The organism is Thiomicrospira sp. S5 (assembly GCF_003991075.1).
Taxonomy (GTDB): domain Bacteria; phylum Pseudomonadota; class Gammaproteobacteria; order Thiomicrospirales; family Thiomicrospiraceae; genus Hydrogenovibrio; species Hydrogenovibrio thermophilus.
The window spans coordinates 1,380,729-1,435,862 of sequence record NZ_CP014470.1; the positions used below are offsets into that span (position 1 = coordinate 1,380,729).

Genomic DNA, 55,134 nt, shown 5'->3' on the forward strand with positions numbered 1-55,134 from the left:
GTACAGCTGATTCAGAAGGCTTTGGTCCAGACCGACGGGAATGTTTCCCAAGCGGCCAAGTTGCTGCAAACCAACCGAACGACGTTGGTTGAAAAAATTCGTAAATTCAATTTGAACTGATAAAGGGCCGATTGTGGATGAAGCCAGAGCAGACGCGGTTGAACAAAAACGTTTAGCCGAGTTGGAAGAAGCGTTTGAACTGTTCAATCAGACGTCGTCTCAATTGACGCTGGCTTACGAGTCCTTGCAGCATGAGGTTGAAGACCTTCAACACAAGCTTGATGAGAGCAACCGCGAAAAGCACCGAGTGGGTGAACGGCTTGAGCAGCTGTTGAATTTGCTGCCGGCCGGGGTGATTGTATTGGACGAGCATGATCGTATTGTCGAAATGAATCCGGCGGCAGAAACGATTTTGGGCATTGACGCCATTGGTCGTAACTGGGAAGTGGTGGTTCGCAATGTATTTTTAATCGCCAATGATGCCGGTGAGCTGATTACCCACAACCAAAATTATTATCAGTTGTCGGAATCGCCGTTGAGTTTGTCACAGAATCACGGCGAACACTTGAATGGCAAGATTTTGCTGATTCAGGATGTGACGGCGGCGCGAGATTTGCAACAACATATGAGTCGTCACCAACGTTTGAGCTCAATGGGTGAGATGGCGGCTTCATTGGCGCATCAAGTGCGTACGCCTTTAGCCTCGGCGCTTTTATATGTGTCGCAAATGTCATCCCCTCAATTGGCGGAAGACAAGCGCGATAAGTTTGTGGCCAAAACGCTGACCAGTTTGCGACACCTGGAAGCGTTGGTGAAAGACATGCTACAGTACGCCAAGGGTGGCAAGGCCAAGGATCAAAAGGTGCAGGTTGGAGCCTTGTTGGATGGTTTGAAGCATTCGGTGGAACCAAAAGTTCAGCAATCACACAGTTTGATTCGATTTGATGAAAAGACACCAGGCCTGGTGGTTTTGGGCGATCAGGATGCGCTGTTGACCGCGCTGGAAAACCTGGTGAGTAATGCCATTGATATCGTCTCGGAGCATGCGGAAATTGATGTTTCGGTTGAGTTGGACGGAAAACGCAATCAAGTCGATATTACGGTAGCGGACAATGGTCCGGGCTTGAGCGAAGAAATGAATGAAAAAATTTTTGAACCCTTTTTCACTAGCCGGGCACAAGGCACAGGACTGGGGTTGGCCGTGGTACGAGCTGTGGCCGAAGCACATGGTGGCGAAGCCTGGGTCAAATCGATTAAAGGGCGCGGAGCCGTCTTCGGGTTGAGACTGCCGTTATTAGAGAATGGAGAGGATGCATGACTCTAGCGAAAATACTTGTGGTGGAAGATGACCTGAAATTACAGGAAGCTTTGGTTGATACGCTTGAGTTGAATGATTTTGAAGTCGTAGCCGTCAGTTCAGCGGAAGAGGCGCTGGTCGCGCTGGATGATGAAATCGCTATGGTGTTCAGCGACATTCGCATGGACGGTAGCATGGACGGCTATGATTTAATGAAGCGTATTCGTGCGATTAAGCCTTATCTGCCGATTGTGTTGATGACGGCGTATGGCACGGTCGAACAGGCCGTGGACGCCATGAAGTCCGGTGCAGTCGACTACATTCTCAAACCGTTTGAAGCCGATATTCTGGTGGAAAAGGCCCGGGCGTATTTTTATCGGGATGCGTCGGCAGAAGAAGATTTTGTGGTAGCGGATTCGACGACGATTCAACTGAAAGCCATGGCCAAAAAAGTCGCGGAAAGTGATGCTTCGGTATTGATTACCGGTGAAAGCGGAACCGGTAAAGAAGTTTTGGCCCGTTTTATCCATAATCACTCCAATCGCAGCAAACAACCGTTTGTCGCCATTAACTGTGCGGCGATTCCGGAAAACATGCTGGAAGCCACCTTGTTCGGTTATGAGAAGGGCGCGTTTACAGGGGCTTTGAAATCCATGCCGGGAAAATTCGAATTGGCGCAGGGCGGCACTATTTTTCTGGATGAAATCGGAGAAATGAAACCGGATTTGCAAGCAAAATTGTTGCGTGTGTTGCAGGAACGTGAAGTGGAGCGTATTGGTAGCTCGAAAATGATTAAACTCGATGTTCGAATATTGAGTGCGTCCAATATCGACATGAAACAAGCCATTGCCAATGGCGATTTCCGGGAAGACCTGTTTTATCGTTTGAACGTATTTCCAATGCGAATCCCGCCTTTGCGCAACCGCCCGAAAGACATTGCCGCCATTGCAGAGCGCCTCTTGCAGCGTCATTGCGGTGGCAGTCGAGTAGAACCGATGTTGTCGGCTCCAGCGCTCAAAGCCTTGATTGAGTTCCGCTGGCCGGGCAATATTCGTGAGTTGGACAATGTGATTCAACGTGCTTTGGTGATGATGTCCGGGGAAACGATTCAGAAGCAAGATATCTTCTTTGATGAGACCTTTGAAACCGATGTGCCAACCGTTCCGGAAGTCACGCCGAATGGCGTTGGAGAACCTTCGGAGGCTGTCTCGAATGGTTTTGACGCTCAAGCCAATACGACGGACTTGAAGGAGCGCGAAGTCCAAATTATCTTGGAAACGTTGAAGGCCAATAATGGTCACCGCCAGAAAACCGCGGAAGCCTTGAATATCAGTCCTCGTACCTTGCGTTATAAATTGGCTCGGTTCAAAGAACAAGGCTTGGATGTTTTATAGCCTGTCCAAACATGTTACATTGGCGGGGCAGGCTGGAAGCTTGCCTGTCTAGGACCGGGTCATTGTACCGGGTGGAAACCACTGAAAATCCGGCCTTCATCGCGGTGTTATTTATTTGACACATTTTTGGCATATCAATTGCTCATTGTGTCATAATTGAATCATGAAAATATCGGTTGGATTTTCTTCGAAAGTCCGCGATTTAATGGAGTTTTAACGAAATCATGACTAATTCGGTAGACACTCAGAGTTTAATGTTGCAAATGCGTTCCCTGGCGGCGGAAGCCGCGTCTCAGTCGCAACCGGTCAAACAACCGGAAAAAGGTGCCGAGGCGGCGGGGAATTTTGCCGAGTTACTGTCGCAATCCGTCAATTCGGTTGCGGAAGAACAAAATAAATCTTCCGCGATGAAAACCGCTTTCGAGAAAGGGGAAGACGTGGATTTGACCGAAGTAATGGTTCAAGCGCAGAAGGCAAGTTTATCTTTTCAAGCAATGACACAAGTTCGAAACAAACTGGTTGAAGCTTACAAAGATATTAAAAACATGCCGATTTAAGCCTATTTGTAACAAGAGACTATTTTTTCGATGGCTGAACAACCTACTCTTGATCCTAGTTTAAGTTCGCAAAAGGCGTCGGAAGGTTCTCCTCTCCTTAAAAACCTCACTTCGCTATCCGTTGCGAAGCAAGTTAGCTTAGTCATCGCTTTGGCCGCCAGTGTTGCTCTGGCGGTCGGCATTATTCTCTGGTCCCAATCGACTCATTACACGCTTCTGTTTGGCAGTATGGATGCCAAGGACATGAGCGAAGTCATTCAAACACTGGATCAGGAAAACGTTCCTTACAAGATTGAAGAAGGTTCCGGCGCCATTTTGGTGCCGAATGAGATGGTGCATTCACTCCGCCTGAAACTGGCGGCGCAAGGTTTTCCGAAACAGGCGCCGACGGGTTATCAGCTACTGGACATTGACCAAGGCTTTGGGATTTCGCAATTCAAGGAAACCGCGCAATATCAACGGGCGTTGGAAGGCGAATTGGCAAAATCGGTGTCGACCATCAATTCGGTGAAATCGGCTCGCGTGCTGTTAGGCATGCCGAAACGTTCGGTATTTGTCCGTAAGCAGCAGGAACCCACCGCATCGGTCACGGTCAAACTCTATCCGGGGCGTTCCTTAAGTGAAGAGCAAGTCAATGCCATTGTTTATCTGGTGTCGTCCAGTATTCCGAATATGAAACCGAAAGGGGTAACGGTTGTCGACCAGCAAGGCAATTTGCTGACCAGTGACTCGCATTCCGGCATTATGAACGTCAGCCTCAAGCAGCTGGGTTATACTCGTCAGGTCGAAGATACCCTGTCTCGACGTATTGTACGCTTACTGACGCCGGTCGCCGGTGGCGATCATAAAGTGCGTGCCCAAGTCACGGCCGAACTGGACTTTACCCAGCAAGAACAAACCCGTGAGAATTATGAACCGGATCCGGAAGCGATTCGTTCCGAACAGGAAATCAAGGAAATCAATCGAAACGAAGGGCCAATGGGAATCCCCGGCGCTTTGACAAATCAGCCACCACGTGCGGGGATCGCGCCGGAAGAAGGCTACGATCCGGAAAAAGATCCGAACCTGAAAAACTCCAAAGAAAAAACCACCAAAAACTATGAGTTGGACCGTACCGTCAGCCACATTAAAAACTCGGTTGGCACCATCCGGCGTTTGTCGGTGGCGGTTGTATTGGATGACAAACTGACCTTGGATGAAAACGGTGATACTCAGCGTACCCCCTTGACCGAAGACGAACTGGCGCGTTACCGTCAGTTGGTTAGTGATGCGGTTGGTCTGGATGAAGCGCGTGGCGATACTTTGAGTATTGTGAATGCCTCTTTTGTACAGGAAAAACAGGAGGATTTCGCGGCACCTGAGATCTGGGAAGAGCCTTGGTTCTGGACGCTGGTCAAGCAAATTCTGGCAGGCCTGGCGGTTTTGATCATTATCTTTGGCGTGATTCGACCAATGCTGAAAGACTTGTCGAAACGTGAAGAAATGACCGTGGATTATCCGGAGGATGTACCGGAAGAAGAGGAAGAGCTTGAAAACGCCGACGAGATTTCTCGAGCCCTTGAGCAGATGAATGAAGAAGTCGAGCAGAAAGCCGAAGAGGATGACGAAACCTCTGAAAAAGACAAAGAGATGCTGGAAAAAGTCAAAGCCATTGTGTCTGCCGATCCGAAACTGGCCGCGCATATCATCAAGCAATGGATGACGAAGGAAAAGTAGTATGGCGAATTCAGAAATCGAAGAAGTGGCGGATGACAATTTAACCGGTTTGGAAAAAACCTCGATTCTGTTGCTGGCTTTGGGAAAGGAAACAGCTTCCAAAGTATTGTCACACCTCAACCCGCGTGAAGTGCAGCAAATCGGTACCGCCATGACCGACGTATCCGATGTGTCGCATTCCGACATCCATGTGGTGATGAAAAGCTTTTTGGATGAGTTGGGCGAAGATGCCTTGGGTATCAACCCAACCGAGTATGCTCAATCTTTGATGGTCGATGCCTTGGGTGAAGGTGGTGGCGGCTTAATGGACGCGGCGATGCTGGGGGATCAGGTCAAAGGACTGGAAGCCCTGAAGTGGATGCATCCGTCGACCATTTCCAATATGCTGCGTAACGAGCATCCGCAGGTGGTCGCGATTGTGTTGTCTTATTTTGAACCGGATTTATCTGCAGAGATTCTGGCCGGCATTCCGGAACGTTTCCAGTCGGAAGTCATTTACCGTATTGCGACCTTGACGACCATTCAGCCACGTGCCCTGTTCGATTTGAACGAAGTATTGGAGCACGCTTCCAGTGATGGTGAGGGCGGCAAGCTAGCCACAATCGGCGGCGAAAAACGCGCGGCCGAAATCTTGAACCTGGTCGGCGGTGGTGTCGATTCGAGGGTGCTGGATGACATTGCCGTCGAACATGAAGACATCAGTAAAGCGATTCAGGACAAAATGTTTGTCTTTGAAGACATCAGTGGTATTGAACCGAGAGGGATTCAAACCATTCTGGGCGAAGTTCCGACCGATGTGCTTAAAATCGCCCTTAAAGGTGCCGATCAAACAATGGTGGAGTTGTTCTTGGAGAACATGTCCAAACGTCAGGCCGAGATGTTGAGAGAAGAGTTGGAAATGACCGGTCCGGTCAAACTCAGCGACGTCGAAGAAGCGCAGAGAACCATTATTCAAACGGTCCGCCGTCTGGCCGACGAAGAGAAGGTCATGATGCCGGGTGGTGGCGAGGAGTTCGTCTAAATGGCCACCGACGATACCCCTTTGACCAAAAGTGCGCCGGGGGAAGAGGAAGCTTTACCGGTGGCTACTTTGCTGCGAGCCGATGAAGTCAAAACCCCGGAGATCAAGCCTTGGCAGTACCAGGATTTGGCGCAGGAAGAAGCTGAAAAAGCGCGTAAGCTGCGTTCCGATGTCGAAGAAAAATTGCGGGAAGAGATTCGCCCTGAAATTCTTCGCCGTGCTTCCGTCTTGAAAAAAGAAGCCTATGAAACCGCTCAAAAAGAAGGTTATGATGCCGGTTATCAAGAAGGGCTGGAAAAAGGGCGCAAAGAGGCCTTTGATAAAGCCGAAAAAGAAGCCGATGCGGCTTTGTCCGTGCAGGTGAAGTCACTGCAAAAGCTTGTGGAGGCCATGAGCGATCCTTATCAACAAATTGCACAGAATGTGTTCGAATCCCTGGCGAAATTGTCCGTCGATTTGGCCGAAAAACTGGTGGCTTCCGAGATTCAATCCCGACATGACTGGATATTGACGGTTGTTCAAGAAGCCATTGGCAAACTGCCGGATGACAGTGTGCAGCTCGAAGTTATTTTGAATCCGGACGATGCCGACATCGTTCAAAAATACCAGCAGGCTCACCAGAAAAAATGGCGTTTGCAAACGGATGACAGTCTGGAAGTGGGGACCTGTAAAATCAAACAGGGATCTTCGTTGATCATCAACGATTGGCGAACACGCCTGGATGAATTGTTGGAAAACGCCTTAGCGACAGCCGAAAAGGTCGCAAAAGAACCCAGCCAGCCGCTAGCTTCAGCAAGCGGCAGTGAACACACCTCTTCCTGAGTACAGGGTTTGTACTTATGATGAAACAACTCTTCAATCAATACCTTAACCATAAATTTTCAGAATTTTCCGAGCAGTTACCCGATAGACCCGACTTGAAAGTGGAAGGTAAATTGGTGCGTATGGTGGGGATGACCTTAGAAGTGGTCGGTACCTATGCCCCGATTGGCTCGCGTTGCCAAGTGATTTCCAAGTACGGTGATCCCGTGGAGGCGGAAGTGGTCGGTTTTAACAACGACCGGTTGTACTTAATGCCAATCGGTAAGGTGCATGGCTTGGAGCCGAATGCCAAAGTCATTCCCGTGTCCGGCGGGATTAAGGTTGGCGTCAGCCCCGCTATGCTGGGGCGTGTCATTGATGGCGCCGGTAACCCTTTAGATGGAGAGGGGCCGATTCATGCTGAGGAACGCGTGTCTTTGAACGGTGAAAAAATCAACCCGTTGCACCGGGCTCCGATTGAAGAACCGTTGGATGTCGGGATTAAAACCATCAATGGGTTGTTGACGTTGGGTAAAGGTCAGCGTGTCGGTTTGTTGGCCGGCACCGGGGTCGGTAAAAGTGTGTTGCTGGGGATGATGACCCGTTTTACCAATGCGGAAGTGGTCGTGGTGGGGCTGGTCGGCGAGCGTGGCCGAGAAGTGAATGACTTTGTACGAAACAATTTGGGAGAAGAAGGGTTGAAACGCTCCGTCGTAGTGGCGACCCCCGCCGACGATCCGCCTCTGATGCGACTGCATGGTGCGATGTTGGCCACTTCCATTGCCGAATACTTCCGTGACCAAGGTAAGGACGTCTTGTTGTTGATGGATTCCCTGACGCGTTTTGCGCAGGCACAGCGTGAAATTGCGCTGGCCGTCGGCGAACCGCCGGCCAGTAAAGGCTATCCGCCATCGGTGTTTGCCAAGTTGCCGCAACTGGTTGAACGAGCCGGTAATGGCGCCACGCATTCCGGTTCGATTACCGCGATTTATACGGTATTGGCCGAGGGAGATGACCAAAACGATCCGGTAGTGGATTCGGCGCGGGGTGTACTGGACGGCCATATTCTGCTGTCGCGTCAAATTGCGGATTCGGGTCGCTATCCGGCGATTGATATAGAGTCGTCTATCAGCCGAGTGATGATTGATATTGTTTCGCCGCAGCAGATTCGACTGGCTCGGCGCTTCAAACAGGTCTATTCCGTTTACCAGCAGAACCAGGACTTAATCAGTATCGGGGCTTATCGTAAGGGGACCGATGCATCCATTGACGAAGCCATCGACAAGTTCCCGAAGTTGAACGGTTTCTTGTCTCAGGGAATTGATGAATCGTTTTCGGTACAGGAAAGTCTCGATAAACTGGAAGCGCTCTTTTAATACGCCAGAGAGTCTAGGATCACGATATGGCAATGTCAAAACTTGAAAGGCTTCGTGTTCTAGCCGATTTGGCAAAAGACGAGCTCGATAAGGCGCAGGATGTTTTCGTGGCGGTTCGCGGGCAACGTGATGGTCACCAAGCGCAGCTTGACTCCTTGTTGGAATACCATGCCGATTATGTCGGGCAGTTGACCAAGTCGCGCGACACTTCTGTGACGCAACTTCAAACCATGCAAGCGTTTCTGGATAAAGTCACCAACGCCATCCATTCGCAAACCTTACAGGTACGGCAGCTTGATGAGGTGGTTGAAAAAGCCCATGCTGAATGGTTGGAAAAACGTGTCCGGCATAAATCGTTGGAAAAACTGTGCCAAAAAATCGAAAAAGATCATCATGCCAGGTTGGAAAAGCAGGAGCAAAAACTGCTGGATGAACTGGCGTCCCAGCGCTTTGTACGCGGCATACAGGACTCGTGAGCTCAAGAGTTGAAAGTTGGCTTGCAAGTTGCTTAACTCAAACTGACGTTGAAATTATCTTATTGGCGGACAGCATTATGATTGAACAAAATCCGGTTTTAAAAGCGCTTAACCTCGGTGGTCAGTCTCAAGGCACGACTGAAAGTGCGGATGAACGGCAATTATTGCCGAAGCTGAATGGTTCCTTTGCGGAAGTTTTGAACCATGCGGCAGGAACCGCTATGGTCGATTCAGAAAATCGCTCCCAGCTTGGTGCGGCGTTTGTGTCGGATATTCAAGTCGATACGGAAAACTTAGCCAAGCATGCCGGTGTGATGGTCGCTTCATTGGCGACCGATGAAACGGGGTTGCCTCAAGCGGTCTTGTCGGAAGAGGCCGGCACCGATTTGGACATGGTCATGCAGCAGATTCACTTGCCGCAAGATGCCAAGTTGCCGACGTTGCCATCCAATGCCACGAAAGCTATTGCTTCAGCACAAGCCATGATGGATGCTTCCAGAACCCATGCGAACACTGAAAAAGCCCCAGGCCTGGCGGAAATTATGGATTCTGAAGTCGTAGAGACCGCTGAGGAATCGATGGAAAGAATTGCGGAAAAGGTGCATGTTTCCACGGTGACTAAAACCGATGCCAATGAAGAGGTTGTTAATCTGGCTTCAGCGGGTACGCAAACGGCTGGCGATTCGGTTTTGGCGTCCATGAGCCCATTGGAAAAGGCAGGTGAATCCTCGTGGGATGCGACCGATAGTACTCCAGTGACGGTGTCGGAAAATGAAATGGATTTGGTGAACGTTAGCCCCAATGAAAAACAAGCCGCCTCATTTAATGTCGATGATGCGCCAAACATGAAAGTGGCTGTGGATGAAGTTATGGGGCAAAACCGCTCGTCCGACAAGATGGCTTCAGGCTTGACACAAGCGCAAGAGAAAGTAACGGAAGTCGCAGCGGATAATGCCAAGGCGCCAGAGGTTTTGAACAGTCTTCGAACCGATACGGATACCGCTACGACAGAGTTGGATGACGCGGCGGAAGGTCTGACCAAAGAGTCGGCCCGAGCTGAGGGATTGACAGCATCGCAGCCACGCATGGGGGATCATGACCTTCAAGCGCAAAAAACTATGTCGGAAACGGCGTCCAACAACCCTATGGCTTCTCAATCGGTTGTTGATACGAATTCAAAAGAAATGGTAAAAGAAGCCGCACAAGATAAAGACCGAGCTGCGATGACATCGCAGACGCATGCCGCGCAACCGAAAACCGATGGCAATGCCAGTAAAGAAATGACCGAGGCCAAATCCCATAAACCGGATTCAGGCAATACTAACGCAGGTCAGTCGAATACAGCTTCGTCCCAGTCCAACCAACAAGGGCAGCAATCCTTTTCCGGGCAACAGCAACAAGCACAGCAGCAGTTTATGAACCAAGTGCAAAAGCAAGTGGTGCAAACTCAGCAGGAAGCGGTGAAGAACGCGAATGAAGCGTCTGTTGCGGAAGCGGAGAAAGCCGAGAAAGCGGAAAAAGTTCTGGGTAACCTGGGACTGGGGATGGATGCCAAGAAAACCGCTGGACAGTCTTTTTCGATTGGTCACCCGGTGCGTTCTCCACAATGGGGACAAGCGTTAGGGCAAAAAGTCACCTATATGGCCAATAACAAAATTCAGGAAGCCAAGATTACCTTGAACCCGGAAAAACTAGGGCCGATTCAGGTGAAATTGAGTTTGGATAAAGATCAGCATGCCCATGTTTCGATGGTGACGCAGCACGGTACAACGCGTGACGCGATTGAAAATGCCATGCCGCGATTGAAAGAGATGTTGGAAGCGGCGGGCGTTGGTTTCGGCTCTTTGGATGTCCGTGATGAGAGTTCGTCCTCTGAGCAAAGCTTTGCCAATCAAGGCGATCAATCATCTTCGGGCGACCATGCCGGCGGTTTGTTGACGGATGCCGATGATGCTGACATAGCCGAAGGCGCTGTTCAAACGGTTTCGTCCGACAATTTGGTAGATTTCTACGCATAAATATAAGCATAAAGAATAGAAAGGAATGGACATGAAATTACATCATAAAATTTCAATGGCAATGATGGCGGGGTTGGTTTCTCCTTGGGTGAATGCAAGTTCCGAAATACAAGGTATTCCAACGACAGGTGTTGCGTTGATTGCCATTGCCGTCGGTGCGGTCGTCGCTGGAGCGCTCGTGTATCTGGTTTGGTGTAATAAGCCAGGTGTGTGTGAGCAATCCTCGTTAATCACGGCGTTGGATAAGTTGAGTGAAAGCGGTGATTTCTCCAGTCCTTTAAAAGATGAGTCGGCGGATCCAAAGCTCATGAAAGCGTTGAATCAGTTGTTGGCGAAGGTCTCTGATTCTCTTGATGAAAAAGACATGGCAGCCAATACGGCTGTACAGCGCGTGACCGAGTTGGAAGAACAAATCGAAGAGTTGAATGGGACTTTGGCCGCCGCGTACGAGCAAGTGAACGCTTCGGGTGGTGAAGATGCCGCTTTGCCGGCAGTCTTCGACTCTTCCGAGCTGATTGGTGTGTCCGAGCAGTTGTCGAATGTCGTTGAGCAAATGAACTCCGGAACGAAGGAAGGGATGACTTCGGCTGCCAGTGTCATCTCTGAGGTAACCGGATTGACCGATGAAGTCACGCATGCGTCTTCGGTCATCAAAAAATTGGAAGAAGACAGTAGCAATATCGGAACGGTGCTGGTATTGATTCGAGATATTGCCGAACAGACCAACTTATTAGCTTTGAATGCCGCGATTGAAGCGGCACGTGCCGGTGAACATGGTCGCGGGTTTGCTGTGGTGGCTGACGAAGTACGAATCTTGGCGGGGAAAACGCAACAAGCCACGACCGAGATTCAAACCATTATCGAAGAATTGCAACAGCGTGCTCGTAATGCGGTGGAAGTCATGGGCAATGGTCAAGAGCGTGTGGAAACAACTCAGATGCAAGCTGGAAAAGTGAATGATTTTTTACATGAAATCGAAGATAATCTGACGCAACTAAAAACGGCTCAAGAAGCCTTGTCGAATGCCGTGAAAAACCTTTAATAAGCCTAATTGCTTAGTGTGGTGCAAATAAGAAAATAAGGTTTAAATATGAAAGCAATTGTCGGAACATTGGTGGTCATTGGCTGTTTGCTGGGCGGGTATCTCCCGCACGGTAGCTTTGGCATTTTGATTCAGCCGCTCGAAGTGGTCATCATCTGCGGGAGCGCCTTGGGGGCCTTCATTATCGCCAACCCAGGATGGGTGGTTAAAGCCAGTTTTGCCGGCGCCTTAGGCTTGGCAAAACCCGCGCCTTACAACAAAGAAGTGTATATGGAACTGTTGGGGCTGATGTTCCGCATCTTTAATAAAGCACGCCGTGAAGGCTTGATGGCGATAGAGGCTGATGTCGAAGAACCGCATTCCAGTGAGTTGTTCAATGCGTCACCTAAAATTGCCAATGACCATCATGCAGTAGATTTTATTTGCGACTATTTGAGATTGATGATCAGCGGTGCGAGTAACCCATATCAAATTGAAGATTTGATGATTTTGGAAATGGATATTCACCATCATGAAGCCGCAGCACCGGCAGAAGCGGTTGGTAAAGTGGCGGAGGCCTTACCGGGTTTCGGTATCGTCGCAGCGGTATTGGGGATTATCGTCACCATGAGCTACTTGGATGCCGGGCCATTGGAAATTGCCCACCACATGTCCGTGGCCTTGGTTGGTACCTTCCTCGGGATCTTGGTGGCCTACGGGATTGTGGGGCCGATTGCATCCGATATGGCGAACCGTGCGCATGACGAAGGGGCCTTTTTCGGTACCATCAAAACCTGTTTGATGGCCAACTTGAATGGCTATGCTCCGCAAATAGCGGTGGAGTTCGGACGTAAATCGATTCCTGGAGCGGAAAGACCTTCCTTCCAGGAAGTGGATGAGTTTTTGCAAACTCAAAAATAACCAAAGCGATAGAGAAGCGCCATGAGCGATGAACAGTCCATAATCATCAAGCGGCTGAAAAAATGTCCGCATTGCGCCCACGGCGGCGCTTGGAAAGTAGCTTTTGCCGACTTTATGACGGCGGCGATGGCTTTCTTCCTGATGTTGTGGGTCTTGAGTGGCGTAAACGATGAAGAAATGCGCGCCATGGCGGAATATTTCCGTGATCCGACGGTCATTGAGTCGGCTCCGGCGAATTTAGTGCAATCGAAAGAAGCCGGCCAAAGTTCCGATTCGATGATTGATATGGGCGGGTTTAAAGACACACCGAAAGGCGATCAAGGTGATGATGACGCCGCCAATAAGGCCAAGGAAAAGGCCGAGATGGAAATGTTAAAACTGCAGATCGAGAAAAAAATCTCCGAGAACCCGGTATTGGAGCAGTTTAAAAATCAGTTGAAGATTGAAGTCACGCCAAATGGTTTGCAGGTTCAGATATTGGATGATCGTAAGCGCCCCATGTTTGGCAGTGGTGTGGATTTGCCGAAGGACTATGCCGCTAAGATTTTGAAAGAGGTCGGCAGTGTTCTGGCCCAAACGAATAACCGAATCAGTATTGCGGGCCATACCGATTCCTCAGGGTATCATTCGAATGCCGAGTATACCAACTGGGAACTGTCGGCGGATCGTGCAAACGCCGCCCGACGACTATTGCTGGATGGCGGCGTGGAATCGAACAAAGTCGCTCAGGTGGTTGGGCTGTCGGATACGGTGCCATTTGATAAGGAAAACCCGTATAATCCACGTAATAGACGGATTAGCATCATCGTCTTGAATAAAGAAGCGGATCAACGGTTGCGAAGCCTGAGTGAAGCGCCTGGTATTGAAGATTTGTCCCAAAAAATGGTGAATTCGCCTCTCGGGACGTCAAACTAGGTTGAGATGGTTAAAAGTTGCAGAAATAAAGGATAAACAATGGCTGAAGAAGTTCAAGAAGAGAAAAAAAGTGGTGGTGGAAAAGGTTTGATTATTGCCTTACTGGTGGTCGTGATTCTATTGATCGTCGGGATTGGGGTGATGACCTTTTTATTGTTGAGCAGTGGTGGCAGTGACAATAACGCAAACTCTTCGGAAACCGAACAACACGCTTCAGCCGAGCATGGTGATGAAGCCACTGCACATGATGACGGTGTGGTTCGAGATTATTCACCGAAATTCAAGCAATATGATCCACCAGAGCCAGGGTCAGCGCCACAGTACTTTGCCATGGAACCGTTTGTGGTGAACTTTAAGGGCGAAGGGCAGGCGAAGTTTTTAGCGGTCAATATGAAGTTTATGTCACATTACCCTCAGTTGATTGCCGATATGGAAAATTATCGTCCGATTCTGAGAAACGACATCACCAGTTTGTTGCGTATTCAAACCTATACGGATTTGAACCAAGACAACGGACCGGATGTGCTGAGAGAAAAGGTATTGGCCAAGGCGCGTAATGTGCTGGAGAAGCACAATATTTATCCAGACCTGCTGGAAGATGTGTATTTCGAACGCTTTGTAATGCAATAAGTTGTGATCGGGTAATCAGTCAATGGATGATATTCTAAGCCAAGATGAAGTCGACGCCCTGTTAAAAGGCATGGGCGGTGGCGACGTTGAAACCGAAGGGGACGATTCTGCGGAAGGGACGTCTGCCAAGGTTTACGATTTCACGAACCAGGAAAGAATTGTTCGTGGGCGTCTGCCGGCTTTGGATATCATTAACGAACGTTTTGCGCGCGGATTCCAGCGTCATTTCAACGAGATGATCATGTCGAGTGTTGAAGTGACGGCCGGGGAAGTGAAAATCATTAAAATGATTGACTACCTCCGCAATCTGTTCGTCCCGACCAGCCTGAATATTTACCGGATTAATCCGTTGAATGGGGTGGCCTTGTTTACGCTGGACTCCAAATTGATTTTCACCGCCGTGGATATGTATTTTGGTGGCACCGGCTTGTTGCCGTTCAAGATCGAAGGTCGTGAATACACGCCGGTGGAAATGAGCATGGTACGCAGTATTCTTGACATGTCGTCGGAAAATTTGCGAAAAGCCTGGGCGCCGGTCATGGACATCGAAATCGATTATATGCATTCGGAGATGAATCCGAAGTTTGCCAGTATCGTCGATGCGACCGATATGATTGTGGTCAGCCCGATCAACGTTCGATTCGAAGGCGTGGAAGGGCGCGTCGACATCGTCATGCCTTACGCCATGCTTGAGCCGGTACGCGACAAGCTCGAGGAAGGCATGTCCAATCTGCAAGGCGAATCGGATAACCGTTGGTCGCGTACCCTTAAAGAAGAAGCGAAAAATATTGAAATCGATTTGTCCGTCAATCTGGCCGAGTTGCAGATGCAGATGGACGATTTGATGAAGATGGAAAAAGGCGACATTATCCCAATCGAAATGCCGGAACTGGTAACGGTGAAAGCGGAAGGAATCAGTCTTGTGAGAGGGAAAGTCGGTGAAAGTAACGACCGTAAAGCGGTGCGTATTGAACAGATCTTACACCATCCTGCTTATCAGGAAAGAGTGATCGAAAACGTAAAGGAATGGTACGATGAGTGAAGAAGATGATTTGAGCGCATGGGGTGATGCTCTGAACGAACAAGCGGAAGCGGAGCAGGAGGCTTCACCATCGGCGGCGGAAGACGATCCATGGGGAGCGGCGCTGTCCGAGCAGGCAGAAGCCTCCAATAATGCCGATGAAATCGACGCCGCGTCCTTCTCAGCCTTGGAAAAAGGGCGTGGTGAAGGCGGTGAAAAAGTCGACTTGGATGTATTGCTCGATATTCCGGTTACCCTGCAATTGGAAATCGGCCGTGCCAAAGTATCGATTCGTAACCTGCTTTCCTATACACAGGGGTCGGTGATTGAAATGGACCGACTCGCGGGGGAACCGTTGGATTTGTTGGTGAACGGCACACTCATCGCGCATGGTGAAGTGGTGGTGATCAATGATAAATTCGGTGTGCGTTTGACCGATGTTATCAGTCCGCAAGAGCGTATCAAGAAGCTGAAATAAGCTTTTGATTGGGATGGCGTTTATTAAAAGAAGGGCTTGAAAGCCCTTTTTTTATAGCATTTTTTAATACAAGTGAGTGTTGTGTGAACGAGTTCAGCGCATTGATTTTGCAAGGTGATGCTACTGCAATTGCCGGCTTGGTTGTGATTCTAGCCGGGTTGTACCTAGTGGTCAGATTGTCCGGTATGCTACTGAAAGGCGCGCTAATTGTCGGCGTCATTGTGTTGATCGCCGTGTGGATTTTTCCGGGTGCGTTTGAAGTCGTCAACGCAAACGGATAAGGAATTTGGTGGAGATGGGCGGAGTCGAACCGCCGTCCGAGAAGCCTCCATTTAAAACTCTACATGCTTATTTGATCTACTATTTTAACCAGAATACTGCCCGATCAACAGGGATCATATTCGGCGAGTTTGTAACGTTTAATCAGACTTCATCCAAACACATGAAGCTGACGATTCCGTGTAAGTCGACACAGAACTGGGCGCCACGAACAACGGCCCCAGTCTGCGCTAGCGGGATTAAGCCGCTAGAGCGTAGTTATCGTCGTTTGCAACTATAACAAATTGAAATAAAGATTAACGTGCATCATTCAGGCACGGCATGCATCCTAAACTTTGTACTCCCCGTCGAAACCAGTGCATCCCCAAAACGGTATGATGATTTTGTCGGAAATCGAAAAATTGCCAGGTCTGGCCATTTTTCGGCAAAATTTAATCAGGTTGCTTATTATACGAGTTATATGGGGGCCTTGTTGAATTTTTCAAGGCCCGAATTTGAAATTACGCGTGATATTTCATGATGCGCTGTTTATCACGGTTCCAGTCGCGTTCTTTTTCCGTGGCGCGTTTATCGTGCTGTTTTTTCCCTTTCGCTAGGCCAATGTTAAGCTTGACCTTGCCTTGACGCCAATGCAAGTCCAACGGGACGATGGTGTAGCCTTTTTGGTCGACCAAACCCAACAAACGATCGATCTCGCGACGATGCATCAGTAATTTGCGCAGCCGTAACGGGTCGTGGGCCGTGTGGGATGAAGCGGTGATCAGTGGTGTAATCAGAGCGCCGAATAGCCAGGCTTCGTTGTTTTTCAGCAGGATATAACTTTCGTTGAGTTGAATCTTTCCTTGGCGCAAGCTTTTCACTTCCCAGCCTTCCAGCGCCAGACCCGCTTCAAAGGTGTCTTCGATGAAATAGTCGAAGCGCGCCTTTTTGTTCTGTGCGATGGTGTTTGGATTGTTTTGCTTTTTTTTCTTTGCCATAATAGGCGGATTATAGCGAATTTACCGGGAAAATATGAAAAAAATATCACGCTCCGCGTTGCTGCCTTATTCGTCGCAAGCCGTGTTCGATTTGGTGAATGATGTCGAAGCCTACCCTGAGTTTTTGCCCTGGTGTGGTGGGGCGGAAATCAAAGAATCTTCCGAAAACGAAATGGTGGCGAGCGTATTGATTTCCAAAGCCGGTATCAAGCAGGCCTTCACCACACGAAATACGTTGACCGAGCCGGAACGAATCGATATGACTTTGGTGGACGGGCCTTTTAAAGCTCTGACCGGAACCTGGTTGTTCAAAGCCTTGGATGAAAATGCCTGTAAAATTAGCTTGGACATTGAGTTTGAAATCAGCAACAGTCTGTTGAACGCAGCCATTGGTGCTATTTTCGAGCAGATTGCGTCCACCTTAGTACAGTCTTTTTGCGATCGAGCGAAACAGGTGTACGGATGAAGATAGAAGTGGCGTATGCGTTGGAAGAAGAACAGTTTCTGTTCGAGCAGGAAGTACCGGAAGGCACGACGGTTGAAACGGCTTTGAAGACCTCGATGTTATTGAAAAAATTTCCGGAGCTGGACATCAGTAAGGTAGGTGTCTGGTCGCAAGTGGTCAAGTTGGATCAGGTGTTGCGAGAAGGAGATCGAATCGAGGTGTATCGCCCATTGAAAGCGGATCCGCGCGATCGACGCCGCAAGCAGGTGGCGGCGGAGCGTGAGAAGGACGCTTAAAGGATCTAAAAGAAGGGTTTAAAAGCCTTTAAGGTCCGCGCTCAATCGCCTGGGTGCGGTTCGCGCTGTAGAATTTTCCAATCCGTCAAAAAGCCTTCGCGGTCGAAATTGACGTACATGTGTCGTACGGCATCCGGATGGAAGGTCGGATCGGTGGTGTAGAAAACGTATTCCCAATGAAACGGATTGTAAGGATCCTGCCCAAGTGGCGGTCCCAAAATGTCTTTGACCTGTGCCATCACTAAACCGGGCTGTAATGTGTCCAGAGCATCCTGATTAATGACAGTACCCTGGGTGATTGTAGCCTTGTAAGGCGTAAAAAACGAACATCCGGATAGGGTGATCAAGGCGCTGGTCAGCGCGATTGTCAATATTTTTTTAATGCCTTTATTCATAGATTAATTTTAACTTAGATCAATTTTTGGTTTATTATACACACTACTGAATTTTTAATAAGGAATCTTGAGTTCGATGAGCAGCGCTGATTTGAAAAAAGTAGGTCTTAAAGTGACTTTGCCTCGCTTAAAAGTTTTAGAAATTCTGGAGCAGGAAGGAGACGAGCATCATTTGACGGCGGAAGACGTCTATAAGATGTTGATTGACCAGGGTGAAGAAGTTGGTTTGGCGACCGTTTATCGTGTTTTGACTCAATTTGAGCAAGCCGGTATCGTCAGACGTTTGAATTTTGAAAACAATATCTCCGTATTCGAATTGGATACCGGCGATAATCACGATCACTTGGTTTGTTTAAAGACTGGTAAAGTCAAAGAATTCGTGGACCCGGTCATCGAAGAGCGTATTCAAGAAATTGCCAAGGACAAAGGTTATAACCTGTCGGCGCACAGCTTGGTGATCTACGGTACCTTGAAAGACGAAGAATAAGATTGCGTTAACTCGCTTTTAGAAGCTAGAAGCGACTACATAAAAAAACCGCCAGGCCTGGCGGTTTTTTTATGTCTGACGTTTAAGTTATCTGAATTGTATCAAACGTATTATCTTAAAGAATTTTAGTCTTTTCGCGCGTGCCTTCCAGCGACTTAATGGCTTTATTGACGCGTTTGAAAAGCACTTGGCTGTCTTCGGTCGGCTCCCGTAATTCGGTGACGCCGGCATGGCTGGTCAGGCAAGTGGACTCGTTTTCATCCAGCGGGATGGTTTGGGCGGAAATGGTTTCCTGAGCCAGTTTGGTGATGCGGAAGGCGTCCACGGCTTTGACTTCCGGCAGGACAATCATGAATTGGTCGCAGCTCAGGCGGCCAATATACCCCAAGTCACCCACCACGCTACGGATGGCATGTGCCGCCGTCAGGATGGCCTTGTCGCCCATTTCATGCCCAAAGGCATCGGTGATGCGCTTAAAGCAATCCAGGTTGATTTTCGCCAAGGATAAAGGGCGCTTGTTGAGTCGTGCTTTATTCAATTCTTCATCGACAATGCCCAGGAAGTAATCCCGGTTATACAAATCCGTCAGAGGATCGTTGGAGGACAGACGTTCAATCTGTTCTTCCATGTGTTTGCGATGAGTAATATTGATGGCGAGCCAAATCGCGGCCGGTTGCTCATAAGTGTCGTCCTCCAGAGGGTACACACGCGCTTCATACCATTGACCTTCCGTGGTGCTCAAGGGCTCGATGCCTTGCACTTCGGTGTCGGCCAGCTGGTATTCGATTTCCTGAAGGTAGCCGGAGCGAATCGCTTTATTAACCACCTTGAGAAAACGCTCCGCCATTTTTTCCGGCAAAACGTCGGCGTATTTTTTACCGATCAAACTGTGACCGTCCGCATACAGCGTGCGTTCCTGCCCGCCGATGACATCCAGATAGGTACCATCCTGGCCCATTACGAAAATCGGATCGGGCATCGCATTCGCGATGGCTTCAATGTGCGAGTGCATTTTTTCAAACTGTTCGGCCATACTGTGTTTCCTCTGTAGTGGGTCTGTAATAGGCAGAAGTTAATCTTTGATAACAGGTTTGTATTTGATTCGGTGTGGCTGGGCCGCGTCCGCACCTTTGCGGCGCTTGAGGTCTTCCTCGTAATCCGAGAAATTACCCTCGAACCATTCTACATGAGACTCACCTTCAAAAGCGAGCATGTGTGTGGCGATTCTGTCCAAGAACCAGCGGTCATGCGAGATGACCACCGCGCAGCCGGCAAAATCGAGCAGAGCTTCTTCCAAAGCACGCAGGGTTTCAACGTCGAGGTCGTTGGTCGGTTCATCCAGTAGTAACAGGTTGCCGCCGCTTCGAAGCGTTTTGGCGAGGTGTACCCGGTTACGCTCTCCGCCGGACAATTCGCCGATGCGTTTTTGTTGGTCGGTGCCTTTGAAGTTGAAGCGACCGCAGTAGGCGCGGGCATTGATTTCGATATTACCGACCATGAAGACGTCATCGCCCTCGGAGATTTCTTCGTAGACGGTTTTGCTGTCATCCAAAGCATCGCGGGATTGGTCAACATAGGAGAGTTTGACGGTTTCACCGTATTCAATGCTGCCGGAATCGGGTTGTTCCTGCCCGGTGAGCATTTTGAACAGCGTGGATTTACCGGCGCCGTTTGGCCCGATAATCCCGACAATGCCGCCTTGTGGTAGTTTGAAATTCAGGTCTTCAATCAATAAGCGGTCGCCAAAACTTTTGGAAATGTGGTTCACCTCGATGACTTTTTCGCCCAGGCGTTCGGAAACCGGAATGAAGATTTCCTTGGTTTCGTTACGTTTTTGGCTTTCCTGGCTGCTCAATTCGTCAAAGCGGGCCAAACGCGCTTTGGATTTGGCGTGGCGGCCCTTGGCATTAGAGCGCACCCATTCCAGTTCGTGTTGGATGGTTTTCATGCGGGCGGCTTCTTGCTTGGCTTCCATTTCCAGGCGTTTTTCTTTTTGTTCCAGCCAGGAGGAGTAGTTGCCGTGGTAAGGGATGCCTTCGCCGCGATCCAGTTCCAGAATCCATTCGGCGGCGTTGTCGAGGAAGTAGCGATCATGCGTGATGGCGACCACGGTGCCGCTGAATTCCAACAGGAAGCGTTCCAACCAAGCAATGGATTCCGCGTCCAAGTGGTTGGTTGGTTCATCCAGCAACAGCATGTCCGGTCTTTCCAGTAACAGCTTGCACAGTGCCACACGACGGCGTTCCCCGCCGGAGAGTTTGGTGACGTCGGCTTCCCAAGGCGGTAGGCGAAGTGCATCGGCTGCGATTTCCAGCGTGCGGTCCAGATTGTGCCCGTCTTTGGCTTGAATCAGGTCTTCGATTTCGGCCTGTTTCTTGGCCAGGGCATCGAAGTCGGCATCCGGTTCGGCATAAGCGGCGTAGATGGCATCCAGATCCGCCAGAGCGTCTTTGACTTCCTTGACGGCTTGTTCCACATTGCCGCGAACGTCGAGTTCCGGATCGAGTTGTGGCTCCTGAGGCAAATAACCGATTTTAATGCCCGGTTGTGGTCGCGCTTCGCCGACAATATCCGTGTCGATGCCCGCCATGATTTTCAGCAGTGTGGATTTACCGGCACCGTTCAAACCCAATACACCGATTTTTGCTCCCGGAAAAAAGGATAGGGAGATGTCTTTCAGGATGTGCTTGTTTGGCGGAACGATTTTTCCAACGCGATTCATGGTGTAAACAAATTGTGCCACGATATTACCTCAGGTTGTTTGGTTCAAAAGTGTCTGACTTCTGCGGACGAAAAGTTCAGGGCTTTCTCAGGAGATTCTTTTGGAATATCCATAAAAATGCCTATTTTACAAACTTGATCATCCGCTTGTGAAAATAATTCAAGTTAAACCACCGGTTTTGTCGTCTAAACCCTGAATAATTTGGTAAAATTTTCTTTTTGATTCAGTAATACTTATTTTCTGTTTGGAGACCTTTAGCATGTTTGATAAGAATATGACCATTGCCGGTTATGATGATGCACTTGCGGATGCGATGAATGCGGAAGCGCAACGCCAGGAAGATCATATCGAATTGATCGCTTCCGAGAATTACACCAGCCCGCGTGTAATGGAAGCGCAAGGCTCTGTGTTGACGAACAAATATGCTGAAGGCTACCCACACAAACGTTATTACGGCGGTTGTGAGTATGTCGACATCGTCGAGCAATTGGCGATTGATCGTGCCAAAGAACTGTTCGGTGCCGATTACGCCAACGTGCAACCGCACTCCGGTTCACAAGCCAACGCACCGGTTTACATGGCGCTGTTGGAACCGGGCGATACCGTGCTGGGCATGAGCTTGGCGCACGGTGGGCACTTGACGCACGGTTCGCACGTCAGCTTCTCCGGCAAAATGTACAATGCCGTTCAGTATGGCTTGAACCCGGAAACCGGTGTAATCGATTACGAAGAAGTCGAGCGTTTGGCTAAGGAACATAAGCCTAAGATGATTATCGCCGGTTTCTCCGCGTATTCCCAAGTGGTTGACTGGCAACGTTTCCGTGACATCGCCGATGCCGTTGGCGCTTACTTGATGGTGGATATGGCGCACGTGGCCGGTTTGGTTGCGGCGGGTGAATATCCGAACCCGGTGCAAATTGCCGACGTCACCACCACCACCACGCACAAGACTTTGCGTGGCCCGAGAAGTGGTTTGATTTTGGCTAAGGCGAATCCGGAAATCGAGAAAAAATTGAATTCGGCGATTTTCCCGGGCGCGCAAGGTGGGCCTTTGATGCATGTCATCGCGGCGAAAGCGGTGGCTTTCAAGGAAGCGATGGAGCCGGAATTCAAAGAATACGCCAAGCGTGTTAAAACCAACGCTCAAGCCATGGCAAAAGTGTTTATGGATCGTGGTTATGATGTGGTTTCAAAAGGCACCGAAAATCACCTGTTCCTGGTTAGCTTCATTGAGCAAGGTTTGACCGGTAAACTGGTCGACGCGGCGTTGGGTGAAGCGCATATTACCATCAACAAAAATTCGGTTCCAAACGACCCCATGTCGCCATTTGTGACCAGCGGGATTCGTGTCGGAACAGCGGCGTCGACAACGCGTGGTTTCACTGAAGAAGATTCTGTGAATTTGGCGAACTGGATGTGTGATGTGATTGATTCCTGTAAGCAAGAAAGCGAGTCTTGGGACGAGCAGGTCATTGCTGACGTTCGCGAGAAAGTCAAAGCCTTGTGTGCGGCGAGACCGGTTTACAAATAAGCCTTTCAGATAACAAATAACGGTGACCGCGAGTTATGCATTGTCCTTTTTGTAATGCGCCGGATACGAAAGTAATCGACTCCCGATTGGCAACGGAAGGGAGTCAGGTGCGTCGTCGGCGAGAATGCATGCGTTGCGGTGAGCGTTTTACAACCTATGAAACCGCTGAACTGACTCTGCCAAGGGTCATTAAATCCGACGGTAATCGTGAGAAGTTCGATGACGATAAAATCCGTCGCGGTTTGATTAAAGCCTTGGAAAAACGGCCGGTGGAAAGTGAAGTCATCGATCAGGTCGTGAATCGCATTCATAAGCAATTGACCGCCGAAGGGGTGAAGGAAATTCCTTCCTCTCAAATCGGAGAATTGTTGATGGACGCGCTTCGGGAGTTGGATCAAGTGGCGTATGTCCGCTTTGCTTCCGTTTACCGTTCCTTCCAAGACGTCAATGCCTTCCGTGAAGAAATTGAAAAACTGGTGAAAGCCACTACCTCTCAGTAATGATGGATTCTCCTTCCAATACCTTTTCCGATTTCGATATCCAGATGATGACCCGGGCGATGTCGCTTGCCCGTCAAGGCGAGTTTTCGACTAAGCCGAATCCAGCGGTCGGGTGTGTCATTACGAAAGACGATCGTATTATCGCCGAAGGTTGGCATCAACGGGCCGGCGAGCCGCATGCGGAAAGAGTGGCGTTGGCGGCGGCTCAAGAATCGGTGGAAGGCGCGACGGTTTACGTCACGCTGGAACCCTGTTCGCATCATGGCAGAACACCGCCGTGTGCCGATGCTCTGGTTGAGGCCAAGGTCGGGCGCGTGGTGGTGGCGATGGAAGACCCAAACCCGTTGGTCGCTGGACAAGGTCTGGCCAGATTAGGCGCGGCGGGTATTGACGTACAAAGCGGTTTGTTAGAAGCGGAAGCGGAAGCATTGAACGCTGGATTTGTCCATGCCATGCGTTGTAAATTGCCTTATGTGCGTTTGAAAATGGCCAATAGCCTCGATGGTCATACGGCGATGGCGAATGGCGAGAGTCAGTGGATTACCGGCGCCGCTGCGCGGCATGAAGTGCATCGAATGCGTGCCAAAAGCGGTGCCTTGGTCACCGGCATCGGTACGATATTGGCCGACGATCCAAGTATGACGGTGCGTTTGCCGGAAGCCGAATTGCAAACAATGAACTTGTCGGAAGCGGAAAGTCACCCGGTTCGCGTGGTGCTGGATGCGCACCTGAGTATGCCGGCCGACGCAAAAATGCTGTCTCAGCCTGGACGAACCATTTTGATGACGTCACGAGAAACCGCCGAAGATCACCCGGAATTGGTCGAGTTGTTGGCAAATGCCGGCGCGGAAATTGTTGCGGTGGAAGCCGATGGCGATAAGTTGGACATTCTGTCGGTGCTGGAGTACCTTTATCAGGAAGAGCAGGTCTTTGACGTGTTGGTGGAGGCCGGAGCCATCGTGGCGGGTGCCTTTTTGCAGTCTGGTTACGTGAACGAGTTGCATGTGTTTATGGCGCCGTGCCTGATGGGGCATGAGGCTAAACCGATGTTCTTTTTACCAGGCCTGGTCGAAATGAGTGATAAAATGCCGTTTCAATATCAGTCGGTTCAAACCGTCGGGGACGACTTGCACCTGGTTTTAAAGCCGGTTTCCGGCGCGGCCACTCTGGCGACATCTTTTTAGGAGCGGACATGTTTACAGGCATTATCGAAGCAGAAGGCATCATCCGAAAAATTCAGCCGGTCAATGGGGATGCGAAAATGACCATCGCCACTGGAAAGCTGGATATGAGCGACGTTAAAATCGGTGACAGTATCGCGTGCAATGGTGTGTGTTTGACGGCGGTTGAACTCGGGCATGATTTTTACGTCGCCGACGTGTCGGCGGAAACCCTCAAGGTCTCAACGCTGGGACACTTGAAAGTCGGTTCGCAGGTGAACCTGGAAAAGGCATTGCGTTTGCAGGATCGATTGGGCGGTCACTTGGTCAGCGGGCACGTGGATGGTGTCGGCAAAGTGGCTTCGATTCGCCAGGAAGCACGTTCCTGGCGTTACCAGATCGAATCGCCGGTGGCGTTGAGCAAGTATATTGCCGCGAAAGGTTCCATCTGTATCAACGGCATCAGTTTGACCGTGAATCAGGTGGACGGTAATACCTTTGATGTTAATATTGTGCCGCATACACGGCAGGAAACCACAATTAAGGATTTTCAGGTCGGCACCGAAGTCAACCTGGAAGTTGATTTGCTGGCGCGCTATTTGGAACGGATGCTGACCGCGCCGCAAGACGATGAACAAACCGCACCCGATGGCGTGATCGAAACGTTGTTGGCCGACCGCGGTTTTATCTAACGAATTCTGGAAAGAGACATGCAGTTAAATACGATTGAAGAAATCATTGAAGATTATCGACAAGGTAAAATGGTCATTCTGATGGATGACGAAGACCGGGAAAACGAAGGCGATGTGATGATTGCCGCCAATGCGATTACCGCGGAGCACATCAATTTTATGGCGCGTTACGGTCGCGGCTTGATTTGCCTGACCCTGACCAAAGAACGTTGCCAGCAGCTACATTTGCCGTTGATGTCGCGAACGAATCAGGATACGCACGGCACCAGTTTTACGGTTTCCATCGAAGCCGCCGAAGGCGTGACCACCGGAATTTCCGCCGCAGATCGTGCCGCGACGATTCAAGCGGCGATTAAATCCGATGCCACACCGGCCGACATCGTTACGCCGGGGCACGTGTTTCCGATTATGGCGAAACCGGGTGGTGTGTTGGAACGCGCCGGGCATACTGAAGCCGGTTGCGATTTGGCGCGATTGGCCGGTATGGAACCGGCGTCGGTTATCGTGGAAATCATGAATGAAGACGGCACCATGGCGCGTCGCGACGATTTGGAATTGTTTGCTCAAGAGCACGGCATTAAATTGGGCACGGTGGCAGACCTGATTCAATATCGCCTGAAGAATGAAAAGACCATCGAGCGGGTTTCAGAATGTCACATGCCAACGGAATACGGCGACTTCCGGTTGATAGGTTACGAAGATATTCTGGAACATCGCGCGCACATGGCCTTGGTTTACGGGCAGTTGGACGGCAGTCAGCCGACGGCGGTTCGTGTGCATATGTTGGATACCCTGTGCGACCTGTTTGACTCCAACCGGAGCGAATGCGGCTGGTCTTTGCGGCTCGCCATGAAGCAAATCGCCCAGGAAGGTTCGGGCGTGATTGTCATTTTGCGTAAGCACGAGGAAGGCGCTGAGTTGTTGGATAAAATTCAGCAGTTCCAAATGAAAGATCGCGGCATCAGTCAACCGGAAACCCAATCGGAAGACGATGCTAAAACTTATGGTTTGGGCGCGCAAATTTTGTCCGACCTTGGTTTGAAACAGTTGAAGGTCATCGGTTCGGCTTGGCGCATGAGCGCGTTGGGTGGCTTTGGCTTGGAAATCATCGAAAATATTGAGAAAATAAAAGATTGAGGCGATCGAGCGTCTTAATGAGTTGAAAAGTAGGGTATAAGAATGAAAATCATCGAAGGAAATTTGACGGCGGAAGGGTTGAAAATCGGTCTGCTGGTCGGGCGTTTTAACAGCTTCATTGTCGACAGTTTGGTAAAAGGGGCCGTGGATACCATCGTGCGTCATGGCGGTTCGGAAGGCAATATCGAACAGGTGTTTGTGCCGGGCGCGTTTGAGATTCCGATTGTGGCGCAAAAAATGGCCGACTCCGGAAAATACGATGCCATCGTGGCTTTGGGCGCGGTAATCCGTGGCGGTACGCCGCATTTCGATTATGTGGCGGGTGAATGCGTGAAAGGGATTGGACAAGTCGCGCTGAAAAGCGGTACCCCGGTTTCATTCGGCGTTTTGACCGTGGATACCATCGAGCAAGCCATTGAACGTGCCGGCACCAAAGCCGGTAACAAAGGCGAAGAGTGCACCTTGGCGGCGATTGAAACCGCTAATGTGTTGAAACAGCTTTAATTGGTTGCGGAACACTATGAATCGATCGGATTTTAAGCCCGGCGACGGTGTCGAGGTAATGGAAGAAGAAGGGCCGGTGAGCCCGCGTACCCAATCGCGGCGCGTTGCATTGCAGGCGTTGTACCAATGGCAGATGAATCACACCGAACCGTTTGACATCATCAAGCAGTTTTCGGAAGACGGTTTGCTGAGCGATGTGGATGCCTCTTTATTTCGTGACTTGGTCAACAGTGTGACTGGCCAAGTAACGGAATTGGATGCGATTTTCGCACCGTTTTTGGATCGTGCGGTCGCGATGATTGATCCGGTGGAGAAAAACATTCTGAGAATGGGCGTTTACGAACTGCAAGCCAAGCCGGAAATTCCTTATCGAGTCGTCATTAACGAATCGGTGGAACTGGCTAAGCGCTTTGGTGCCGAGGAAAGTCACAAGTACATTAACGGTGTTTTGGATAAAGTGGCGTTGCAATTGCGCAGCTTGGAAAAAACGCAGATGGACTGAACGGGTTCCAATGGAATGGAAAAGCCAGAGCTTGCTCTGGCTTTTTTGTTTGGTCTGACGCTAAAGAGAGAGTATGCATGGCGCATGAGTTTGATTTGATCCGCACTTTTTTCCAGCCGTTGTCACAGGTTGCGACGCAGGATATTGGCATTGGCGATGATGGAGCCGTTTTGTCCTGTCCGCCGGGGCAACAACTGGTGGTGGTGACCGATACCATGGTGGAAGGGGTGCATTTTCCATTGGATACCTTGCCCGAAGACATTGGCTGGAAGGCCTTGGCGGTTAACCTCAGTGACTTAGCCGCGATGGGCGCCCATCCGGCTTTTTTCTCATTGGCATTGAGTTTGCCGGAGTCGAAAAACCACCAGGCCTGGTTAAAAACCTTTTCAAGCGGGTTGCGCGATTTGGCAGAAGCACATCAGGTTCCGTTAATCGGTGGGGACACCACTCGGTCGGACCGTCTAACGGTGACGGTCACGGCGCACGGTTGGGTGCCTGCCGGGCAGGCCTTGCGGCGTTCCGGCGCGCGCCCGGGAGACGGTCTTTACGTTTCCGGCTATATCGGCGATGGCGCTTTGGGGTTGATTGCCGTCAACGAAGCTTTGGATGCCGGAGCCTATGCCGGTGCTTTGCAAAAATTGAATCGACCCGAGCCGCGAGTGGCATTGGGCGGTTTATTGGTCAAACTGGCCAGCAGTGCCATCGATGTTTCCGATGGCTTATTGGCCGACATTGCCCATCTATTGGAGGCGTCGCAATGTGGGTGTGAGGTCGATGTGTCAGCGGTTCCATATTCACAAGCCATGCAAAGTTATTTGGCACAAAATGCCCAGGCCTGGTCGTTACCGCTGACGGGCGGGGATGATTATGAATTATGCTTTACGGTGCCTGCGGAAAAAGAAGCGCTACTGAAAGAGCGCGCCCGGTATTTAAATCTGCCGATAACGGAAATCGGTCGTATTAACGCTGGAACGGGTGCGGTATTGAAAAACGCGCCGAAAGGTGTCCAAACCTTGGAACACTTGGGCTTTCAGCACTTTTAATCCGGTTTGAATTCTTAGATCGTTGACGCTTAAGCAGTCTTGTCGGTCAGCAACGTTTCGTCGTCAACGCCTTCATCTGTCGCCACGGGTTCTTCGGCAAAGACTTCATGTTCATCCACTTCGTTGGCAGGTGGCAAACTGGTGACCGAATCGCTGGCTTTGAGCCGGAAGTTCAATAAACGTTCTTCCACGCCTTTCACGCTGTCGATGATGCTGGTCGAAGTGTGCGTCACTTCCTCCACCAGCGAGGCGTTTTGTTGCGTGATTTCGTTGATTTCCAACAATGAGTGGTTCACTTGCTCGATGCCGTGAGACTGGTGATTTAGCGAATCGTGCATGGCCGACATCATCGAAGAAATTTCATCAATGGCCTGAGCGTTTTCTTCAAAAGCTTTCTTGGTAAGTTCGCTGAGCTCGATGCCTTGCTTGACCTTTTTCAAACTTTTTTGGGTCACATCCTGAATGCTGTGTGCCGCGTCACCGGACTTGGACGCCAGATTACGGACTTCGGTCGCCACTACGGCAAATCCACGACCTTGTTCACCGGCACGCGCCGCTTCAACCGCGGCATTCAACGCCAAAAGGTTGGTTTGGAAAGCGATGTCGTCGATTACTTGGGTGAAGCTGGCGATTTCTTCGCTAGCCGCTTCGATTTCGCTAATGGCTTCAACCATGCTGTTGACGATATTGACACCGGATAAGGTGTTCTCTTTGGCTTGGGAGCTTCGGTTATTGACCGTCGACGCATTGGACAGGGACTCATTGACCTGATTGATCATCTGTTGCATGTGGTTCATGGTGTTTTGAATCGCCTGTGCTTGTTGGTTGACGCGCTGGTTGAGGTCCTGATTGCCTAAGCTGATTTCCTGAACACCGCTCACCGCATCGGAGGAGGCATTTTGCACGTCGGCCAGCATGTCGCTGATGTTGGCGGCCATGTCTTGCATGTTGTTTTTCAGTTCTTTCAATTTGCCTTCAAACTCCCCTTGGATTTCAAAAGCGAAGTTGCCTTGACGGAAATGATCCAATGTGTGGGATTTTTGGGTGATGGCCTCATCCAGCTTGTCGAGGGAGTTGTTCAAATAGGTTTTCAGTTGCGTTAAATCGCCCGGCATATCCAGTTCGATGCGTTTTGAGAAATCGCCTTTGTTCATCATCAGCATGACGTCCTTGACCGATTCGATGGCTTGACGTTGAGTGGCCATGGCATCGTTCAGACTTTCGACCACTTTACGATACGCGCCCTGATATTGATCGGCCGATTCGCTGAAGGTCAAGTTGCCTTGTTGGATGGCTTCACTCATGTTTTGAATGGAGGACATGGTGTGGGAAATCTGGCTGACGGAGTCGTTGAAGTTTTCTTTCAGGCTGAGTAAGTCGCCGGCGTATTCTTTTTCGACGTGTCGATTGAATTGGCCGTGGGACAAGGCAGTGCCGACCTGTTGCAGCTCACCGGTAATGTGACGGAAAGAACCGATCAGGTCGTTGATGCTGTTGCTCATATCCACCAGTTCGTTTTTGCCTTTGAGGGTTTTCCATTGCGCCAGTTCACCGCTCTGAGCAATGCGGGCGATGGTTTTCTTCATGCGATGCAACGGGCCGGTGATGGAGCTGACGACCAGCAGATTCAATAAGAGAATCAAAATCAAACCAATCAGGCTGAGCAGCCCTAAGCGGTAGATTTGTTCATTGGACAGTTGGTTCAGTTCCTGAATCAGGCCGGAAGTGGTTTGCTGAGATTCGGTGGAAAGGAAATTAATTTGCTGATTGGCCTGGTTGATCAGGGCAATCAGGGAGTTGTTGTTTTCAGTCTCCGTGTTCAGGTAATCTTTAATGTCTCCGAAGGATTCCTGAAAGCCATCTCGTGCATTACTTAATTCGGATAGAGTGTCCATCCAGGCAAAATTGGAACCCAATTCATCGTTTAATACGCTCAAGTCGTTATCGGCGTCGTCTCCCAGGCCTTTTTGGTCAAACAGTTGGTTCAGGCTAGTGTCTTTGGTCGAGATAAGTTTGCCGAGCATCAATTGCGAGTCGGCCAGGCGTTTTTGCAGGTTCTTGACGGCGGATAGCAAGGCCTCCGAGTCTTGAATCTCAGGACTGTCGCTTAGGGTTTTGAGTGTGTTTTCCATGGTTTCGGCGGTTGGTGCAATGCCATATTCCAAGGTATTGTTGATTTCGTTTTTCAGGAAGACGTTGGAATTGGTGACTTTCTTATATTGTCGCAGCACCGTTTCAATGGTATGAATCACTTCCTGGTTTTTGGGAGACGTCAGTACGTTTAGCATCTGTTCGGTTTGCACCTTGAGTTCATCGATGGCTTGGTTGAACTTCTGGTTGGAGGCTTGGCTGCGCGTCAAAATGTATTCGTTCGACAATTGCGTGGTCAGAATCAGCGATTGCTGTAAATTGGCGATGCGACTGGTTTGTTCTTTCTGCAACCCGGAGAGCGCGTCGGCTTTGGTTTGCACGTCCGAGAGCGATTGCCAGCCGATATAGGCGATAGCAGACATGAATCCGATGGATAACAGCGTGTTGATGAACAGTCGTAGATTGATGGAAATGTAATTGAAAAACTTCATATCGCCTTGAATACCTGCTATGGAAATAACGGTTTCAGTATATAAAGGGAATGTGACAGCGGGATGAAATCTAAAAGCCAATGCCTGCGCTCATTTACTGAGTGCAGGAAGGCAAAGAAGAGAAGGGGTTATTTTGAAGCGCGGCGGGCGCGTACTCCGGTGGCCAGGTCTTCGAGCAGGGTCAAGCTGGATTCCCAGCTGATGCAGGCATCGGTGATGCTTTGACCGTAGGTTAGAGGTTGACCGGAAATCACGTCTTGGCGACCTTCAATCAAATGACTTTCCACCATGGCGCCCATGATGTGGTCGGCTCCTTTACTGAGCTGCTCTCGGATTGATTGTGCAACGATAAGCTGTCTTTCATGTTGTTTGCTGCTGTTGGCATGGCTGCAGTCAATCATCAACTTTTTCTGAACACCCGCTTTTTCCAATTCGGATACGGCTTGGTTGACGCTGTCTTCATCGTAGTTCGGGCCGTCGTTCCCACCGCGCAGGATGACGTGACAATCCGGGTTGCCGGTGGTGGAGAAAATGGCGGAATGGCCCATTTTCGTCAAGGATAAGAAAATGTGCGGGTTGTTGGCCGCGCGAATGGCGTCCACGGCAATTTTAAAGCCACCGTCGGTTCCGTTCTTGAAACCGATTGGGCAGGAAAGCCCTGAAGCCAATTCACGGTGCCCCTGACTTTCAGTGGTGCGAGCACCGATGGCGCCCCAAGACACCAAATCGGCAACGTATTGCGGTGAAATCAAGTCCAGGAATTCAGTCGCGCAAGGCACGCCCATGTCGTTGATGTCCACCAGCAGGGAACGGGCTTCTTCCAATCCTTTGTTGATCTCAAACGATTCATTGAGATGCGGGTCATTGATCAGCCCTTTCCAGCCAACCGTCGTGCGCGGTTTTTCGAAGTAAACACGCATGACAATCAACAAATCTTTCTCGTAGTGAGCAATCTGTGTTTTCAGACGCTCAGCGTATTCGCGCGCGGCTTTGGTGTCATGAATGGAACAAGGCCCGATGATGACCAACAGACGATCGTCTTCACCGGTCAGAATGTTGTGAATCTGCTGACGGGTTTCGTACACTGTTTTCGACGCCGTTTCCGAAAGGGGAAACAGTTCGTGCAGAACTTGCGGTGGTCGAACTTCAGTGATCGTTTTTATGCGTAAATCGTCGGTCTGATACTGTGTCATCGTGCTTCTCTGGGTGTCAAATTCATTAACCGTAAAAACTGCATATTATGCCATTTTTGGGATGAAAAAGTTGGCTAAAAATCGGTCTTCGGAAACGGCAATGGATTCGATAGTTATTTTTTATGAATTTCTGCAGGATTTAATGGGTTTAAGGGTGGTTATTCGAATGAGTTATGCTAGAATTCCCCGTTAATAAATTGAACATCTCAAGTCCTGATATTCGGAACTTTTTGGAAGAGACAGCAGTGCATTGTAAATACATTATTGAAGGCTATACCAACGAAGGCCGAAAATTTCGTCCCAGTGATTGGATTGATCGCATCGCATCGATGATGGCATCCTATGGTTCTTCGCATCGCCTGGTATTTTCTGAGCTACTTCATCCGGAGTTGTATAAAGGGCAAAAGTGTCTGATTATCGATACCGAGTTGCAGACCAAAGATCCGGCGATGTTCGATTATGTGATGAACTTCGTGAAGTCGAACGACCTGAAAATGTCCGAAGTCTGTGATTCAATGGAGTCCGAATTGGGGTCCTAATCCCCGTTTCCTCGTTTTGCCCGTCTGTTTAGAGTTGTTGAATCAACTCGTTTCCAAACATTAAGCTGACCCAGCCGCCCAGTGCCAGAAATGGCCCGAACGGGAGTGGGCTATCAAACCGACGTTGTTTCAGTGCCACCAATAACAGTCCTACGATCAGGCTGCTGATGGAGGCAATCAGAATGATTTGCGGAATCGCCAAAACGCCGAACCAAGCACCAAGCGCCGCCAATAACTTGAAATCTCCGTAGCCCATGCCTTCTTTTCCAGTCAACCATTTGAAGGTTTGGAAAATCGTCCATAAAACCAGATAGCCAGTGGCGGCGCCCAGAATTGCTTGTTCGGGGGTTGTGAACAGCTGTTGGGTGTTGAGTATCAATCCCAGCCATAAAAGCGGTAAGCTGAGGGCGTCGAGAATCAGTTGGTGCTCGATGTCGATAATGGCGATGGCCAAGAGCATCCATAGGAAAATTAGGCCGTAAAGTGCTAGCCAGCTCACGCCGGTGTGATAGACCCATACGGCGGAAAGCAGCGCAGTGACTAGTTCTATGGCGGGATAGCGCCAGGCAATGGGCGCATTACAATGATGGCACTTGCCGCGGCCCCACAGCCAACTGAAAAGGGGAATTAAGCGATACCAGGGTAAAGGGGTATTGCATTTGGGGCAGGCCGAGCGGCTGAATGAAAGTCGTCTGAGTTGTTCTGAAGCCGTTAAATGCAAGATGCGCGGCCAGCGCCACGTGAGCATGGAAAGAAAGCTTCCGACAATCAACCCGAGGACGGTGGCAAATACAACATATTCTACCGGGTGGATTGCCAGCATTCGTTGGGATTAAGCCATTTTGAAAAGTTTTTCGAAGTTGACGACTTCAAAGACTTTCAAAATATGGTCTGATAAACCGGAAAGTGTGATGCGGTTGGCCTCTTCTCCCAAGTGGGTGCGAAGCTGCAACAACATGCCGAGACCACCGCTGTCGATTTGCGACGTTTGGCTGAAGTCGATGACGATGTCTTTGAATTCGTTTTCGCAATAAGCCGCCTGAAATTCCGCAAAAGAGTCGATGGTGAACTTGTCGCCGACATAGACCCAAAGCGTATCGCCTTTCAATTTACTGTTAATCATTTTTACGTGTCCAGTTTTCAGTTCTCTTTAAGAATCAGTATAGGGTAAAAATTTTTTAATTGAAAGCTTTCCGAATTGACCTTCGTCAAAAAACGGAGGCTTAGTCGTTTTCGCTGTAGATGACGCAGTTGCGGTCGTTTTCCCAGACCGTCAAGCTGTGCATGGTCACCGTGTCGGATTGAATGCGGGATTCGATTTCGCGGTATAGAAACACGGCGATGTTTTCGGCCGTCGGGTTCAATTCCTTGAAGTAAGGGTGGTCGTTCAAAAACGTATGATCCAGTTCGGCGACGACTTGTTTTGCATGCTTTTTGATTTCCTTGAAATCCACCAGCATGCCGATTTCGTTCAATTTCGATCCCTGTACCTGCACTTCGATTTTCCAGTTATGGCCGTGCAGCTTCGCGCAATCCCCAGGATAGTTTTTCAGACTATGGGCCGCAGCGAAGTCAAGAAGGGTTTTGAGTACGAATTGTTGTGCCATATCGGGAATTGAATCCAGTGTTGTAAGTTGCGGACAATTATAGCAAATTTCCGTTTAAGATAAGGAAATTTGCAACCGGTTCCGAGTCGATTCAATGATCGCGGTCGGCGATGTATCGAATCAGGTTTTCCAGAAACGGGCTGTCGATCTGCAGTTGCGCCAGTCGGTTTTGGGCTTCTTGGATCAAGCTGTCCCGGAAAGCTTTGGCGTCGTTCAATCCCATTAATTTGGGATAGGTCGATTTGGCTTGCGCTTCGTCGCTGCCTTGCGGTTTTCCGAGCTGTTCGGTGGTGCTTTCGATGTCGAGAATGTCATCCTGTACCTGGAAGGCCAAACCGATCTTTTGACCTAAATCGGCCAGGCCTGGTCGAATGGCTTCATAGCGTGGAGAGGCCACGGCGCCCATCAACAAAGCCGTTTGAATCAACGCGCCGGTTTTCATTTCGTGAAGGCGCTGTAACGTCTCCAGTGAAATGGCGTGTCCGGTCGATTCAATATCCAGTACCTGTCCGCCGATCATGCCTTCCGGCCCCGCGGCATGCGCGAGAAGACGTAAAGCTTCCACTTGTGCCGTCGCCGGCAGGTGATTGTCGGTCAAGATGGCTTCGTAGGCGAGGGATTGTTGTGCATCGCCAACCAGGATGGCGGTGGCTTCATCGTACTGGATGTGGCAAGTCGGTTTCCCACGGCGGAGGTCATCGTCGTCCATAGCGGGCAAGTCGTCGTGTACCAATGAGTAGCAATGAATCAGTTCCAAAGCACAGGCACAGGCATCCAGCCGTTCAATCGGTGTGTCGAGGCTTTCGCCGACGGCATACAGCAACGCCGGACGAATACGTTTACCTTGGTTTAAGGTAGCGTATTGGATGGCTTCCAGCAGACGCGGTGGTGTCTGACGGGGCCGCTCTAGAAAAACGGACAGTTTTTGATGGATGCGTTCTTGGTAGGCAATCAGCGTGGTTTTCAAGTGATCTCCCAGGCCTGGTCAATATTGAATATCAGTCGGCAGAAAGAAAAAAGGCTGCTCGAAGCAGCCTTTTCAGATTCCGTATTGAAATCGATTACAGTTCTTCACCGTGCTTGGACAGGTAATCCGCCACACCTTCCGGTGAATCTTTCATGCCATCGTCGCCTTTGTTCCAACCGGCTGGGCAAACTTCACCGTGTTCTTCGTGGAATTGCAGGGCTTCAACCATACGAACCATTTCGTCAACGTTACGGCCCAATGGCAGGTCGTTGACCACTTGGTGACGCACGACGCCGTCTTTGTCGATCAGGAAAGCACCGCGAAGGGCGACATTGCCTGGGTGAACGATACCGTAAGCGTCCATGATGGAACCGCCTACATCGGCAACCAATGGGAATTTCACCGGCCCTAGGCCACCTTCGTTCACCGGCGTGTTACGCCAGGCGTTGTGCGTGAATTGCGAGTCGATGGAAACACCGATGACTTCCGTGCCCAGTTCTTTGAATTTTTCAACACGGTGGTCGAAAGCCAGGATTTCGGATGGACAAACAAAAGTGAAATCCAGCGGGTAGAAGAAAACCACGGCGTATTTGCCTTCGATGTGACTTTTCAGATTGAAGTCGTCAACGATGGTGCCGTCGGCCAAAACCGCAGCAGCTGTGAAATCGGGCGCTTGTTTTGTAACGAGTACTGACATGTTTGAGTGTCCTTTTTAAAGTTTCAATTTTGAAGTGCAAATAGTATAGTCAATTTGTGACGGCTTGAAAACTGCTTTACAATCGAAACGTCTGTTTTGGCATTCGGCTTGTTTTGAATCGTTTGGGTAAGATTTGTTTAATCCTTTTAAAAACAAGGTCGATAACTACTGTATTAAAGTCTTTTAAAAGGAAATCCGGCTATGTTTATCGTCTATACACCCGAAGGACGCAACCGCATTCAACCCGGAGAATTAGCGCCGCAGTTGAAAGTGGCGCAGACCAAACGTGTCAATCCGGTCGGCCAATCGGAAATGGATCAGATGCACTTCGAAGAGGCGATGGCTCAGGTGCATGAAAAGACCCAACCGGCGGTCAAGGAATACCAGTCGATTCAAAGCAAGCACGAACGAAAACTGGTGGTGAAGGTCTATGAAATCATGACGCAACCGGTGATTACGATTGGTGAAGAGACTTCTTTGGGGCAGGCCTGGCAAAAAATGGTCGAGTCGCACGTGCACCATTTGCCGGTGGTGGATGAGGTCGGCGAATTGGTCGGGCTGGTCTCCAGTCATGATATTTTGATGCGTGCCGTGGTGGGCGATAACGGCCAGTTGGATATTGGCGGCGAGGGACTGGTGACGGAAGTCATGACCGAGCAGGTGGTGACCACCAAGGCCGAGACGGATATTCGACGCGTGGCACAAGTGATGAGCGAATACAATCTAGGGTGTATTGTCATTATGTCCGACGCCGAGTCGATTCGCGGGATTGTCACACTGTCGGATATTGTGCGGCGGTTGTCGGAATCCCCGCCGCTGGAAATTTATGTTTAACCGTCCTGGTTGATGGCGCTGATCAATTCATCCAATACGATTCCGGCCTGATCGCTGTCGACCTGACAGGTGCCGGCTGCCCGGTGACCGCCGCCATTGTATTTCAGACATAATTCTCCCACATTGGTTTTGGAACTGCGGTCCAGAATCGATTTGCCGATGGCGAATACCGTATTTTGTTTTTGAAATCCCCAAAGTATGTGAATCGAAATATTACACTGTGGATAGAGAGCGTAAATCATAAAACGGTTGGTGGGATGAATAATGTCTTCATTGCGTAAATCCAAGACCACCAAGTTGTCATGAACGGTTGAACAACGCTGGATCTGTTCCTTGGCTTGCGATTCGTGCTCAAAGTAGAGGTCAACGCGCTCTTTGACATCCGGCAAATTCAGAATTTCCTCAATGGTATGGTCACGACAGTAATCAATCAATTCCATCATCAACTGATAGTTGGAAATGCGGAAATCTCGGAAACGGCCCAGCCCGGTACGGGCATCCATTAAATAGTTCAAAAGCGGCCAGCCGGTCGGGTTGAGAACTTCTTCGCGGCTGAATTGCGCGGCATCGCTTTTGTCGACGGCCTCCATAATGTCGTCGGAGACACGCGGAAAGGCCTTTTTACCGCCATAATAATCGTACACTACGCGTGCCGCGGAAGGCGCACTGGCGTCGATGATATGGTTGTCGGTCTGGGCGTTGCGGACGCTTTCACTTAAATGATGGTCAAACGCTAGATGACAGCCTTTGACATAGGGAAGGTTGGTGGTGATGTCGTTCTCGGTGATTTCAATCTTACCATCCTGCATGTCCTTGGGATGGACGAACAAAATATCATCAATCAAATCGAGTTCTTTGAGTAGGACGGCACACACCAAACCGTCGAAATCACTGCGTGTAACCAAACGAAATGTCTTATCCGCCATGAAGGCCTCCTTGTCTTATAAGGTGTTTGGGTTGTTCAGAACATTTCGTTTAATTTAGCACAAATTGCGCGGATGGAAATTTAAGAATTTTCCTGCTGGGCTTTTTCCAAATCCTGACGGACTTTTTCCATGTCCAAATCGCACAATTGTTGGATGCCTTCTTCTAGGTTGCTTTCCGGAATCATGCCCGGGTTGGAGAAAACGACGATTTTTTCACGCATGAACACCAGCGTTGGAATGGAACGCACTTGGAACATCCCGGCCAGTTCCTGTTGTTCTTCAACGTTGACCTTGGCAAAAACGATGTCAGGGTGTTTTTCGGATACGGCTTCGAAAATCGGTGAAAACTGCTTACACGGGCCACACCATTCTGCCCAGAAGTCCAGAATGACGATGTCATTGTTTTCGATAGTGGATTCAAAGTCTTCGATTTTCAGGTTGGTTACAGCCATTCTAGTCTCCTTGAGCTGGTTGATTGAACGGATTAAGCATCCGGATTGGGATTGCCGCCTTGCGTGAGCAGGGCGGGGTTCAGGTACTTGCGCAGAGTCTCTTCGTCGAGCTCCGTCATGGATTTGGCCACGTCCAAAACAGGTTGTCCTGTTTCGTAGGCTTTTTTCGCGATGGCGGCCCCGGTCTCGTAACCGACAACGCGGTTCAAAGCGGTGACCAGAATCGGATTGACTTCCAAGGCTTCTTGAATGTTTTGCGGGTTGACGGTAAAGCCGGCAATGGCTTTTTCCGCCAGGACGTTACCGGCATTGGCGGCAATTTCAATGCTTTCCAGCAGGTTGCGAGCAATCATCGGCAACATGACGTTCAGTTGGAAATTGCCGGCTTGTCCGCCCACGGTGATGGCGGTGTGGTTGCCCATGATTTGCGCCGCGACCATGCAAACCGCCTCCGGAATAACCGGGTTGACCTTGCCGGGCATGATGGAGCTGCCCGGTTGCAGGGCCGGCAGTTGAATTTCGCCCAGGCCTGCCAAGGGGCCGGAGTTCATCCAGCGCAGATCATTGGCGATTTTCATCAGGCTGGTGGCCAGCACGTTCAGTTGTCCGCTGAGTTCCACGGCGGTGTCTTGCGAGCTGAGGCCGACGAACAGATTTTCCATCGGTTCGAAATGCACGGCGGTGATGGTGGACAGGTTGGCGCTCACCAAGCGACTGAATTCCGGGTCGGCGTTAATGCCGGTGCCGACGGCCGTGCCGCCTTGCGGTAAACGGTGTAAGCGGCTTTGAGTGTGCTTCAAACGTTCGATGTTGTCCAAAATCAGGTGGCGCCAGGCGGAAACTTCCTGGTCGAATCGAATCGGCGTGGCATCCATCAAGTGGGTGCGTCCGGTTTTGACGACACCGGCCAATTCCTGTTCTTTGGCTTCCAGCGCCTGAACCAATTCTTCCAGGCCTGGCAATAATTGCTCTTCGAGGGCAATGGCGGCCGCGACGTGAATGCTGGTCGGGATGACGTCGTTGGAACTTTGGCTCATGTTGACGTCGTCGTTCGGGTGAATGTCGACGCCGGTCAATTGCTTGGCCAGGGTGGCAATCACTTCATTCATGTTCATGTTGGTGCTGGTGCCGGAACCGGTCTGGAACACATCGATCGGGAAGTGTTCCAGATGTTTGCCTTGAATGATTTCTTTGGCCGCCGCTTGGATGGCGCTGGCTTTTTCGTCTGAAATCAAGCCCAGTTCGAGGTTGCTTTCCGAGCAGGCGAACTTGACGTAAGCCAGGGCTTGAATGAAGCTGGCGGGCATCGGTTGGCCGCTGATCGGGAAGTTGTCGATGGCTCTTTGGGTTTGGGCGCCGTAAAGGGCGGATTCGGGAACTTCCAAGGTTCCCATACTGTCTTTTTCAATGCGATAGTTTTGTGTCATAGGAAGCGTCTTTGGCCTATTTTCGGGGGCTGGGGCGCTTTGGCGCCCTTTGCTGGTATCTGGTTAAATTTGTTGCTATTCTATCGTATTCATCTCAAAAATTATAGAAAGTGTCGTGAATGGATTTGGATAAAAATTTTCTGGGCGAAATGCTGCTCAATAAAACCCTTTGGTGGTGTCTGACCCAGGAAGGAGACGGGGTTCAATTTAAAGCCTCGCCCGCCTTGCAGGAAATGGTCGGGGCGGAGATTCTCGATTATGCCACGTTTCTATCTTACCTGATGCCGGAAAGTGCTCATTTGTTGGAGTATAAGTCCCGTGAGTTTATGGCGCGGCCGGAAGTGGATGAGCGTTTTTTGGTCGGCTTTAAAGTGGGTGAAAAAATCACCTGGTTGATTAATAAACTTCATTTGGCAAACCAAGGGCCGGGTGACTGCCGCGTACTGTATTCGACCTGTGTCGAAGTCTCGGAAATGTATGCGCTGGAAGAGCAGTTGATTGAATCCCACAGTCGCCTGATGATTGAGCAGCTTCGCGCCAAAGAAGAGATGGCGAAAAAAGAAGCCCAGATTTTGCAGCAGCAATACGACGACCAAACCCAGTTTTTGGCGATGCTCAGCCATGAGTTGCGCTCGCCGCTGATGGGCATGAACAGCTTGGTGTCGGTGGTCAAGAAAAAGCAACTTGCCAATGAAGACGCCTCCGACGACTTGAAAACCATGCGTTTGACCATCGAGCAGCTCAATTTTCTCATCAATGATATTTTGACGTTCGCCCAGACCGAATTCGGCTCGATTCAATTGAAGCCGACGGTTTTCGAGCTGGACCAACTCGGGGAGTACGTCAGTCACTTGACCAAGTCCATCGCGTCGGAGAAAGGCATTTTCGTTTCGTTCGCCATCAGCAGTCGTAACAACTGTTTTTACGGGGATTTGGTGCGGGTGTCTCAGATTCTGGTGAACCTGATTGTTAATGCCATCAAGTTCACCGACATCGGCGGGGTGTTTGTCGAAATTCGCGAACTGGACAATGAGTTGGAAATTCAGGTATCCGATTCCGGTGTGGGGATGGATGAGAAGGACCTGAAAAATATTTTCAAACCGTTTAAACAGTTGGATTCCGATTCCGGGCCGCGTTATGTCGGCTCCGGGTTGGGGTTGGCGATTGTGAAGACGCTGGTGGATTTGATGGGTGGTCGGACGTATGTCGAGTCCACCAAAGGGGTTGGCAGCTTGTTTACCGTGAACTTGCCGATGGAAGTCAAATCCTGCCCGACGACGGAATTGGCAAGAGGCGATGAATGTGACACCTGTTCCGAGCTGGCGCTGAGCGACAATTTTCAGTGTGATTTCGATGTGTTGATTGCCGATGATTCCAAAATCAATCAAAAAGTGCTGGAAACCTTTTTGGAGCAGCTGGGCTGCCGGGTCGACCAAGCCCATGACGGCAACCAGGCCTGGGCGAAATTCCAACAAAAGCCTTATGACTTCGTGTTTCTGGATATCCAGATGCCGGGCATGAGCGGGGCGGAAGTGTGTCAGAAGATTCGTGAACTGCCGGCCGAGGCGAAAACTGGTTTGCAGGGGGTTTTTGCGTTGACCGCGGCCCATACCGTCAACGAAGTCGAACAAATGGGAATTGAAATCGACCAAAGCATGTTTGACGAATGGGTGGAAAAACCCATTTCACAGGATAAGATCATCCATTTGTTGCACTGCAAGGAGCATCCGGCGGCCGAGCCGGAGCCGAAAGAAATGGCTTCGACAAATGGGTTGCAGGAGACGGAGTCTTTGGCTTCGCAAATACCGGAGCATTTGCAGCATTTGGTACCGCAGTTACTGGAAAACACACATCAGGAAATCGCCGAGGTCCGTAAACTGTTATATGAAGTGGATGAGGCGGCGATTCGCAAGGTATTGCATCGGATGAAAGGGAATCTGATGCTGTTTAATGTGGGCGAACTGCTCGAAGCGGTGCGAGAGATGGAACGGATGGCCTCCTATCAAAACCGTGAAGATGTTGAAGCACGGCTGGTTCAATTGGAAAATCAATTACGGCAATTGGGGTAATTTTTCAATGAAATTTTTTTGAAACGGTCTATAATGACCCCAAATAAAGAACTTTTACTACGAACTTTTACTCCCAAAACTACAGAAGGATTTTCGCATGGCAAAAGCAAAACCTAAAGTTCTCTTGGCAGAAGATCACGATTTGGTACGTGCCGGGTTCAAATCCATCCTGGATTCTGATGGTACGGTCAAAGTGGTGGCCGAAGCCCAAGATGGTGAAACCGCACTTGCTTTGATTGACGAAAAACAGCCGGACATTCTGATTATCGACCTGTCGATGCCGAAACTGAGCGGTATGGCGGTGATTACGCATCTGAAAAAGAAGAAATACGATATCAAGGTCATCGTTCTGACGGCGGCGGAAGCGCCGAATGTCTGGAAAGAAGTGTTGGATTTGGGCGTGGAAGGGATTGCTTTGAAATCGGTGTCCAAGGAGGAACTGATTGGCGGCATTAAAGATGTCGTGGCCGGTGAAACCTTTGTCCATTCCGATATTCAACCAGGCCTGGAAGAATACAAAGCCGAATTGGCGGCTCAGCAAACCGATGAAGGCGAGTTGGACGACAAGCCGAAGCGCCCGAAAAAATTGTCGGTGCGAGAGAAGCAGGTGATTAAGTTGGTGGCTGAAGGTTACAAAACCAAAGACATCGCGGAAATGTTGGAAATCAGTGACCGTACCGTGTCCAAACACCGCGAGAACATCATGACGAAACTCGGAATGACGGCTTCGGCGGAACTGGTGAACTATGCCAGTCACATTGGTTTGCTGAAAGTCGGATTGAACGAAATCCACTGATTGCAGTTAAAGCATTCGACATAAAAAAGGGGCTAATAAAAGCCCCTTTTTTTGTTGTGATGAATGGTAGGCAGCGTTAAATCGCTTCCACCCATTCGGTCATCCATTCCTGAGCTTGTGGGTTCGGCGCTTCCATGAAACTCACCACGAAATTCTCACCCATGTCGGTCACCCCGATGGAGCGAGGGCGAACCGCCATGGCCTGAGGCACCGGCAATTTCATCCCAAAGCAAAAAATGATGTGCTTGGCTTCCAAAATATCCGGCGCCACTTCACCGTTGATGTTTTTAGTGTGGGCGGCATGGTCGAAACGAGCGATGTACACCGCTTTTTCATTGCCGTTAATACAATCTTCCAAATAATTCAAAATGGCATCGACACTTTGATATTGGGTGTCGGACTTGGCAATGGTTTTCGAGAAAACCGGGTATTTGTCATGAAAAAGCGATTGTTCCATGTGGGTTCCTAATGTGTCATGTTGAAAAATTACTTGTACTGTCTGAGGTACAAGTGTTCGAAAAAGCGTTTCGCCAAGTGCATCAATCGACACGGTGGCAGCATCAAGGTGCCTTTTTCGGTTCGTTTGATGAGAACGCCGTGGGATAAGGTGTCGATAATGCACAACAGTTCGTGCTTAAAGGTTTTGAAGTTCGTTTGGCCTTGCAGTTCCGCCACCAGGTTGTGGGCCGCCGCTTCGGCTTGTAAATCGGCCATGTGCGCTTGTTTGGCTTGCCAGTCCGGGCCAGGGTAGCTGCCGGAGTCTCCGGCGACATAGGTTTTTTCCAGACCGTCTACCTGACAGAACTCATTGGCTTTAATCAAACCACCTTCGGATTTGGCAATCTCGGAATTCTGCGACCAAGCCGGTCCGGTCATGCCTGGCATGAACAAAATCAAATCCGCTTCGAATTCGTCGCCTTCGGTGATGACTTTATTGGGTTCGAAGGCTTTCATTTTGTGGCCGAGGCGGGTTTGAATGCCTTTTTTGGCCATCATCTTCATGACGGCATCCGGTACCTTGTCACCCAAGCGTTTGCCAGGCTTCGGTGCCGGGTTGAAGAAAATCAGCTCAAATTGGTCTCGGCGGCCTTGCTTGCGTAGCAAGGTGTCGATGCCGAACAGGAATTCGAACATTGGGCCGCCGCGCATCGCGGACGGTTCTTTCGGATTGCCGCCGAAACCAATGGCGATAGTGCCGCCGGACATATTATCCAAACGTTCTTTGATTTTCTCGGCCGCTGGAATGCCTTCGCAGGGGGTGATGGCGTGTTCGATGCCCGGCAGTTTTTTAATAAAGCGCCCGCCGGAGGCAATGATCAGACCGTCGTTTTCAAAATCGCCTTGGTCGGTGTGTACGGTGCGACCATTGTTGGAAACGTCGGTGACGCTGGCCTGAATATATTCCACCGTTTGGCGATTGAAGTAGTTGGTCAGGTTGATGCGCAGGTCGTCGCCTTTTCGAAGGTTGGACGGAATCCAGATTAAACTTGGAAGATAAACCAATTCTTTGGACGGTGCGATCACCGTGATTCGTGCGTCTGGAGCCAGCTTGCGTGTTTTCTTGATGGCGGTAAGGGCGGCAAATCCTGTGCCGAGAATGGTAATGTTCATCTTGGTTTAATCCTTTTGTTTAAGGTTAGACAAAAATGTTATAGAAAAAATCTATATGGGTAAAATAAAATTTTATCTACTGTTGTGATAAAAAATAATTATGTTTCCGAGTGTTGCAGATTTCAGAATGCGAAATGCGTGACGTTATGAGTTTTGAAGTTTTAAGATTTCATTAAAGTACACTTATTTAACCTAGTCAACCTTATGGGTATTGACGTATACTTGAATCCACCTTACGGAATAGCGGCAATAGCCGGCTGGAATGGAACGCTCAGGCGATAATTAAAAAAATATAACAAATCCATTAACGTTTAAACGGAGAGTGTTTTATGAAGCAGTTAGTGAAATTATTTGGATTGGCCGTTTTGTTGGGCGCCAGCATGAGTGCACAAGCGGGGCTGTGGGGCAATGTCAAGGAAGACGCCGCCAAGGCTTGGGATGGCACGAAAGAAAACGCCTCCAAAGTGGCCGATGACGGTGAGGAAGCCTATGATGAAGGTAAGGATACTTCGCTTAAGGAAATCAAGGAAGAAATCAAAGAGCAGGGCGCCATGCCGGTCAAGCCGAAAGAGGATGAAGCCGGTATTCCGGTGGACTGATATCCATTGAGACATTGTGTTTTGATTTGGAAAGCCGACAATTGTCGGCTTTCTTGTTTTTTGGGCGGGCAAAACGTGTAAAATAACCCTCAATTCAAGATAAGACGTTTGCCAAAACGGCGCGTGATGGAAGAGTCGATGAAAGCTATGAAACCTTATTTGAAATTGCTGTTGATTTTGCCGGTTTTGTTTGCGGTGACGGCCTGTGAAAAGGTCTCGAACACGGCGAAGAATATCCAGTCCGATTGGATTGGGTTGGATCGGAAAATCGAGATTTACAGTTGTTACACCGGTAAGGTGTTGAAGACCTATAAAGGCAGTGTGCGCCTGAACCCGGACGATAAAATCGGCGGTGCCACCTCGTTTTTGGTTGACGGTAAGAAACTGCACACCAATATGTGTTATGTGGTGACCGAAATCGGTATTAAAGAAGAGCCATCGGTCGAGTCAACGCCTTAAACGCTTGCCATGTTTTTATCTTTTTCAAACCCGGTCGGTTAAGCTTAACGGACCCTTTTAGAATCCCTGCTATGAGAAACATCTACGTGTTCAAACAATCTCCTTTCAAACTCTTTTTATTGTCAGGCCTGGCGATTTTGTTGGTGGGCTGTTCCGGTGTTCAAACCAAAGAAATCGGCGATGATACTTATCAGCTGGTGAATTTTTACAGTGAACCGCCACGCGATTTCGATAGTTTTACCATTGAAAGTGAAGCGGACGAACTCTGCCCGCTGGGCTATTTGGTGTTGACCAAAAATGCCGGCAAAGCGGCCGAATTCGGATATAACGATTTCAGTTGTGCCGCCGGGCAAAACTGTGATTACGTGCTTGAATGGCGTATTCATTGCGAAGAAAGAGCCAAGCCGGATTTCTCCATTTTCGGTAAAACCTAATCGGCGGTTTGAGGCGCGTTAAATGGGGCCATTGAAACACATCATTTGGTTACTGGGATTAACGGTGTTCGCCATTTGGCAAATGCCGAACATCCCGAATTGGCCGCTGGCGCTGCAAAAGTTATTGCCTTGGTTACCGTATCTGATTGCCGGGCTGGGGATTTTCGTCAGTGTTTTTCTGAACCGCCTGCAACCGATTCTGATTCTTGCCAGTCTGGTATTGTTCAATGCCGGCATGCAGTACTTCGTGCCGCAAGCCGACGTCAGTTTGTCCGCCATTACGCTTTATCCGGTGCTGGCCTTGTTGCTGCCGCTGAACCTGTTGTTCTGGTTGCTGTTTCCGGAAAGAGGGGTTCAGGATAAGCTTTATGTTCTGTTTCAATTGGTGTTGTTGGCGGCACAAGCCTATTTCGTCTATTGGGTGATGGTGAATCTACCGCTGGAATACTGGCGCTGGATTGCCTCGCCGAGCGGTTACGATTCGGTGCGATTACCGTTTGTGGCGATGTTGACGATGGTGGCGGTCTGGTTCCTGATGATGTTCCGCAATGCGCTTCTCAGTCATGCCAAGGTGTTGGACCAGACGGTGGTCTTTGTGTTGATTTTAATGGCGTTCGGCTTGAATGCTTTTTATCAGTATGGCGCTTTGGCCTGGACCAGCGCGTTTGCTGCGGTGATGATTCTGTTGTCGCTGATTTTCGATGCCCATCACATCGCTTACACCGATCAATTGACCGGATTGAAAGGGCGTCGCGCCCTATTGGAGTCTTTCCTGGGGCTGGGACGGAAGTACAGCATCGCCATGATGGACATCGACCACTTCAAATCCTTTAACGATACGTACGGCCATGACGTCGGTGACCTGGTGTTACGAACCGTCGCACAGGAACTGGACATGATTGCGACCGGTCAGGTGTACCGTTATGGCGGTGAAGAATTTACCGTGGTGTTTAAAGGGAAGACGCCTGAGCAAGTGATGCCGGCGTTGGAAACGGTGCGCAAGGCGATTGAGTCGCGAGTGTTGAATGTGCCGCTGAATGGTCAAGAGGTGGAAACGCATGTCACCGTCAGTTTCGGCTTGGCCGCACGCGATGCCCAGCACAAGAAGCCGCACGAGGTCATGAAATACGCCGACGATGCTTTGTATCAGGCGAAAGAAGCGGGGCGAAACCGTATCGTCATTGCCGGAGAGCCGCTTAAAGCGACCAAGCCTAAAACGAAATCGAACACAAGAACCAATACAAAATCTAAAACCGCCAGGCCTGGCCAAAAGCGCCAAACCGCCGGTCGTAAACGTAAGGCGTGACGGTCACGACGTGTGAACCGCTTTGAAGAGAGCTTTGCACGAGATGGATTCACGGCTAAAAATGGCTAAAATTTTCCTGAATGTCGTTGAAAAACTCGTTAATAGCCAGCTATTAACTTCGTTTTCCGCCTAATTCAGAAAAGTTTTATCTCATTTTTTTCTCGCGTCCCACTCGTGCAAAGCTCTCTTGAAGTTGCTTTAAACAAACAAGATGAACGAGAAGACGAAAAATATGAGTCAAGATACTGTTAAAACCGTACAAGAAAACAGCGATATTGAAATTTCCTTCAAGCTTTCCCTTTTGGATGGCACGGTGGTGGACCAAACCGAAGACGGGGAAGTCTTTGCTTTTCAAATCGGCGACGGCCAGCTGTTAAACCGGTTGGATGAGTTGTTGATTGGGCTTGAGGTCGGAACGACCGGCAAATTCACCCTCATGCCGGAACAGGCTTTCGGTCTGCCGGATCCGGAAAACTTCAAGACCATGTCACGTAGCGACTTTCCCGACACGATGGTGTTGGAGGAAGGCTATGTCATTGGCTTCGACACCCCGTCGGGGGATGAAATTCCGGGCACCATTTATGAAGTCCAAGGAGACGACGTGGTGGTGGATTTTAATCACCCGTTGACCGGTCAGGTCGTTGTGTTTGAAGCGAAGATCGAAAACATTCTGTCCTGATTTCGTTTCAGCTTAATTTTCTTTATGTGCCTGTTGTTGGTGGATGTCCGAACAAAAGCAGCGTTCGCCGGCTTCGGAAACTTCGCAAATCGCTTCGTGTTTTGGCAGGTGTAATCCGCAGGTCGCGCAGGCCACCATTTCTTCCGGTTCGGGTTTGTTTTTAAGGGTTTCAGCCTCTGCTGAAGCGGCGCGCAATTCTCGCACACGTTTTAACGTAAAGCGGATTGCCAGGTAAACGACTAGGATAAATACGAAAAAAAGCAGGGCTCTCATAGGAATTCAGTGATTTCAGCGGTTGTTTTAATGCATTTATTGTCTAAAAAACATAAAATAATTGCAATTTAATTTACCGCCGAACATCGTATCAAGGTTGGTGCGGCAAATCCGTTAAAAGGCAATTCATGAACTTACACGAGTATCAAGCAAAATCACTGTTTCAGCAGTATGGTATCCCGACGCCGAGCGGCGTTATGATTGATGATTTGAATCAGTTACCCGACGCCTTGGCACAAATCGATTCCGATGGCTGGGTTGTTAAAGCACAAATCCATGCCGGTGCGCGCGGCAAGGCAGGCGGGGTCAAGTTGGTGAAAACCGCCGATGAGGCGAAAGAGGCGGCCAGTAGTTTGTTGGGCGGGTCTTTGGCGACGATTCAAACCGCGGGTAAAGCGTTACCGATTAATGCGCTGTTGATTGAGCAAACGCTGGACATTCAGCTGGAGTTTTACCTGAGTTTGCTGGTGGATCGTGTCACCAGAACCCACACTTTTGTGATTTCCGAAGCCGGTGGCATGGACATCGAACTGGTGGCGGAAGCGTCGCCGGAAAAAATCTTGTCGGTGCATGTCGATGGCGCCGTGGGCTTGATGCCGTATCAATGCCGTGAAATCGGTTTTGCATTGGGCTTGACCGGCACGGCTTTCAAACAAATGACGGCCATTATGCAAGGCCTGTATCAGATGGCGCTGGACAAAGACGTTTCCCTGCTGGAAATCAACCCACTGGTGTTGACGACCGAAAATGAGTTGGTGGCGTTGGATGCCAAATTGAACATCGATTCCAATGCGTTGTACCGTCAGCCAGGCCTGGTGGAAATGCGTGATGCCACCCAGGAAGATGAGCGTGAAGCCAAAGCGGCGGACCATCAGTTGAATTACATCGCGTTGGACGGCAATATCGGCTGTATGGTCAATGGCGCCGGTTTGGCGATGGCGACCATGGATTTAATCAAACTGAACGGTGGGGAACCGGCCAACTTTTTGGATGTCGGCGGCGGTGCCACGCCGGAGCGTGTGGCAGAAGCCTTTAAATTGATTCTGTCGTCTTCCGAAGTGAAATCGATTCTGGTCAATATCTTCGGCGGAATTGTGCGCTGTGACCTGATTGCCGACGGGATTATCCAAGCGGTTCAGGAAGTGGGCTTACAGATTCCGGTAGTGGTGCGTTTAGAAGGAACCAATGTGACGTTAGGGAAAGAAAAACTCGCCAGCAGTGGCTTGAGTATCATTACGGCGGACGGCTTGGCTGATGCGGCCCAAAAAGCGGTGAAAGCGGCGATGGAGGGGCAGGCATGAGCATTTTAATCAATCATCAGACCAAAGTGATTTGTCAGGGCTTCACCGGCAAACAAGGGACTTTCCACTCCGAGCAAGCCATGGCGTATGGCACGCAAATGGTCGGCGGTGTCACGCCGGGCAAAGGTGGTAGCGAACACTTGGGGTTGCCGGTGTTCAATACCGTAAAAGAAGCCGTGGCCGAAACCGGCGCGGATGCTTCGATGATTTATGTGCCGCCGGCCTTTGCCGCCGATTCGATTATCGAAGCCATCGATGCGGGCATTAAGGTGATTACCTGTATTACCGAAGGCATTCCGGTCAACGATATGTTGAAAGTTCGCGCCGTATTGGATAAATCCGATGCATACCTGATTGGGCCGAATTGCCCAGGCCTGATTACGCCGGGCGATGATAAGCAAGGTTGTAAAATCGGTATTATGCCGGGACACATTCATTTGCCCGGCAAAATCGGCATTGTCTCGCGTTCCGGCACCCTGACCTATGAAGCGGTTCACCAAACCACACAAAACGGTTTGGGGCAGTCGACGTGTGTCGGCATCGGCGGCGACCCGATTCAAGGCATGAATTTCATTGATTGTTTGGCGTTGTTTGAACAAGATCCGCAAACGGAAGGGATTATTCTGGTCGGCGAAATCGGCGGTCAAGCCGAAGAAGACGCCGCGCAGTACATTCAGGAAAACGTCTCCAAACCGGTGGTGGCGTACATTGCTGGTGTCACGGCACCGGCCGGTAAGCGTATGGGCCATGCCGGCGCGATTGTCAGCGGCGGCAAGGGGACGGCGGAAGCCAAATTTGAAGCCCTGGAAGCGGCGGGCGTCACCGTAGTACGTTCCCCGGCGGAGCTGGGCGACGCCATGTTCAAGCTCATCGGATAAAGTCTAACGGAATCGAACTATGTCAGAACAACTCACGGTCGTCATGGCGCAAATCAATCCGGTGGTCGGGGATATCGACGGTAACGTCGATCTGATCATCGATTCGGCCCGACGGGCGAAAAGCGAGCAGCAAGCCGATATCGTGGTGTTTCCGGAGATGACATTGACCGGTTATCCGCCGGAAGATCTGTTGTTTCGCGAAGCCTTATACGAGCAGGTTAAAAAAGTCTTATCGAGTATTTGCGAACAGGTTCAAGACGTGGTGCTGGTGTTGGGTTATCCGATGATGGACGAGCTGGGTGAACGCTTCAATATGGCGGCCTGGATCGAAAACGGTCAGATTCAAGCCAGTTACATCAAGCAGAACCTTCCGAATTACAGTGTGTTTGACGAGAAGCGTTATTTTGCCGCCAGTGAGCAGCCGTGTGTGGTCGAATACAAAGGCGTGCGTTTCGGTTTGTTGATTTGTGAAGACATTTGGAAACCGTCACCGGCCAGCCAGTCGGTGAAAGCCGGGGCCGACATTCTGTTGAGTCTGAATGCCTCGCCGTTTTCGCAGGAAAAACATCAGGATCGCATTCAGGTGGTCAATCGTCGTGTCAGCGAAGTGAAGCGGCCGGTGATTTATGTTAACCAGGTCGGTGGCCAGGATGAACTGGTGTTTGACGGCGGTTCGTTTGCGACCTGCGCCGAAGGGGATGTTCAGGTACAAGGCGGCGAATTCGGTTCGGAGTTGATTCCGGTTCAGGTATTGAAACAAGCCGATTCGGTGGTGATTCTACCGGGGGAAAAACAGCCGTTGTATCAGGACGAAGCGCGTATTTATCAGGCCCTCGTGACCGGTGTGAAGGACTACGTTGAAAAAAACGGTTTCGGTGGTGTGGTGCTGGGGCTGTCCGGCGGGATCGACTCGGCCTTGACGCTGGCTTTGGCAGTGGATGCTCTGGGCGCGGATAAAGTCGAAGCGGTGATGATGCCGTTCCGCTACACGGCGGATATCAGCATCGAAGACGCCGAAAAAGAGGCCAATACCCTCGGCGTAAAATACCATTCCATTCCGATTGAATCGGTGTATGCGGCGAGTGAGTCCGCTCTGGCAGATCGTTTTCAAGGTTATGAAGAAGACGTGACCGAAGAGAATATGCAGGCGCGCATTCGAGGGATGTTATTGATGTCGATTTCCAATAAGACCCATAAACTGGTGTTGGCGACGAGTAATAAATCCGAAGTGGCCGTGGGCTATTCCACCTTGTATGGCGACATGGTCGGTGGCTTCTCGCCGTTGAAAGACGTGCCGAAAACCTGGGTGTATCGTTTGGCGACTTACCGTAATCGTGATGGCGAAGTCATCCCGGAACGCGTCATTACGCGTGCGCCATCGGCCGAACTGCGACCGGATCAGAAGGATCAGGATTCGTTACCGGATTACGAGGTGTTGGATAATGTGATTCAGGCGTTTGTGGAAGAAGACAAAAGCCCCGCCCAGATTGTTGAAGCGTTTGGTTATGACGAGGCGGAAGTCCGGCGTGTGGTGGGAATGATTACCCGCAACGAATACAAGCGCCGTCAGGCCGCACCGGGAGTGAAAATTTCACCACGCGCCTTTGGTCGAGACCGACGTTATCCGATTACCAGCCGTTACAGCGAGTGAAGCCGATGTTTTGAGCCGTACCGCTCTAAATAAAAAACCGCCAGGCCTGGCGGTTTTTTTATATCTGCTTTTTTTATTAACCGTCTTCGATCAATCAGTTTTCGTCTTCTTTTTCCTGAGCTTCAATACGCGCTAGGTTGAGGTCGATGACAGCTTGTGCATCTTCGGCATTTTGTGTCATGCCCAGTTTTTGATAGGCATCGCGCATTAACTGCAATGCGTAAATATTGACCATGGAACGCGGGTAAGCTTCGACAATGAACTTGGCGCGGTTGGCCGACGCCAGATAGGCTTTACGTTTGAAATAGTATTCGGCTACCTGGTATTCGTGACGCGCCATACGGTTGCGCAATACAATCAAGCGTTCACGTGCTTTGGCCGAATATTTTGAAGTCGGAAAGCGGCTCAAGAGCTCTAAATAGGCGTTGTAGGCTTCCTGGGTGGAGTCCATGTCCCGCGAGGCCGGATCGGTCAACCAGCTGTCGAACCAGCTTTTGTTGATGGAGTCCGCCGATAAGGCCCGCAGGTAATAAGCATAAGGCAAAGCGCTGTGTTTCGGGTAAAGGCGGATGAACTCTTCCAGTTCACGCTGGGCCGATTCGGGCTCGTCATAGCGGTAATAAGAGTAAGCCAGCTCCAGGTAGGATTGTTCGGCGTATTTGCCGTAAGGGTAATAGGCCTTGAGTTTCTCGTAATACTCGATGGCGGATTCCCATTGTTCGCTGTTGTAGGCGTCTTTTGCGTGTTCGTAAAAATCTTTGACCGTCCACTCGGACTCGTCCTTTTCGACCAGTGAGCAGGCTTGGAGCGCGAGGGCCAATAAAACAATCAGGGATAACAGCGAGTGCTTCATATTTTGGTAAAATAGCGTTTCGTATAAAAAATTAATCATACCATATGTGCCGACGTGAGTATAAGAAATGGATACTTAAAATCCGTCGGCCATCAGGTTATTAGGAGCGGTTTTGAGCAGTCAACAATTGGAAGCGCGCATTCCGGCCGACAAGTTGGGGCAACGCCTCGATGCGGTTTTGGCCGAGTTGTTTTCGGATTATTCACGCAGTCGCATTCAGGACTGGATCAAGGCGGGGAAGGTCGCACTGGACGGTCAGCTCCAAAGCAAGCCCAATATGAAGGTGCTGGGCGGCGAAAAGGTTGTTCTTCAGGCGGAAATCGAAGAAGAAATCGAGTATCAGGCGCAAGACATTCCACTGGACATAGTCTATGAGGATGCGGACATTCTGGTCATCAACAAACCGGCCGGTTTGGTCGTGCATCCGGGGGCCGGGAACCCGGACGGAACCTTGCTGAATGCGTTGCTGTACCACGACGAGCGTTTGCGTGAAGTACCCCGCGCGGGGATTGTGCACCGCTTGGACAAAGAAACCACCGGTTTGATGGTGGTGGCGAAAACGGTGCCGGCACAGACCCATTTGGTCGAACAGTTGCAGCGTCATGCGGTGGAGCGTGTCTACGATGCCATTGTGGTCGGACGCATGATTTCCGGCGGCACTATTAATAAACCGATTGGGCGTCACCCGACCGACCGTAAGCGTATGGCGGTGATTGCCACCGGCGGTGGTAAACCGGCCGTATCGCATTATCGGGTTTTGGAGCGGTTCCGGGAGCATACGCATGTGCGGGTGCAACTTGAAACCGGTCGGACGCATCAGATTCGAGTGCATATGTCGTACCTTGGGTTCCCGCTGGTTGGCGACCCGGTCTATGGCGGGCGTTTACGGATTCCACAGCAGATGTTGCCGGAATTTGCCGACTTCTTGCGCGGTTTTAAACGTCAGGCGTTACATGCCGGTCAATTGAGTCTGACGCATCCTGTCAGCGGAAAAGTCATGAAATGGAAGGCACCGATGCCCGACGATATGTTGGCGCTGATTGATGTATTGCGTGACGATATGGATGATTTCCACGCCATGCAGGACGATTTGGGTTACGACGACTACGATTATGATGATGGCGTCGAAGTGGAGTGGGTCACCGATGCAGATATTCCTCAAGAATAATTTGCAGTTTGTCCGACCGCAATGGCCGGCACCTGAGAAGGTTCGGGCTTTTGTCACCACGCGGATTGGTGGGGACAGTCAATCGCCTTATGATGCATTCAATTTGGCAGGGCATGTCGGTGACAATCCGAACCAAGTGGCGGCCAATCGACAAGCGCTGGGAACGGCTTTAAATTTGCCGAACGAACCGCTTTGGCTGGCACAGGAACACACGGTGGATGCGATTCATTGGCAGGGTCAAACGTATCCTCGGCCGCCCGTGGCCGATGCCAGTTGGACAAATCAATCGGGGCAGGTGTGTTGTGTGATGACGGCAGACTGTTTGCCGGTGTTGGTCACTAATCGAAGCGGTTCAGTGGCGGCAGCGGTTCACGCCGGTTGGCGGGGGCTGTTGAACGGAGTGGTGGCGAATGCCATACAACAATTGCCCGATGATCCGAAAAATCTATTGGCTTGGGTTGGACCAGCCATCAGCCAGCGTTATTTTGAAGTCGGTGCCGATGTGTATGACGGGTTTCTCCAGCGAAACCGTGAACATGCGGCGTATTTTACGCACGCTTCCGAAGACGGTAAGTGGTATGCGGATTTACCAGGCCTGGCGGAATTCGAGTTACGGGCTTTAGGGGTGTCGGAAGTTGTGCAAAGCGGTTTGTGTAGCTATCACGATGAAAGTTTATTCTATTCTTACCGACGCGACGGCCAAACCGGTCGGATGGCGACTTTAATCTGGCTGGAAGATTGATTCAGTCGCTCAGCCGTGCCGTTTTAAAACCATTTGGTTGATTATTCGGTCATCTTGATTCTGATGACCGCTTTCGTTAAATCTTACCGGTATTCAAGTAGTGTTCGAATTTATCGATGTTTTCCGGTAAGCCTTGCACAATCAAAATGTCATTGACGCGGATTCGGGTCTTCAAATCCGGGTTGTCGCCACGCACCGAGCCACGGCGTACCGACTTGATGTAAAGATCCAATGTTTCCATCGGGAAGGCTTCCAGGCGTTTGCCGACGGCAAATGCGGATTCGTTGATGGTAATCGGTTGGATGATTTGCCCCATTTGCGCATGATCAAACGACACATGGTCGGATTCGCCCGGGTAAAGACCGTTCAGCAGATTGTAGCGACCGCGTCGGGCGGCACGGGTTTGTTTCAAAACCTGGCTAGGCGGGTGACCAATCATCAACAACAGGTGCGATGCCAGCATGATGCTGGACTCGAAGGTGTCCGGGATGACTTCGGTCGCACCGGCTTGGGTGAGCTCGTTGATGTGGCTGTCGTCAAGGGAACGGACCAAAACCGGCAGTTCCGGCGCCACATCCTGCAAGGTTTTCAATGTCTTGATGGCCGCGTGGTAGTCGTGGAACGTAATGATGGCGACCTTCGCCTTGCTGATATTGGTAGCGTGAATGATGCTGTGTTTGGCGGAATCACCGAAATAAACCGGTTCACCACTTTGTTGCGCTTCGTGAACCCGCTTGATGTCCATGTCCAATGCCACAAACGGTACATGCGCTTGTTCG

At 50.2% G+C, this 55,134-nt stretch carries 61 protein-coding genes and 1 other RNA gene (2 of these 62 running past the window's edge); 42 read left to right on the plus strand and 20 right to left on the minus strand.

Annotated elements, in window-relative coordinates:
- From AYJ59_RS06200 to AYJ59_RS06280, 17 genes are all read left to right on the plus strand, one after another.
- Positions 1–120: the 3' portion of a sigma-54 interaction domain-containing protein gene (locus tag AYJ59_RS06200; protein ID WP_127119594.1), read on the plus strand. It extends 987 nt beyond the left edge of the window; only the last 120 of its 1,107 coding nucleotides appear in the window; the start codon falls outside the window, past its left edge; the stop codon is at positions 118–120.
- A gap of 13 nt (positions 121–133) precedes the next feature.
- Positions 134–1,318 (plus strand): sensor histidine kinase, encoded by a 1,185-nt coding sequence (locus AYJ59_RS06205; protein WP_127119595.1) that lies wholly within the window; start codon positions 134–136, stop codon positions 1,316–1,318.
- The gene (locus AYJ59_RS06210; RefSeq protein ID WP_127119596.1) at positions 1,315–2,691 is read left to right on the plus strand and encodes a sigma-54-dependent transcriptional regulator; all 1,377 of its coding nucleotides are present in this window, start codon (positions 1,315–1,317) and stop codon (positions 2,689–2,691) included. The genes AYJ59_RS06205 and AYJ59_RS06210 overlap by 4 nt, the downstream gene beginning before the upstream one ends.
- Before the next feature lie 224 nt (positions 2,692–2,915).
- Positions 2,916–3,248, plus strand: a complete 333-nt coding sequence (fliE, locus tag AYJ59_RS06215; protein WP_068649139.1) for a flagellar hook-basal body complex protein FliE — start codon at positions 2,916–2,918, stop codon at positions 3,246–3,248.
- Between the two features lie 30 nt (positions 3,249–3,278).
- Positions 3,279–4,964, plus strand: a complete 1,686-nt coding sequence (gene fliF / locus AYJ59_RS06220; RefSeq protein WP_127119597.1) for a flagellar basal-body MS-ring/collar protein FliF — start codon at positions 3,279–3,281, stop codon at positions 4,962–4,964.
- Position 4,965: 1 nt separating this feature from the next.
- On the plus strand, positions 4,966–5,985 hold the full coding sequence (gene fliG / locus AYJ59_RS06225) for a flagellar motor switch protein FliG (protein WP_029938318.1): 1,020 nt from the start codon (positions 4,966–4,968) through the stop codon (positions 5,983–5,985).
- Positions 5,986–6,807 (plus strand): FliH/SctL family protein, encoded by an 822-nt coding sequence (locus AYJ59_RS06230; RefSeq protein ID WP_127119598.1) that lies wholly within the window; start codon positions 5,986–5,988, stop codon positions 6,805–6,807.
- 17 nt (positions 6,808–6,824) lie between these two features.
- On the plus strand, positions 6,825–8,162 hold the full coding sequence (gene fliI, locus AYJ59_RS06235; protein WP_127119599.1) for a flagellar protein export ATPase FliI: 1,338 nt from the start codon (positions 6,825–6,827) through the stop codon (positions 8,160–8,162).
- A 26-nt stretch (positions 8,163–8,188) separates the two neighbouring features.
- Positions 8,189–8,638, plus strand: a complete 450-nt coding sequence (fliJ, locus tag AYJ59_RS06240; protein ID WP_127119600.1) for a flagellar export protein FliJ — start codon at positions 8,189–8,191, stop codon at positions 8,636–8,638.
- A gap of 77 nt (positions 8,639–8,715) precedes the next feature.
- Positions 8,716–10,656 carry a flagellar hook-length control protein FliK gene (locus AYJ59_RS06245; RefSeq protein WP_127119601.1) on the plus strand — a complete coding sequence of 647 codons (1,941 nt, stop codon included), beginning with the start codon at positions 8,716–8,718 and terminating at the stop codon, positions 10,654–10,656.
- Positions 10,657–10,687: 31 nt separating this feature from the next.
- Complete coding sequence (locus AYJ59_RS13120) at positions 10,688–11,698, plus strand: methyl-accepting chemotaxis protein (RefSeq protein ID WP_127119602.1); 1,011 nt, start codon at positions 10,688–10,690, stop codon at positions 11,696–11,698.
- A 48-nt stretch (positions 11,699–11,746) separates the two neighbouring features.
- Complete coding sequence (gene motA, locus AYJ59_RS06255; RefSeq protein WP_029938312.1) at positions 11,747–12,598, plus strand: flagellar motor stator protein MotA; 852 nt, start codon at positions 11,747–11,749, stop codon at positions 12,596–12,598.
- Between the two features lie 21 nt (positions 12,599–12,619).
- The gene (gene motB / locus AYJ59_RS06260) at positions 12,620–13,513 is read left to right on the plus strand and encodes a flagellar motor protein MotB (protein ID WP_029938311.1); all 894 of its coding nucleotides are present in this window, start codon (positions 12,620–12,622) and stop codon (positions 13,511–13,513) included.
- 39 nt (positions 13,514–13,552) lie between these two features.
- Positions 13,553–14,143 carry a flagellar basal body-associated FliL family protein gene (locus AYJ59_RS06265; protein WP_127119603.1) on the plus strand — a complete coding sequence of 197 codons (591 nt, stop codon included), beginning with the start codon at positions 13,553–13,555 and terminating at the stop codon, positions 14,141–14,143.
- A gap of 22 nt (positions 14,144–14,165) precedes the next feature.
- Positions 14,166–15,185, plus strand: coding sequence for a flagellar motor switch protein FliM (gene fliM / locus AYJ59_RS06270; protein WP_029938309.1), 1,020 nt, complete (start codon positions 14,166–14,168; stop codon positions 15,183–15,185).
- Complete coding sequence (gene fliN, locus AYJ59_RS06275; RefSeq protein WP_029938308.1) at positions 15,178–15,642, plus strand: flagellar motor switch protein FliN; 465 nt, start codon at positions 15,178–15,180, stop codon at positions 15,640–15,642. The genes fliM and fliN overlap by 8 nt, the downstream gene beginning before the upstream one ends.
- 83 nt (positions 15,643–15,725) lie before the next feature.
- On the plus strand, positions 15,726–15,923 hold the full coding sequence (locus AYJ59_RS06280; RefSeq protein ID WP_029938307.1) for a hypothetical protein: 198 nt from the start codon (positions 15,726–15,728) through the stop codon (positions 15,921–15,923).
- Between the two features lie 6 nt (positions 15,924–15,929).
- Here the strand turns inward: AYJ59_RS06280 and ssrA are convergent.
- Both ssrA and smpB read right to left on the minus strand, forming a co-directional pair.
- Positions 15,930–16,287, minus strand: a transfer-messenger RNA (tmRNA) gene (ssrA, locus tag AYJ59_RS06285).
- 134 nt (positions 16,288–16,421) lie between these two features.
- Positions 16,422–16,898, minus strand: a complete 477-nt coding sequence (smpB, locus tag AYJ59_RS06290; RefSeq protein ID WP_029938301.1) for an SsrA-binding protein SmpB — start codon at positions 16,896–16,898, stop codon at positions 16,422–16,424.
- A gap of 34 nt (positions 16,899–16,932) precedes the next feature.
- On the opposite strand from smpB, the gene AYJ59_RS06295 reads away from it, so the two are divergent.
- The gene (locus AYJ59_RS06295) at positions 16,933–17,364 is read left to right on the plus strand and encodes a type II toxin-antitoxin system RatA family toxin (protein ID WP_029938300.1); all 432 of its coding nucleotides are present in this window, start codon (positions 16,933–16,935) and stop codon (positions 17,362–17,364) included.
- Positions 17,361–17,639: an RnfH family protein gene (locus AYJ59_RS06300; RefSeq protein WP_127119604.1), complete on the plus strand. Its 279-nt coding sequence runs from the start codon at positions 17,361–17,363 to the stop codon at positions 17,637–17,639. The genes AYJ59_RS06295 and AYJ59_RS06300 overlap by 4 nt, the downstream gene beginning before the upstream one ends.
- Before the next feature lie 41 nt (positions 17,640–17,680).
- On the opposite strand, the gene AYJ59_RS06305 is transcribed toward AYJ59_RS06300, so the two are convergent.
- Entirely contained in the window at positions 17,681–18,010 is a 330-nt protein-coding gene (locus tag AYJ59_RS06305) for an outer membrane protein assembly factor BamE (RefSeq protein WP_225972285.1), read from the minus strand.
- Between the two features lie 100 nt (positions 18,011–18,110).
- Here AYJ59_RS06305 and fur point away from each other — a divergent pair, with 100 nt between their 5' ends.
- Positions 18,111–18,521: a ferric iron uptake transcriptional regulator gene (gene fur / locus AYJ59_RS06310; protein ID WP_029938297.1), complete on the plus strand. Its 411-nt coding sequence runs from the start codon at positions 18,111–18,113 to the stop codon at positions 18,519–18,521.
- Between the two features lie 115 nt (positions 18,522–18,636).
- On the opposite strand, the gene AYJ59_RS06315 is transcribed toward fur, so the two are convergent.
- A complete protein-coding gene (locus tag AYJ59_RS06315; protein WP_127119605.1) occupies positions 18,637–19,554 on the minus strand; it encodes a sensor domain-containing diguanylate cyclase in 918 nt (305 codons plus the stop codon).
- Positions 19,555–19,593: 39 nt separating this feature from the next.
- Positions 19,594–21,264 (minus strand): energy-dependent translational throttle protein EttA, encoded by a 1,671-nt coding sequence (gene ettA / locus AYJ59_RS06320; protein WP_029938295.1) that lies wholly within the window; start codon positions 21,262–21,264, stop codon positions 19,594–19,596.
- Positions 21,265–21,502: 238 nt separating this feature from the next.
- Between ettA and glyA the strand changes: the two genes are divergently transcribed.
- The 8 genes from glyA (at position 21,503) to thiL (ending at position 28,312) form a co-directional block, all read left to right on the plus strand.
- Complete coding sequence (gene glyA, locus AYJ59_RS06325; RefSeq protein ID WP_127119606.1) at positions 21,503–22,774, plus strand: serine hydroxymethyltransferase; 1,272 nt, start codon at positions 21,503–21,505, stop codon at positions 22,772–22,774.
- 35 nt (positions 22,775–22,809) lie between these two features.
- A complete protein-coding gene (gene nrdR / locus AYJ59_RS06330) occupies positions 22,810–23,274 on the plus strand; it encodes a transcriptional regulator NrdR (protein ID WP_029938293.1) in 465 nt (154 codons plus the stop codon).
- Positions 23,274–24,458 carry a bifunctional diaminohydroxyphosphoribosylaminopyrimidine deaminase/5-amino-6-(5-phosphoribosylamino)uracil reductase RibD gene (gene ribD, locus AYJ59_RS06335; RefSeq protein ID WP_237260275.1) on the plus strand — a complete coding sequence of 395 codons (1,185 nt, stop codon included), beginning with the start codon at positions 23,274–23,276 and terminating at the stop codon, positions 24,456–24,458. The genes nrdR and ribD overlap by 1 nt, the downstream gene beginning before the upstream one ends.
- A gap of 8 nt (positions 24,459–24,466) precedes the next feature.
- The gene (locus AYJ59_RS06340) at positions 24,467–25,126 is read left to right on the plus strand and encodes a riboflavin synthase (protein ID WP_127119607.1); all 660 of its coding nucleotides are present in this window, start codon (positions 24,467–24,469) and stop codon (positions 25,124–25,126) included.
- 18 nt (positions 25,127–25,144) lie between these two features.
- Positions 25,145–26,263 carry a bifunctional 3,4-dihydroxy-2-butanone-4-phosphate synthase/GTP cyclohydrolase II gene (gene ribBA, locus AYJ59_RS06345; RefSeq protein WP_127119608.1) on the plus strand — a complete coding sequence of 373 codons (1,119 nt, stop codon included), beginning with the start codon at positions 25,145–25,147 and terminating at the stop codon, positions 26,261–26,263.
- A gap of 42 nt (positions 26,264–26,305) precedes the next feature.
- Positions 26,306–26,767 carry a 6,7-dimethyl-8-ribityllumazine synthase gene (ribH, locus tag AYJ59_RS06350; protein WP_127119609.1) on the plus strand — a complete coding sequence of 154 codons (462 nt, stop codon included), beginning with the start codon at positions 26,306–26,308 and terminating at the stop codon, positions 26,765–26,767.
- Between the two features lie 16 nt (positions 26,768–26,783).
- Entirely contained in the window at positions 26,784–27,269 is a 486-nt protein-coding gene (gene nusB / locus AYJ59_RS06355; RefSeq protein ID WP_127119610.1) for a transcription antitermination factor NusB, read from the plus strand.
- Between the two features lie 77 nt (positions 27,270–27,346).
- Entirely contained in the window at positions 27,347–28,312 is a 966-nt protein-coding gene (thiL, locus tag AYJ59_RS06360) for a thiamine-phosphate kinase (RefSeq protein WP_127119611.1), read from the plus strand.
- Between the two features lie 29 nt (positions 28,313–28,341).
- Here the strand turns inward: thiL and AYJ59_RS06365 are convergent, their stop codons facing one another.
- Positions 28,342–30,894 (minus strand): methyl-accepting chemotaxis protein, encoded by a 2,553-nt coding sequence (locus AYJ59_RS06365; protein WP_127119612.1) that lies wholly within the window; start codon positions 30,892–30,894, stop codon positions 28,342–28,344.
- Positions 30,895–31,022: 128 nt separating this feature from the next.
- Entirely contained in the window at positions 31,023–32,087 is a 1,065-nt protein-coding gene (aroG, locus tag AYJ59_RS06370) for a 3-deoxy-7-phosphoheptulonate synthase AroG (RefSeq protein ID WP_127119613.1), read from the minus strand.
- A gap of 230 nt (positions 32,088–32,317) precedes the next feature.
- Between aroG and AYJ59_RS06375 the strand changes: the two genes are divergently transcribed.
- Positions 32,318–32,626, plus strand: coding sequence for a DUF3579 domain-containing protein (locus tag AYJ59_RS06375; protein WP_225972283.1), 309 nt, complete (start codon positions 32,318–32,320; stop codon positions 32,624–32,626).
- A 28-nt stretch (positions 32,627–32,654) separates the two neighbouring features.
- Here AYJ59_RS06375 and AYJ59_RS06380 read toward each other — a convergent pair whose 3' ends face one another.
- The 5 genes from AYJ59_RS06380 to AYJ59_RS06400 form a co-directional block, all read right to left on the minus strand.
- On the minus strand, positions 32,655–33,449 hold the full coding sequence (locus tag AYJ59_RS06380; RefSeq protein ID WP_127119614.1) for a prepilin peptidase: 795 nt from the start codon (positions 33,447–33,449) through the stop codon (positions 32,655–32,657).
- A gap of 9 nt (positions 33,450–33,458) precedes the next feature.
- Positions 33,459–33,749, minus strand: coding sequence for an STAS domain-containing protein (locus AYJ59_RS06385; protein ID WP_029938282.1), 291 nt, complete (start codon positions 33,747–33,749; stop codon positions 33,459–33,461).
- A 100-nt stretch (positions 33,750–33,849) separates the two neighbouring features.
- The gene (gene queD, locus AYJ59_RS06390; RefSeq protein ID WP_127119615.1) at positions 33,850–34,233 is read right to left on the minus strand and encodes a 6-carboxytetrahydropterin synthase QueD; all 384 of its coding nucleotides are present in this window, start codon (positions 34,231–34,233) and stop codon (positions 33,850–33,852) included.
- Between the two features lie 91 nt (positions 34,234–34,324).
- A complete protein-coding gene (locus AYJ59_RS06395; RefSeq protein ID WP_127119616.1) occupies positions 34,325–35,200 on the minus strand; it encodes a polyprenyl synthetase family protein in 876 nt (291 codons plus the stop codon).
- A 94-nt stretch (positions 35,201–35,294) separates the two neighbouring features.
- The gene (locus AYJ59_RS06400; protein ID WP_029938279.1) at positions 35,295–35,897 is read right to left on the minus strand and encodes a peroxiredoxin; all 603 of its coding nucleotides are present in this window, start codon (positions 35,895–35,897) and stop codon (positions 35,295–35,297) included.
- A gap of 201 nt (positions 35,898–36,098) precedes the next feature.
- Here AYJ59_RS06400 and AYJ59_RS06405 point away from each other — a divergent pair, with 201 nt between their 5' ends.
- Positions 36,099–36,731 (plus strand): CBS domain-containing protein, encoded by a 633-nt coding sequence (locus AYJ59_RS06405; RefSeq protein WP_127119617.1) that lies wholly within the window; start codon positions 36,099–36,101, stop codon positions 36,729–36,731.
- Here the strand turns inward: AYJ59_RS06405 and AYJ59_RS06410 are convergent.
- The 3 genes from AYJ59_RS06410 to AYJ59_RS06420 all read right to left on the minus strand — a co-directional run bounded on the left by AYJ59_RS06410 (position 36,728) and on the right by AYJ59_RS06420 (position 39,536).
- The gene (locus tag AYJ59_RS06410) at positions 36,728–37,657 is read right to left on the minus strand and encodes an exopolyphosphatase (RefSeq protein WP_029938277.1); all 930 of its coding nucleotides are present in this window, start codon (positions 37,655–37,657) and stop codon (positions 36,728–36,730) included. The two genes, AYJ59_RS06405 and AYJ59_RS06410, sit on opposite strands and share 4 nt — an antisense overlap.
- Before the next feature lie 80 nt (positions 37,658–37,737).
- Complete coding sequence (trxA, locus tag AYJ59_RS06415; protein ID WP_029938276.1) at positions 37,738–38,109, minus strand: thioredoxin; 372 nt, start codon at positions 38,107–38,109, stop codon at positions 37,738–37,740.
- Between the two features lie 32 nt (positions 38,110–38,141).
- Positions 38,142–39,536, minus strand: a complete 1,395-nt coding sequence (locus AYJ59_RS06420) for a class II fumarate hydratase (RefSeq protein ID WP_127119618.1) — start codon at positions 39,534–39,536, stop codon at positions 38,142–38,144.
- A gap of 119 nt (positions 39,537–39,655) precedes the next feature.
- Here AYJ59_RS06420 and AYJ59_RS06425 point away from each other — a divergent pair, with 119 nt between their 5' ends.
- Both AYJ59_RS06425 and AYJ59_RS06430 read left to right on the plus strand, forming a co-directional pair.
- A complete protein-coding gene (locus tag AYJ59_RS06425; protein ID WP_127119619.1) occupies positions 39,656–41,605 on the plus strand; it encodes a hybrid sensor histidine kinase/response regulator in 1,950 nt (649 codons plus the stop codon).
- A 97-nt stretch (positions 41,606–41,702) separates the two neighbouring features.
- The gene (locus AYJ59_RS06430) at positions 41,703–42,401 is read left to right on the plus strand and encodes a response regulator (protein ID WP_029938273.1); all 699 of its coding nucleotides are present in this window, start codon (positions 41,703–41,705) and stop codon (positions 42,399–42,401) included.
- Between the two features lie 76 nt (positions 42,402–42,477).
- On the opposite strand, the gene AYJ59_RS06435 is transcribed toward AYJ59_RS06430, so the two are convergent.
- Positions 42,478–42,858, minus strand: a complete 381-nt coding sequence (locus AYJ59_RS06435; protein ID WP_127119620.1) for a DUF6858 family protein — start codon at positions 42,856–42,858, stop codon at positions 42,478–42,480.
- Positions 42,859–42,887: 29 nt separating this feature from the next.
- A complete protein-coding gene (locus AYJ59_RS06440) occupies positions 42,888–44,012 on the minus strand; it encodes an NAD(P)/FAD-dependent oxidoreductase (protein ID WP_127119621.1) in 1,125 nt (374 codons plus the stop codon).
- Positions 44,013–44,341: 329 nt separating this feature from the next.
- Between AYJ59_RS06440 and AYJ59_RS06445 the strand changes: the two genes are divergently transcribed.
- From AYJ59_RS06445 to AYJ59_RS06465, 5 genes are all read left to right on the plus strand, one after another.
- Positions 44,342–44,611, plus strand: coding sequence for a hypothetical protein (locus tag AYJ59_RS06445; protein WP_029938270.1), 270 nt, complete (start codon positions 44,342–44,344; stop codon positions 44,609–44,611).
- A 138-nt stretch (positions 44,612–44,749) separates the two neighbouring features.
- On the plus strand, positions 44,750–45,070 hold the full coding sequence (locus AYJ59_RS06450) for a hypothetical protein (RefSeq protein WP_237260276.1): 321 nt from the start codon (positions 44,750–44,752) through the stop codon (positions 45,068–45,070).
- A gap of 71 nt (positions 45,071–45,141) precedes the next feature.
- On the plus strand, positions 45,142–45,504 hold the full coding sequence (locus tag AYJ59_RS06455; RefSeq protein WP_127119622.1) for a hypothetical protein: 363 nt from the start codon (positions 45,142–45,144) through the stop codon (positions 45,502–45,504).
- Between the two features lie 22 nt (positions 45,505–45,526).
- On the plus strand, positions 45,527–46,810 hold the full coding sequence (locus AYJ59_RS06460; protein ID WP_127119623.1) for a GGDEF domain-containing protein: 1,284 nt from the start codon (positions 45,527–45,529) through the stop codon (positions 46,808–46,810).
- Positions 46,811–47,042: 232 nt separating this feature from the next.
- Positions 47,043–47,489: an FKBP-type peptidyl-prolyl cis-trans isomerase gene (locus AYJ59_RS06465; RefSeq protein ID WP_127119624.1), complete on the plus strand. Its 447-nt coding sequence runs from the start codon at positions 47,043–47,045 to the stop codon at positions 47,487–47,489.
- Between the two features lie 12 nt (positions 47,490–47,501).
- Here the strand turns inward: AYJ59_RS06465 and AYJ59_RS06470 are convergent, their stop codons facing one another.
- Entirely contained in the window at positions 47,502–47,762 is a 261-nt protein-coding gene (locus tag AYJ59_RS06470) for a PP0621 family protein (RefSeq protein ID WP_127119625.1), read from the minus strand.
- A gap of 128 nt (positions 47,763–47,890) precedes the next feature.
- Here AYJ59_RS06470 and sucC point away from each other — a divergent pair, with 128 nt between their 5' ends.
- Genes sucC through AYJ59_RS06485 form a run of 3 tightly spaced genes read left to right on the plus strand, consistent with a single transcriptional unit; the run spans position 47,891 to position 51,592 of the window.
- Positions 47,891–49,063: an ADP-forming succinate--CoA ligase subunit beta gene (sucC, locus tag AYJ59_RS06475; protein ID WP_029938264.1), complete on the plus strand. Its 1,173-nt coding sequence runs from the start codon at positions 47,891–47,893 to the stop codon at positions 49,061–49,063.
- The gene (sucD, locus tag AYJ59_RS06480) at positions 49,060–49,941 is read left to right on the plus strand and encodes a succinate--CoA ligase subunit alpha (protein WP_029938263.1); all 882 of its coding nucleotides are present in this window, start codon (positions 49,060–49,062) and stop codon (positions 49,939–49,941) included. The genes sucC and sucD overlap by 4 nt, the downstream gene beginning before the upstream one ends.
- 19 nt (positions 49,942–49,960) lie before the next feature.
- On the plus strand, positions 49,961–51,592 hold the full coding sequence (locus AYJ59_RS06485) for an NAD+ synthase (protein ID WP_127119626.1): 1,632 nt from the start codon (positions 49,961–49,963) through the stop codon (positions 51,590–51,592).
- A gap of 94 nt (positions 51,593–51,686) precedes the next feature.
- Here the strand turns inward: AYJ59_RS06485 and AYJ59_RS06490 are convergent, their stop codons facing one another.
- Positions 51,687–52,484: an outer membrane protein assembly factor BamD gene (locus AYJ59_RS06490; protein WP_237260277.1), complete on the minus strand. Its 798-nt coding sequence runs from the start codon at positions 52,482–52,484 to the stop codon at positions 51,687–51,689.
- A 73-nt stretch (positions 52,485–52,557) separates the two neighbouring features.
- On the opposite strand from AYJ59_RS06490, the gene rluD reads away from it, so the two are divergent.
- Both rluD and pgeF read left to right on the plus strand, forming a co-directional pair.
- Entirely contained in the window at positions 52,558–53,613 is a 1,056-nt protein-coding gene (rluD, locus tag AYJ59_RS06495; RefSeq protein ID WP_029938260.1) for a 23S rRNA pseudouridine(1911/1915/1917) synthase RluD, read from the plus strand.
- A complete protein-coding gene (gene pgeF, locus AYJ59_RS06500; protein ID WP_029938259.1) occupies positions 53,591–54,355 on the plus strand; it encodes a peptidoglycan editing factor PgeF in 765 nt (254 codons plus the stop codon). Before rluD ends, pgeF begins: the two co-directional genes overlap by 23 nt.
- A gap of 76 nt (positions 54,356–54,431) precedes the next feature.
- On the opposite strand, the gene AYJ59_RS06505 is transcribed toward pgeF, so the two are convergent.
- Positions 54,432–55,134 carry the end of a monovalent cation:proton antiporter-2 (CPA2) family protein gene (locus AYJ59_RS06505; protein ID WP_127119627.1) on the minus strand. It continues 1,283 nt past the right edge of the window, so only the last 703 of its 1,986 coding nucleotides appear in the window; its start codon lies off the right edge, out of view; it ends in the stop codon at positions 54,432–54,434.

What these genes read in the sequence shown, in the direction of transcription:
- motB (WP_029938311.1), top strand. Translation starts at nt 12,620, where the DNA reads ATGAGCGATGAACAGTCCATAATCATCAAGCGGCTGAAAAAATGTCCG.
- AYJ59_RS06470 (WP_127119625.1), bottom strand. Translation starts at nt 47,762, where the DNA reads ATGAGAGCCCTGCTTTTTTTCGTATTTATCCTAGTCGTTTACCTGGCA.
- AYJ59_RS06385 (WP_029938282.1), bottom strand. Translation starts at nt 33,749, where the DNA reads ATGATTAACAGTAAATTGAAAGGCGATACGCTTTGGGTCTATGTCGGC.
- AYJ59_RS06485 (WP_127119626.1), top strand. Translation starts at nt 49,961, where the DNA reads ATGTCAGAACAACTCACGGTCGTCATGGCGCAAATCAATCCGGTGGTC.
- AYJ59_RS06300 (WP_127119604.1), top strand. Translation starts at nt 17,361, where the DNA reads ATGAAGATAGAAGTGGCGTATGCGTTGGAAGAAGAACAGTTTCTGTTC.
- fliJ (WP_127119600.1), top strand. Translation starts at nt 8,189, where the DNA reads ATGGCAATGTCAAAACTTGAAAGGCTTCGTGTTCTAGCCGATTTGGCA.
- fliN (WP_029938308.1), top strand. Translation starts at nt 15,178, where the DNA reads ATGAGTGAAGAAGATGATTTGAGCGCATGGGGTGATGCTCTGAACGAA.
- trxA (WP_029938276.1), bottom strand. Translation starts at nt 38,109, where the DNA reads ATGGCTGTAACCAACCTGAAAATCGAAGACTTTGAATCCACTATCGAA.
- AYJ59_RS06230 (WP_127119598.1), top strand. Translation starts at nt 5,986, where the DNA reads ATGGCCACCGACGATACCCCTTTGACCAAAAGTGCGCCGGGGGAAGAG.
- AYJ59_RS06380 (WP_127119614.1), bottom strand. Translation starts at nt 33,449, where the DNA reads ATGCTGGCAATCCACCCGGTAGAATATGTTGTATTTGCCACCGTCCTC.
- AYJ59_RS06440 (WP_127119621.1), bottom strand. Translation starts at nt 44,012, where the DNA reads ATGAACATTACCATTCTCGGCACAGGATTTGCCGCCCTTACCGCCATC.
- nusB (WP_127119610.1), top strand. Translation starts at nt 26,784, where the DNA reads ATGAATCGATCGGATTTTAAGCCCGGCGACGGTGTCGAGGTAATGGAA.
- glyA (WP_127119606.1), top strand. Translation starts at nt 21,503, where the DNA reads ATGTTTGATAAGAATATGACCATTGCCGGTTATGATGATGCACTTGCG.
- AYJ59_RS06430 (WP_029938273.1), top strand. Translation starts at nt 41,703, where the DNA reads ATGGCAAAAGCAAAACCTAAAGTTCTCTTGGCAGAAGATCACGATTTG.
- fliM (WP_029938309.1), top strand. Translation starts at nt 14,166, where the DNA reads ATGGATGATATTCTAAGCCAAGATGAAGTCGACGCCCTGTTAAAAGGC.
- AYJ59_RS06455 (WP_127119622.1), top strand. Translation starts at nt 45,142, where the DNA reads ATGAGAAACATCTACGTGTTCAAACAATCTCCTTTCAAACTCTTTTTA.
- AYJ59_RS06465 (WP_127119624.1), top strand. Translation starts at nt 47,043, where the DNA reads ATGAGTCAAGATACTGTTAAAACCGTACAAGAAAACAGCGATATTGAA.
- AYJ59_RS13120 (WP_127119602.1), top strand. Translation starts at nt 10,688, where the DNA reads ATGAAATTACATCATAAAATTTCAATGGCAATGATGGCGGGGTTGGTT.
- ribD (WP_237260275.1), top strand. Translation starts at nt 23,274, where the DNA reads ATGATGGATTCTCCTTCCAATACCTTTTCCGATTTCGATATCCAGATG.
- motA (WP_029938312.1), top strand. Translation starts at nt 11,747, where the DNA reads ATGAAAGCAATTGTCGGAACATTGGTGGTCATTGGCTGTTTGCTGGGC.
- sucC (WP_029938264.1), top strand. Translation starts at nt 47,891, where the DNA reads ATGAACTTACACGAGTATCAAGCAAAATCACTGTTTCAGCAGTATGGT.
- fliE (WP_068649139.1), top strand. Translation starts at nt 2,916, where the DNA reads ATGACTAATTCGGTAGACACTCAGAGTTTAATGTTGCAAATGCGTTCC.
- nrdR (WP_029938293.1), top strand. Translation starts at nt 22,810, where the DNA reads ATGCATTGTCCTTTTTGTAATGCGCCGGATACGAAAGTAATCGACTCC.
- AYJ59_RS06315 (WP_127119605.1), bottom strand. Translation starts at nt 19,554, where the DNA reads ATGGCCGAACAGTTTGAAAAAATGCACTCGCACATTGAAGCCATCGCG.
- AYJ59_RS06490 (WP_237260277.1), bottom strand. Translation starts at nt 52,484, where the DNA reads ATGATTAATTTTTTATACGAAACGCTATTTTACCAAAATATGAAGCAC.
- pgeF (WP_029938259.1), top strand. Translation starts at nt 53,591, where the DNA reads ATGCAGATATTCCTCAAGAATAATTTGCAGTTTGTCCGACCGCAATGG.
- AYJ59_RS06425 (WP_127119619.1), top strand. Translation starts at nt 39,656, where the DNA reads ATGGATTTGGATAAAAATTTTCTGGGCGAAATGCTGCTCAATAAAACC.
- AYJ59_RS06210 (WP_127119596.1), top strand. Translation starts at nt 1,315, where the DNA reads ATGACTCTAGCGAAAATACTTGTGGTGGAAGATGACCTGAAATTACAG.
- AYJ59_RS06245 (WP_127119601.1), top strand. Translation starts at nt 8,716, where the DNA reads ATGATTGAACAAAATCCGGTTTTAAAAGCGCTTAACCTCGGTGGTCAG.
- ribH (WP_127119609.1), top strand. Translation starts at nt 26,306, where the DNA reads ATGAAAATCATCGAAGGAAATTTGACGGCGGAAGGGTTGAAAATCGGT.
- fliG (WP_029938318.1), top strand. Translation starts at nt 4,966, where the DNA reads ATGGCGAATTCAGAAATCGAAGAAGTGGCGGATGACAATTTAACCGGT.
- AYJ59_RS06445 (WP_029938270.1), top strand. Translation starts at nt 44,342, where the DNA reads ATGAAGCAGTTAGTGAAATTATTTGGATTGGCCGTTTTGTTGGGCGCC.
- AYJ59_RS06265 (WP_127119603.1), top strand. Translation starts at nt 13,553, where the DNA reads ATGGCTGAAGAAGTTCAAGAAGAGAAAAAAAGTGGTGGTGGAAAAGGT.
- AYJ59_RS06405 (WP_127119617.1), top strand. Translation starts at nt 36,099, where the DNA reads ATGTTTATCGTCTATACACCCGAAGGACGCAACCGCATTCAACCCGGA.
- AYJ59_RS06420 (WP_127119618.1), bottom strand. Translation starts at nt 39,536, where the DNA reads ATGACACAAAACTATCGCATTGAAAAAGACAGTATGGGAACCTTGGAA.
- queD (WP_127119615.1), bottom strand. Translation starts at nt 34,233, where the DNA reads ATGGCACAACAATTCGTACTCAAAACCCTTCTTGACTTCGCTGCGGCC.
- ribBA (WP_127119608.1), top strand. Translation starts at nt 25,145, where the DNA reads ATGCAGTTAAATACGATTGAAGAAATCATTGAAGATTATCGACAAGGT.
- thiL (WP_127119611.1), top strand. Translation starts at nt 27,347, where the DNA reads ATGGCGCATGAGTTTGATTTGATCCGCACTTTTTTCCAGCCGTTGTCA.
- AYJ59_RS06400 (WP_029938279.1), bottom strand. Translation starts at nt 35,897, where the DNA reads ATGTCAGTACTCGTTACAAAACAAGCGCCCGATTTCACAGCTGCTGCG.
- AYJ59_RS06435 (WP_127119620.1), bottom strand. Translation starts at nt 42,858, where the DNA reads ATGGAACAATCGCTTTTTCATGACAAATACCCGGTTTTCTCGAAAACC.
- AYJ59_RS06340 (WP_127119607.1), top strand. Translation starts at nt 24,467, where the DNA reads ATGTTTACAGGCATTATCGAAGCAGAAGGCATCATCCGAAAAATTCAG.
- fur (WP_029938297.1), top strand. Translation starts at nt 18,111, where the DNA reads ATGAGCAGCGCTGATTTGAAAAAAGTAGGTCTTAAAGTGACTTTGCCT.
- AYJ59_RS06450 (WP_237260276.1), top strand. Translation starts at nt 44,750, where the DNA reads ATGAAAGCTATGAAACCTTATTTGAAATTGCTGTTGATTTTGCCGGTT.
- AYJ59_RS06410 (WP_029938277.1), bottom strand. Translation starts at nt 37,657, where the DNA reads ATGGCGGATAAGACATTTCGTTTGGTTACACGCAGTGATTTCGACGGT.
- fliI (WP_127119599.1), top strand. Translation starts at nt 6,825, where the DNA reads ATGATGAAACAACTCTTCAATCAATACCTTAACCATAAATTTTCAGAA.
- sucD (WP_029938263.1), top strand. Translation starts at nt 49,060, where the DNA reads ATGAGCATTTTAATCAATCATCAGACCAAAGTGATTTGTCAGGGCTTC.
- smpB (WP_029938301.1), bottom strand. Translation starts at nt 16,898, where the DNA reads ATGGCAAAGAAAAAAAAGCAAAACAATCCAAACACCATCGCACAGAAC.
- AYJ59_RS06365 (WP_127119612.1), bottom strand. Translation starts at nt 30,894, where the DNA reads ATGAAGTTTTTCAATTACATTTCCATCAATCTACGACTGTTCATCAAC.
- aroG (WP_127119613.1), bottom strand. Translation starts at nt 32,087, where the DNA reads ATGACACAGTATCAGACCGACGATTTACGCATAAAAACGATCACTGAA.
- AYJ59_RS06460 (WP_127119623.1), top strand. Translation starts at nt 45,527, where the DNA reads ATGGGGCCATTGAAACACATCATTTGGTTACTGGGATTAACGGTGTTC.
- fliF (WP_127119597.1), top strand. Translation starts at nt 3,279, where the DNA reads ATGGCTGAACAACCTACTCTTGATCCTAGTTTAAGTTCGCAAAAGGCG.
- AYJ59_RS06295 (WP_029938300.1), top strand. Translation starts at nt 16,933, where the DNA reads ATGAAAAAAATATCACGCTCCGCGTTGCTGCCTTATTCGTCGCAAGCC.